Origin of the sequence: Rhizobium sp. BK512, assembly GCF_014194915.1 — a bacterium.
Lineage (GTDB): Bacteria > Pseudomonadota > Alphaproteobacteria > Rhizobiales > Rhizobiaceae > Rhizobium.
The window spans coordinates 57,672-112,921 of record NZ_JACIAS010000003.1; the positions used below are offsets into that span (position 1 = coordinate 57,672).

Sequence of the window (55,250 nt, forward strand, 5' to 3'; positions counted from 1 at the left end):
GCGGCATTCGCATCTGTTTGGGCGGACGCATGAACCATGCAAGCCTGGCCAGGGCCCTGACGATCGTACGGCAGGCCTTCGAGCAATTGCCACCGGTCTATGACATCGGCGCCATCGGATAGAGCCCGCCTAAGACAATCATTGAATCATTACAATATAATAATTGACATGATTTTACTTCGCTCTCAACATGACAATCATGAAGAGCGAATTCCTGTCCAGATCAGCAGAAGAAAAGGTGCTGCCAGTCACGCTGGCGGACATCAAGCGGGCTGCCGCCCGCATCTTCGGCCGAGTGACGCGCACACCGCTCATTTACTCCGGTTCTCTGTCTGAGCGCACCGGTCAGCCCGTCCATCTCAAGCTCGAGACGCGCCAACCGATCGGCGCATTCAAGCTGCGCGGCGCGATGAACGCGATCCTCTCGCTGGATGACGCGGCACGCAAGCGTGGTCTCGTCACTGCCTCGACAGGCAATCACGGTCGCGCCGTCGCCTATGCCGCACGCGAACTCGGCGTTCCCGCCACCATCTGCATGTCATCGCTCGTTCCCGTCAACAAAGTCGAAGCGATCCGCGCGCTGGGCGCCGAGATCCGCATCATCGGCATATCTCAGGACGATGCTCAGGTGGAAGCCGAGCGCCTGACCGAGAGCCGTGGCCTCACGCCGATCCCGCCCTTCGACGATGCGGACGTCGTTGCCGGTCAAGGCACGATCGGCCTCGAAATTGTCGAGGACCTTCCCGATTTCGCAACCGTGCTCGTGCCTCTTTCCGGCGGTGGTCTTGCTGGCGGCGTTGCCGTTGCCATCAAGGCCTTGAAGCCGCAAGCTCGCGTCATCGGTATATCGATGGAGCGTGGCGCGGCTATGCATGCGGCGATCGCCGCCGGCAAGCCTGTCGCGATCCGAGAGGAGGAAACGCTGGCGGATTCGCTGGGCGGCGGCATCGGTCTTTCAAACCATGTGACCTTCACGCTTTGCCGCGATCTGCTCGACGATATCGTCCTTCTCACTGAAGACGAGATCGCCGAGGGGATCCGACATGCGGCGAGACAGGAGGACATGACCGTCGAGGGTGCCGGCGCGGTCGGTATTGCCGCCATACTCGCAAACAAGATCGCAGTTTCCGGCCCTGCCGCTCTCATCATCTCGGGCGGCAACATTGATCCGGCCCTGCACCAGAGAATCCTCGCGGAGGCTGCCACATGAGCCGCATCAGCATTCTGATGGAAAAAGACCTTCGCGCTGTCGTCAAGCTCGATGTCTCCGCGGTCGATTGTGTCGAACAGGCCTTCGCTGCGCTCGCGACCAAAGCCGTTGCCATGCCGCCGATCCTGCGCCTCGACATTCCGGAGTTTCGTGGCGAGGTGGACGTCAAGACGGCCTATGTGCCGGGTTTCGACGGTTTCGCCATTAAGGTCAGCCCCGGATTCTTCGATAATCCCAAGATCGGCCTGCCAAGCCTCAACGGACTGATGATCCTGTTGAGCGCGAAGACCGGGCTGGTCGAAGCCCTTCTTCTCGACAATGGCTATCTGACGGATGTGCGCACGGCAGCGGCCGGTGCGGTCGCCGCACGCCATCTGTCGCGTGAAGGCGCCCACGTTGCCACGATCTTCGGTGCAGGCATGCAGGCGCGACTGCAGCTTGAAGCTCTCATGCTTGTGCGGCCGATCAAATCGGCCCGGATCTGGGCACGCGACCGCGCAAAGGCCAATACGCTCGCTTCCGATTTGGCGCGCGACCACGCAATCGAAGTCGCCGCCATTGCCGATCCGCGTGAAGCCATCCGAGGCGCGGATATCGTTGTCACGACGACACCGGCAGAAAAGCCGATCCTGATGGCCGAATGGCTTGAACCCGGTCAGCATCTGACAGCAATGGGGTCGGACGCAGAGCACAAGAACGAGATCGACCCCGCCGTCTTTGCTCGCGCCGCTTACGTTGCAGATCGGCTCTCGCAGACCCGCATTCTCGGCGAACTGCACCATGCCATCAAGGCCGGCGCAGTGACGCTGGACCAGCAGTTTGCCGAACTCGGAACCGTGATCGCCGGCACGGCGGTCGGTCGGTCGAGCGCAGACGAAATCACCTTCGCAGACCTCACAGGCACAGGCGTGCAGGACACTGCCATCGCCAATCTGGCACTTGTCCGCGCAAGAGACGCAGGAAGCGGCCGGACGATCGAAAACGACATCAAAATGGGAGATGCAGCGTGAGCGTGACGCTGAATTTTACGCGCGAGGAATATGCCGCGCGCTTGTCGAAGACCCGTCAGGCGATGGAAAAGGCGGGGATCGATCTCCTGATCGTCACCGATCCGTCCAACATGCACTGGCTCACCGGCTATGATGGCTGGTCCTTCTATGTGCATCAATGCGTTCTGGTGCCGCCGAGCGGCGAGCCGATCTGGTACGGTCGCAAGCAGGATGCCAATGGCGCCAAGCGCACCGCCTATCTGAACCATGACAATATCATCGGCTACCCGGATCACTACGTCCAGTCGACCGAGCGCCACCCGATGGATCTCCTGGCGCAGATCATCGATGAGCGGAAATGGTCGAGCCTGACTGTCGGCGTCGAGATGGACAACTACTACTTCTCGGCCGCCGCCTTCGCGTCTCTGCAAAAGCATCTGCCCAATGCCCGCTTCAAGGATGCGGCGGGTCTCGTCAACTGGCAGCGCGCGGTCAAGAGCTCGACCGAGCTCGACTACATGCGCAAGGCGGGCAAGATCGTCGAGCTGATGCACAAGCGCATTGTCGAGGTCGTCGAGCCCGGCATGCGCAAATGCGATCTCGTCGCCGAAATCTATGACGCAGGCATTCGCGGGACGCACGAATTCGGCGGTGACTATCCGGCGATCGTGCCGCTGCTGCCATCGGGTGCGGACGCTTCCGCGCCACACCTGACCTGGGATGACAAGCCGATGCGCTCGGGCGAAGGGACGTTCTTCGAGATCGCCGGCGCCTACAAACGCTACCACTGCCCGCTTTCGCGCACCGTGTTTCTCGGCAAGCCGACCCAAGCCTTTCTCGACGCGGAAAAGGCGACGCTCGAAGGCATGGAAGCGGGCCTGTCCGCAGCAAGGCCGGGCAATAGCTGCGAGGACATTGCCAACGCCTTCTTCGCCGTTCTGAAGAAATACGGGATCATCAAGGACAACCGCACCGGCTATCCGATCGGTCTCTCCTATCCGCCGGACTGGGGCGAACGCACCATGAGCCTGCGCCCGGGCGACCGCACGGAACTGAAGCCTGGCATGACCTTCCATTTCATGACCGGTCTCTGGCTCGAGGACATGGGGCTCGAAATCACCGAAAGCATTGCGATCACCGAAACAGGCGTGGAATGCCTGTCGAACGTGCCGCGCCAATTGTTCGTGAAGGGCTGATGGGATGCTGACCGGCACGCCTCGTCCCTCGCCAATCGCCCCCTCCGTCGATTTCGACGCGAACGGCGTGCAGCACGGGCATTTGCGCCTACCCTACAGCCGCGATGACAGCGCCTGGGGTTCGATCATGATCCCGGTCTGCGTCATCGCCAATGGCGAAGGCCCGACCGCTCTACTGACCGGCGCCAATCATGGCGACGAATACGAAGGACCAGCCGCCCTCTTCGAGTTGGCGCAATCGCTCGATCCTTCGGAGGTCAGCGGACGCATCATCATAATCCCGGCGCTCAATTACCCGGCGTTCCGGGCCGGTACACGCACCTCGCCGATCGATCGCGGAAATCTGAACCGCAGCTTTCCAGGTCGCCCGGATGGCACGGTAACGGAGAAGATCGCCGATTACGTGACACGTCACCTGATCCCGCTCGCCGACATCGTGCTCGACTTCCATTCCGGCGGCAGGACGCTCGACTTCCTGCCCTATGCCGCAGCCCACGAACTGCCCGACAAGGATCAGCAAGCGCGTTGTTTTGAAGCGGTGGCGGCGTTCGCTGCCCCCTATTCAATGAGGATGCTGGAGATCGATGCTGTCGGCATGCTGGATACGACGGTCGAGGAAATGGGAAAGACCTTCGTGACCACCGAGCTCGGCGGGGCCGGCACGGCAAGCGCGCGCACGATCGAGATCGCGCGGAAGGGCAGCATCAATCTCCTGCGCCATGCCGGAATCCTGACGGGCGCGCCAGACGCTCGGCCGACCCGCTGGCTGGATATGCCATCGGCCGACTGCTTCACCTTTGCCGAGGAAGACGGACTTATCGCCTTTGCCCTTGATCTGGGCGAGCCGGTCAAAAGGAACGAAATCGTCGCCCGTGTGTATTCCGTCGGGAAGACAGGCGTTGCGCCAATCGAATACCGCGCCGCCATGGACGGCGTGCTCGCGGCCCGCCATGTGCCCGGCCTGATCAAGGCCGGCGACTGCCTTTCCGTCATCGCAACGATCACGGAGAAAACCTGACCAGACGAAAGACGTGAGATCCGAAAACGGACCACAAAACCTTAACCAGAGGAGAATTCGAATGCGCATCTCAAAAACCATTTGCCTTTCCGCGCTTGCGCTCGGCATCGGCGTCACCTCGGCCAGCGCGCTGACCGTCGAAGAGGCCAAGAAGCAGGGATTTATCCGGGCCGCCACAGCCAACGAGGTCCCCTACTCCTATATGCAGCCGGACGGCACCTCTGCCGGCATCGGCCCCGACGTTGCCAATGCCGTCCTGAAATCCATGGGCATCGAGGAAATCAACTGGACGGTGACACCTTTCGGCACGCTCATCCCGGGCCTTAAGGCGCGTCGCTTCGATTTTGCCGCTGCAGAGCAGAACATTTCCCCCGAGCGTTGCAAGCAGGTCGCCTTTACCGAACCCAACTCGTCCTACGGCGAGGGACTGCTGGTCAAGAAGGGCAATCCGAAGGGCCTGACAACCTATGCCGACATCGCCAAGGACCCGTCCTTGAAAGTTGCGGTGGTTTCGGGCGCAAACAATGTCGACTTCCTGCGTGCCGTCGGCGTCAAAGACGACCAGATCGTCTTCATTCCGGCGAATGCCGATGCGATCCCAACCGTGCAGAGCCGTGTCGATGCCTATGCGGCCACCGAGCTGACGGTCTCCGCGCTCGCCAAGGATCAAGCCAATGTCGAGCAGGTCGCGCCGTTCAAGGACCCGATCGTCAAGGAGGCACCGGTCCGCAACTACGGCGGCTTTGCCTTCCGTCCGGAAGACAAGGAATTGCGCGACGCGTTCAACACTGCGCTTGTCGCGTTCCGAAAGACGGACGACTACAAGAAGATCCTCATGAAGTACGGTCTGTCGGAACAGAGCATTGCGGCAGCAGCTGAGAAGAACGTCGCCGATCTCTGCGCCGGGAAGTAACGACAAAGGCGCCCGGTCCCGGACTGGGCGCCACCTGCTTTCATTCGGAGAGAATGCCAGATGAGCTGGACAGCCTATCTTCCCATGATTTGGCACGGCGCTATAGTGACGATGACGATCACCGTGGCAGCGATCGTCTGTGGTGCGCTGCTCGCCTTCGTCTTCGGCATCCTGCGTGTCGAGGGAGGACCGGTCCTGTCGGCCGTCGCGCTGTGTTACACGGAAGTATTTCGCGGGACGTCGCTGTTCGTTCAGCTGTTCTGGTTCTATTACGCGCTGCCATTGGTCGGCCTGAGTTTCGATCCGATCACCACCGGCATCCTGGTATTGGCCGCCCATGTCGGCGGCTATGGCGCCGAAATCGTCCGCGGGGCGCTCCTGTCGGTCTCGGTACAGCAGCTGGAAGCCGCCCGAGCCTTGAACTTCAACCGCGTCCAGACGCTCTTTCGCATTTCGCTGCCGCAGGCCGTCGTCGAGATGATGCCGGCCTTCGGCAACCTCGCCATCGAAACGCTGAAGCTGTCCTCGCTGGTGTCATTGATCTCGATTGCCGATCTTACGTTCGCAGCCCAATCCATCCGCAACATCACGCTAGACAGCGCCAGCATCTATTCGGTCACGCTCGTGTGCTACTTCGCCATGTCGCTTGTCCTGATGGCAGCCGTTCGCGTGATCGAGCACTTTGTACGACGCGGCGATGTCTTTCCCCGCGGCGGCCATTCGTAAGGATAGCAATGATGTATGGTTACGAGTGGGACGCAACGACCTGGGTCACTTACACGACCTCGATCCTCCCGATCATCCTGATCGGGTTGACGGTCACATTGAAGGCGGCCGCTGCCGGCTTCGGGATTGCGCTGGTGCTTGGCCTGGTGTTCGCTCTGCTGCGTCGCAGCCGCATCATAGCAATCTCCTGGACAACCGCGCTCATCGTCGAGTTCCTGCGCGACACGCCGCTTCTGGTGCAGCTGTTCTTTCTCTACTACGTGCTGCCCGATTTCGGTGTCGTGCTGCCCGCGTTCCTCACCGGCGCATTGGCGCTCGGTCTGCAATATGCGGCCTATACGTCGGAAGTCTATCGCGGCGGCATCGAAGCCATACCACGCGGGCAGTGGGAAGCAGCAACCGCGCTCAACCTGTCGCGCATGCAGACGTATCGCGATGTCGTCATTCCGCAGACTGTTCCGCGCATCGTGCCGGCCATGGGCAACTATCTCGTCGCCATGATCAAGGAAACGCCGGTTCTTTCCGTCGTGACCGTTCTCGAAATGATGGGGCTTGCCAACATGATCGGCGAGCGCACGTTCGAATACCTTGTGCCGCTGACCCTTGTCGGCGTGATCTTCCTTCTCCTGACGCTGATCTGCTCGGCCGGCCTCCACCGCTTGCAGAGAGCTCTTCCCAAAGCAGGAATACCCTTGCGATGACCAATACCTCCGAGCAACCCATTATCGAATTTCGCGACGTCACCAAGCGTTTTGGTATCCTGACCGTACTCGACAACTTCAATTTTAGTGTTGCGAAAGGCGAAAAGGTCACCCTGATCGGCCCATCCGGCTCCGGTAAATCCACGGTTTTGCGCATCCTGATGACGCTCGAGCCGTTCCAGGAGGGCACGCTCACACTGGCCGGCACGTCCTACCACGAGGCGGGCGGCAAAGGTCCTTTCCAAGCCTCGGAAAAGCACCTGCGCCAGATCCGCAATCACGTCGGCATGGTCTTTCAGAGCTTCAATCTCTTTCCTCATATGACGGTCCTTCGCAACGTTGTCGAAGCGCCGGTGCGGGTGCTGGGAATGGCGCGCGCGGAAGCGGAAGCACGTGCGATTGAACTGCTGCAAATGGTGGGGCTGGCCGATAAGAAGGACCACTATCCGGTACAGCTTTCCGGCGGGCAACAGCAGCGCGTGGCGATTGCCCGGGCGCTTGCCATGCGTCCACGCGTTCTGCTTTTCGATGAGCCGACCTCGGCGCTCGATCCACAACTGGTCGGCGAAGTGCTGTCCGTCATCCGCGGACTGGCACATGAACATGATCTGACCATGCTGCTCGTCACCCATGAAATGCGCTTTGCCCGAGAAGTATCGGATCGCGTCTGTTTCTTCGATAAGGGTCGCATTTGCGAGCAGGGCGCGCCGGACAAGATATTCGGTTCGCCGCAAGCGGAGAGGACACGCGAATTTCTGTCATCCGTCCTTGGATGATCAGAAAATCGAGCGGCCGGATATGCAAGCGGAAGGCCGCAACAAAGCGACGGAACGAGCGGCGCCCGCGTCACTCCTCAGCAATTGTTTTTGAGCGCCGGATCAGGCGGCCTGTCCCCTCCGCAAGCCGCCGACATCAGCTTGACGGTGTCGGTTGGAGCGTCTGCCAATCCCGCCGACCGTCCCGAGGGAGAGGACAATGCCACTCCCTCATCGACGTCGTCACAAAGTGGCAACCGCCCAGCGGATGAGCGGGCCGTCTTCGGGGTCGCTCCTCCGCCCCGTCGGTGAAAAGCCATTGCGCTCCAGCACGCGCTGGGAGGCAACGTTGTCGACGGCCGTTTCTGCAGACACGCTTTTGACTCGAGGGTCGCTGCGCGCCCAGTCCAGTAGTTCCGCGACGGCTGCGGTCGCCATCCCCCGGCCTTCACGCGAGGGCGCGACGCCGTAACCGATATGCAGTTCGCCGCTTTCAGGAGGTCTGATGATCGAGCAGAGGCCGACGACCTCGTCGCCATCGACGATCATCCAGGCAGACGGAGTGAAATCGGCCGCGATGGCGCGGTTCAGATCGGAGAGCATGCGCAGGACCTCCCGCGATGCGATGGCGCTATCCTGCAGGAGACGAAGGCCCGACGGCACAACGCCATCGGCGAGCGCATCGAAGGCGCTCGATGTAAGGGAAATGATCATGAGTTTCTCAGCTTGGAGATGACGCCTTTCGAAGGCGATCATTGGCCGAGACGCGCTTGAGCTTCAGCCTTGGGCTAGGCAGCGGGCTGAAATCTCCGGCGACACGGCCGGCGAATTGCAGGTGAGGCGGGCGGCAAGCATAGGCATCTCCAAGGGTTGAATATCGGTACCAGCGGCACGCTGCTCATGCAAGCCTGCTGCGGCAACCTGGAATATCGCGGATGCCGTCGCCGACCTGGGGGACTTTTGTCATCGTTTGCCGGCCTTCTTTTCTTTCATGTCATCCGGCAGAACATGCATTCTCGATGCATGTGCCGCCGCCACGAAGGCTTGGCGTGCAATTTCCGGATCGAGGTAGAGCTGCATGGCATCCATCGAGGTCGCGAGCGCACGGTGGAATGCGGCGGGATCGTTTTCGAGATGCGGCCACTTTTCGCTCAGCAGAAAAGCGGCGAGATCCTCGACGCTATGGGCCTGGCGATATTTCGCCGCGCCGTCGATCTCGACGTGAAGCGGGCGGATCGGTGTCGAGCTGTGAAGATTGTCCATGACGCAGTACCTCTCGATGTCTCGACAGACTCACATGGGACGGGAATCAAATGAGTCGAGTCGCAGGTCGCGGAATCAGCACCCTGGCGCCGGTGGATCATTCCCAATTGAACCTTGATCATTTTGCCCGTTTCCGGCTCGGCGCTGCACCTTTGGACTAATCCCCCACAAACGTGACCGTTTCGGCGAGCGGAACTCGACCCGTCCGGGGATAGCTGACGGTGGGGTCCTCGTATCCGATCGACATGCCGCAGTAGAGGATCAGCCCATCCGGGGGCGATAGGATCTCCGCGACAGACTCGCGAACCTGCGACCACGCCATCTGCGGGCAACTGTGCAGGCCTTCGGCGCGGAGCAGCAGCATGACTGTCTGAAGATACATGCCGACGTCGGCCCATTGAGGTCGCCCTAGGTCGCGGTCGATGTAGCAGAACAGGGCGGCGGGTGCGCCGAAACAGTTCCAATTGGCAATGGCTGCGCGCTGGCGCGCCTCCCAGTCCTCACGTGCAATACCGAGCGCGCTGTAGCGTTCTCGTCCGAAAGCTGACCGGCGATCCGCATACGGGGACTTCAGCGAGGATGGGTACATCTCGTACTGTCGCTCGTCCCAGGGATCGCCATGGGCGACGCGCTCGACAGCGGACGTCTTGAGCTCGACCAGCGGCGCGCCGGTAATGACGTAAGTGTTCCACGGCTGGATGTTCGATCCGGATGGCGCCCAAGAAGCCGCGTCGAGCACGCGCTCCAGTATCTCCCTCGACACAGGCTCGTCTTTGAACCCTCGCACAGACCGGCGGCTTGTCACTGCCTCATACACATCCATGACGTTTTCCTCCGTGCTGCCGGCATTCGCGGCGCTCAAATGCCGCGGGGTCTACTTGCGCGCCTCCCAGACCCACAGACAACCCAAACTTAGTGTCTATATCCTTCGCACGCGCGGCTTTGCCGCGTTTGGAAAGTACCCGCAGGACGCAATAGGGTAGGCACGAAGAAGGCTGCGCGAAACCGGCCTTCCTCGACTTCGCTTACAGGCGGCTCACTTATCGGCCGCGCCGAATGCGACCTCGCCGCCTCATCGAAACATGACTTCGGCGTCCGTCACGGGGCATGCCGTTGCAATGAGCGGATACGAATGAGCACCCCCATGTGCAGCGGAATCCAGGTTGCAGGTTACAGTCCTAACCGTCTGTACGTCGTTCAACTGTCAGCACCATAGGCATCGCCCAACTTGCACTGCCAAGAGGCCACCGCAGCAGCCGCACCTCGTCGCCTTCGACCTGCGCCTCCCATCGCGCATAGAACTTTCGCTGAAATCCCGTCAAACGCACGCTCTGGCAAGCGATCGGGCCACCGTCGAAATTCAGAGCAACCTTTAGGTTCAACGGCGAGTCCTTCAGGAAATCGGCAAGGCCGGTGAGCGAGAAGAAGGCCTCCTTTGTCGTGCCGATGATCACGCGCCCATCGTTGTCCTTGGCGACAAAAGTCCGGTTAGCAAGCCACCGGCTTTTGACTGGCACATGCGTCTGACCGTCGGCGCCGAGCAACAGGGGATAGGATACCATTGCGTTGGTCGCCCCCTGAAAAGCCGTTTGCCATGATTGTGCAGACAGACCCTTGATATCCGCAAAGCCTTCGCCGGAGACGAAGGCTCCTGCCTTGGCGTCATAGTCCGCCGGTCCCATTGGCACGCCGTCGCTGAGGATCGGCGTGTCAGGCTCGCCCTTGTGATCGTAGTAGCTGCCGTTAACGATCAGCACCGCCTGTGGGACAGCCTTCTCCCATTCGTCGATCCCCCGGTCGCCGGCAGACGCATTCCTCGCCACGAAACGATACAGCCTGGGATCGATCCGATTGAGCAGGATGGTATCGATTTCGTGGCCGCCGACCATGACGGGAAGTTCCGCCACCTCGAAGCCCTTCCCGACTTCGCGCCAAATGACTTGACCGGCTGTTGCGACCGGCTCGGGATTGGTCAGAGACAGCTGCATGGCGGGAGACAAGCGCGGATCGTTGGCTTTAACGCTGATCCAGTAGGTCCCGCCCCTTCGCAAAATCACATTGAAGCCGTAAGCGCCGGACCGATCCCATAACCACGCGGAACCTCCCATCACGACGATCGAAACAGCAGCGATGACCGCAATGAAGATCCTGCCTCTCAACGACATACGGGTCCCTTGGCCTCAAAAACCATTGTTAGCTGCTCGGCAAAGCTGCTTCAGCGAAGGAACTGCTGTCTCAAGAAAGCTTTTTGGTGGCAAATTCAACTAAAGTGCGGTCCGGCGTGCGATCTCGTTTTTGTCCTCAGCCGCCCGAGATACTCCCCGATAGCCGAAGCGCCCCGCTGAAGGCACGAAAATCGAGCCAGCGTCTCACCTGCTAACCCTGAGATTCGATAGTGAGTTGCCAATCTGCTTGAAGGCGGATTGCAACGCTGCGGTGCTAGGCGAGTTGAAGTAAAATGCGTTCTGGCTCGCGCAACCACGCAGGAGATTCTGCGTACTGGTGCCGGGATTGTTGAACGCGATCGTGTAGACGATAACGCCGGCATTCTTCATGGCCGTGCAAACCTTGCTCAGTCGATTGTTGAGTTCGGTCACTGCCGTGCTGGAATTGCTGGTTCCGAGATTTTTGTCGGCAAGCCAGCCATAGGCGCTGTAGACCTGCTCTGACATCGTGTTTGCACCGTCGGTCATGATTACCGCCGCCTTGCTCATATGCGGCGTGTAATAGTCCAGCGGAAGCTTGTATGTCGTCATGTCGCCACCCCAAAGACCGCGCCACTTGGGTGAGAGCATCCGCCATCCCCAGACGGCTCCGAAGTTGACGTGCGTATTGCCGACCGCCTTCATGGCGTTAATCGCGGAAACGACCTTCGCCTTTTCGGGTGTCAGCCGCGTGACTTCGGCCGGGCAGTTCTTGTTCGGACCGTTCGTTTCATCGAGTGTCGCGTCATAAGTCTTCTTGCCCTTGCTGTTGACGCTGATCCAGTCGTTGCCATCGCTGTCTTCCCAGTAGTAGGGCACAATTGGATTGGTGGACGGCACTGTGTCCGAGACATCGTCCACGGTTGCGCTCTGCGCCTCGACACATCCACCCCATGAGGTTGTTCCCCAGTCGAGCGCGGCGAGCGATCCCGCCTGCAGCCAATCCGTGTGCGCCTTTCCGACATTGACCGTCTGCGAGAAAGGAACGATTCCGACATAGAGGTTTTCGGCAATGGGCTTGTCGCCATAGAGAATGTCGACGAGCGTGTTGGCAGCACTCTTGAGGCTGGTAATACCTGAGCCGGCCATCGAGCCAGTGTTGTCCAGCACCAGCGCCAGTTCAAGGCCACTCGTCGAACGCTCGATCACGCTCTCTGCGCTGGTGCTGATCGTCTGGATACCGAGAATCTTCATGAGCGATGCCGGTGCGCTGGCGCTCGCCTTTACGGTCAGTGTCTTGTTGTCGCTCGAGATCGTCCAGGTGAGACTGTCGAGCGTCGCGCCGATCTGCCCGTCTCCGAAGTTAGCCACCGTGAACTTGCGCAGTTGGACATCGATCGTCGCGGTGTCGAGCTTGGCAACGGTAGACAGCGCTCCCGCGTCGATCGAACGCTGCAGCGTCGAATGCAAGAGCATCAGCCGGGCGGCATCGATGCCGAAGCCGGTAGCACCGATCAGTACGAGACTGACGATGCCAACGAATGGCAATACCGCGCCATCTCTGTCCCGGCAAAACCCCGTGATCATGGATCCCAATCCCATTGGATCAATCTTTCTTGCGGCTAGCATCCGGGCGCGCTTGTGAGGCTACCGAGACGGGGACGGAAAACCGCTGTCTCATAGAGTTGCGGTTCGATGGAGATGAAGTTCGAGAATATCGGCGTATGCCGGTAAAAAACCTCGGCGACGATAACGTTGTCGGTAGCGTCTAGCGTGAGGTTACCAGGCAGCGTCGCCGCCTTGTTCACGATGCCGATCTTGCTCGTGTTTGGAAGTGCGCCGCCCTTACATTGCCAGGCCACGATAGAAGTGGCTCCCCCCGTACGCGATACCGAGGACAGGATCACATAACCGTTCTTGCCGAAGTCGTCGGTTCCCATGATCTCGGACGTGACCGTGAATATCGATGCAACGTCGGAGGCGGTCAGAGTCTCGTAGCGGGAAACCGCGTCGGCGACCGTGGACGCCATCTGCGAGGCCTGGAAATGAGATCGCGCATAAAGGGCGATTTCGCCCCCGCCGCAAAAGAGCAGCAGCAACACAGGCATTATGATGGCCATCTCGATTCCGGCAATGCCGTTGTCATCGCGCATAAGGCGGCGGATGAGGAGAGCCCACTCTCTGGCCGCACGGCATACGATCTCAATAGGGCTCATTCTGAACGACCGCTGTTGCCGTCAGTTCAACGGTGCCGTTGTTGCCGATGAGCCGATTGAGAAAAGGTGTGTGGAACGACCAGGGATAGGTCACCGTGTAGATAACGACCTGTGCCGTGCCACCATAGCCGCTGGCGCCCTGGTCCTTGTCATAGACGCCGTTACCATTGACGTCCGTAAAGTTCTCGCCGTTGTCTCTGACACCATTGCCATTCTTATCGATAAAAGGCTCCGGCTTTTTCAGAGCGTCAAAGCTCTTGTAGGAGAGGCTCGTGATAACGAGCTTGTCGGCATCCATTATGACGCCAGCTTCAGATCTGATTTTCTGCTTCACGGTCGCGTCCTGCGTGGACTTTTCCGAGATGAAGCCCGTCCTGCCCGTTCTTGCAGCGTCATAAGTCGCGTTCTTCAAAAGGATGTCGGCGGCAAACGCGATTCCCGTCTCGATAATGGCGAACATGATGAAGATCAGGATGGGAGCAATGATCGCGAATTCAACGGCAGTGGCGCCCTCTTCAGACGCACGAAATCGTCCGATCGCGAGACCTCTCAAAACACACCTCATCCACCGAATTATTCAACCTGAGGAAGCAGTATCGCCGGAATGTTCACAACGTTCTAAAAGAAACGATCACATTTTATGCAACCAAGGCTTAGCACTATAAAACTGCGTTTCCCGGATAGGCTTTGCTGAACCGATAGGGGAAACTGACCGATGTTTGACGAGGGTGTCGCCGGGTGCCGGCCTCACCGCATACCCGAAAAACGTACGCCGATGACGAAGTCGTTTTGCAAATGCCGCCAGCCATGAACGCTTCGCTGCGACTGATGCCACAAACAGGGGCTGGAGCAACAGGGAATCCTGCTCCTACCCTAGCTCCTTGACCTAAATCCGTTGGGTTCGCATTGATGATATCTTGGCCAGACTGCGAGCAGCCTGGCTTGATGATAGAGCCTAAGTGAATGATGTCATCGGTGGCACTGCTTTCGATATGAGGACGAAAGCTGGCCGTCGACCATTTCACATGATGTCCAAGCCTACCCGCAAAAAGCACAGCGACATGACCGTGTCATTGATCCAGTGGCACAGGCTTAGTGGGCCGTTCCCCCGCTAGGGCGAAGAAGCAAAGCCATAGCTCACGCAGCGATGCCGGCACGCAGTTTCAGCGCCAGATCCGGGCTGTCCGAGGTCAAGCTGCCGATGCCGCGTTCCAGCCAGTGGCGGATGCCGGGCTCGTCGTTGAGGGTCCAGACGCAGAGCCGTTCCATCGGCAGCCGGCTGCGGATCAGGTCCCATTCCGCTTCCATCAGCTCGTGATGGATGGCGATGATCTCCACCAGTTCGTCCACGCGGTCGATGAAGGCGGCAAGCCCGCCCTGCTTTTCGGCCCAGACGGCATTGACGGAAACGAGGCGCGAAACATCAGCCGCATGCAGGCGGCAATCCTCCAGCACCGACGTATCGAAGGAGGTCAGGTAGGAACGTTCGCCGACACCGAAGCGAGAAAGCTCGGCTGCGACGCGTGCGGCGATATCAGGATAGGGCGTGCCGGTCTCGTCGATCTTGATCTCGACATGCAGGTCGATGCCCTTGTTTGCGGCAAGCACGCCGAGCACATCGGCGAGCGTCGGGATCACCTCGTCCGTGCCTTTCAGCAGGGTCGCCTTGCGGGCCTCCACCGACAGGTCCTGCACCGGGCCTGCGCCTTCGGCAGTGCGCTCCAATGTGGCGTCGTGGATGACGACGAGCTCGCCCGATCGCGTCAGGTGCACGTCGAATTCGATGGCGTCGACGCCCAGCGTGATCGCGTTGCGGAAACCAGTGAGCGAGTTTTCGGGCCAGAGGTTGCGGGCGCCGCGATGGCCGGTGATGAGCGTCATGGAAATTCCTTCAGTATATTGATTTTACAGCACTAGCGGATCGTCGGGTCGAGCTTGTCGCGCAGCCAGTCGCCGACGAGCGAGATAGAAAGCGTCGTCAGCATGATGACGGCGGCGGGCGCCAGCATAATCCAGGGCGCGCGCGTCAGATATTCGCGTCCGAAGCCCACCATGTTGCCGAGGCTGGTTTCCGGCGGCTGCACGCCGAGGCCGAGGAAGGAGAGCCCGCTTTCCATCAGGATGATTTCCGGGAATGTGAGGGTCATGGAAACGATCAGCGTCGAGGCGACGTTCGGCAGGATATGATGCAGGTAGACGCGCGAAGGGGTCGCACCGAGCTGCACTACAGCCGCCGCATAGCCCTGGGCGCCGGCGGAGATCGCAAGGCCGCGGGCGATGCGCGCATAACGTTCCCAGCCGTAGAAACCCATGAGGCAGACGAGCAGCAGCATGGAGGAACCGAAAAAGGCCAGCACTGCCAGCGACATAATGAGGAAGGGAAGAGCGGCCTGGAAATCGGCGAGCATCAGGACCAGATGCTCCACGAACCCGCGGAACCGCGCCGCGAGGAACCCGAGCAGTGTGCCGAAGAGCGCCGAGAGGATCGTCGCGCCGAAGGCGATGACGAGCGACACCCGGATCGACTGGATGAGGCGCGAAAGTACGTCGCGGCCGAGTTCGTCGGTGCCGAGCAGATGCTTGAGCCCGCCCGGCGCCGAAAGCCGGCTGCTGAGATCCATGGCGGTGATGTTGAACGGGCGGATATAGTCGGCGAACACGGCGGTCAGGACCATTGCCGCAAGCCACAGCAGACCGAAGGCCACCGACAGCGGGACGTTGCGGCGCAGGAAGGAGATGAGCCGGTTGGGCTTTCCGGAAGCCGGCGTTGCGGCGAGATCGACAGTAGCCATCGGTTTTCTCCTAATGTCCGGCCGCATGCGAGCGAAGGCGCGGATCGAGCCAGCCGTAGAGCAGGTCGACGACGAGGTTCGATACGACCATGGCGACGGCGATGATCAGCAGGATGCATTGCACGACCGCGAGATCGCGATTGGTGACCGAGACTACCAGCAGGCGGCCGATGCCGGGCCAGGAAAAGATCGATTCCACCACGACTGCACCCGCAATCAGCGAACCGACCATGAAGCCGACGATTGTGACGATCGGCACTGCCGCATTGGGCAATGCATGGTTCCAGACCACGTCGCGCCATGTCAGCCCCTTGGCCGAGGCGGTGCGGATATAGGGCTGGCCCATCACCTCGATCATGGCGCTGCGCGAAAAGCGGGCGAGGATGCCGATGCCGCCGATGCTCATCGTCAGCGTCGGCAATATGCCGTGCATCCAGGTATCCTGCCCGCCCGAGGGCAACCAGCCAAGGATGACCGAGAAGATCAGCACGAGCAGCAGACCCATGACGAAGGAGGGAATGGTAAAGCCAAGGACGGCAAGCAGGATGACGCCACGGTCGGAAAAACTCTGCCGGTGCAGCGCCGCATAAACGCCGGAGGGAATGCCGAAGATGAGCTTGAGGATGAGCGCCGGGATGGTCAATTGCAGCGTCGCCGGCACGCGTTCCAGCACGAGGTTCAGTGCGGACGCCTTGTCGCGCATCGACACGCCGAAATCGCCGGTAAAGATCGACTTGATATAGGCGAGATATTGAATCCACAGCGGCTGGTCGAGGCCCCATGCCTTGCGGAAGGCATCGACCGCCTCCTTCGGCACATCAGGCCCGAGCATGACAGTTGCGGGATCGCCCGACATGCGCAGCACGACGAAGGCGAAGGTGACGACCGCCATGATGGTCAGGAGAGCACGGAACAGGCGCACGAGAACGAAACGGATCATGGAACCCTCCCCTATGCCGCGACCGGCGTGGTTTCGCCCGCCACGACATGGCAGGCCGCGGTACGGCCCCCGCCGATATCTTTGAGTTCCGGCACGACGGAACGGCAGATCTCCCGCGCCAGCGGACAGCGTGGGTGGAAGGCGCAGCCGGAGGGGCGGCTCGCCGGGTTCGGCGGCTCGCCCTGCAGGACGACACGGCCTTCGAGCGGCTTGCCGGGAACGGGCACGCTGGATACCAGCGCCTTCGTATAGGGATGCTGCGGGGCGCGGAAGATAACGTCGGACGAAGCCTCCTCGACGATACGGCCGAGATACATGACCGCGACACGGTCGGCGATGTTGCGCACCACCTTCAGGTCGTGGCTGATGAAGACCATGGCGATGCCGTTTTTCTCTTGCAGATCGCGCATCATGTTGACGACCTGCGCCTGGATGGAAACATCCAGCGCCGACACCGGCTCATCGCAGACGAGCAGCTTCGGCCGCGACGCGAGCGCCCGGGCGATCACGGCGCGCTGGCGCTGGCCGCCCGATAGCTCGTGAGGATAACGATCGGCCTGGTCGGGGCGCAGGCCGACGGCCCTCATCAGTTCCGTCACCCGGTCAGTCTGGTGCTCTTTGGGAATGAGCTTGTGGATATCGAGCGGCTCGGCGATCTGCCTGGCAATCGTCACGCGGCGGTCGAGTGCGGCGAGCGGGTCCTGGAACACGAGCTGCATCTTCGCGCGCAGTGCCCGCCATTCCGCCGAATTTCGCATCGGCATCGGCTGCCCCTGAAAGCGCAGGCTTCCTTGCTGCGCATCATCGATGCCGAGCAGCATCCGCCCGAGCGTCGATTTGCCGGAGCCGGATTCACCGACGATGCCGAGCGTTTCTCCCGCCACGACCGAGAGCGAAACGCCGTCTACGGCGCGTACCAGCGCCGGGCGGCCGAACAGCCCGTGACGGATCTGATAGATGCGGACGAGATCATGGGCTTCGATGAGCGGCGTCATTGCAGCAGGCCCTCGGCGATACGGGACGACCGGGTCTCGACGGCAGCCGCGACAGGAACCGGCCGTACGCAGGCGAGCTTGCGGCCACCATCGAGCGAAACGAGCGGCGGCTGCTCGCTGCGACAGGCCTCGACGGCGCGCGGACACCGCGGCGAGAAGGAACAGCCCTCCGGCAGATGTTTCGGATTGGGAACGGTTCCGGGAATGGGGATCAGCCTTTCGCGGCCGCCGTCGAGGCGCGGAATGGCATCGAACAGGCCGCGCGTATAGGGGTGGCGCGGCTCGGAGAAGAGCTGTTCGACACTGCCCTCCTCCACGATGCGTCCGGCGTACATGACGCAGACGCGCTCGCAGACCTGGCTGACGGCGCCGAGATCATGGCTGATGAAAACGGTCGCCATGCCTGTTTCGGCACGCAGACGGATCAAGAGATCGAGGATCTGCGCCTGGATCGTCGCATCGAGCGCGGTGGTCGGTTCGTCGGCAATCAGAAGGTCGGGCTGGCCGGCCAGCGCCATCGCAATCATCAGGCGCTGGCACTGGCCGCCGGAAAATTCATGCGGATAGAGATCGAAGCGGCGGCGCGAATCGGGAATGCCGACCATATCGATCAGCCGCAGCGCCTCGGCCTTTGCCGCCTCGCCGCGCAGGCCGCGATGGACCGACAACGCCTCGGAAATCTGCCGCCCGATGCGCAGCACCGGATTGAGCGAGCTGGACGGGTCCTGAAAGATCATGGCGATGCGGCTGCCGCGCACGCTTTCGAGCACCGCGCGCGATCCGCCGATGAGTTCGCGACCTTCGATTTGCACTGAGCCGGAAACGCGGGCCTTGCCGGGCAGCAGGCCGAGGGCCGCGAGCCACGTGACCGACTTGCCGCAGCCGGATTCGCCGACGAGGCCGAGCGCCTCGCCTTTGCCGACATCGAGATCGATGCCGTGGAGAACCTGCACGCCGTCGAAGGCGACCGTCAGGTCACGCAGTTCCACGAGATTGGAGCCGGTCGCGCCCATCTTTCATCCCCGCTTTTCGCTTGCACCAAAAAGACGATCCCCGGCAGCGCTTCAGCCGCCGGAGACCGGAGTGACGGACCGATCAGATCGACCAGTTTGCGGCGCGGAAGTCCATGGCGAAGGCCGGAGCGGCCTTCCACTTCAGCGAGGACTTCATGCCGGTGAAGACGGCATTCTGGTGCAGGACCTGATAGACCGGGTCTTCGCGCTCGCAGATTTCCAGCATGCGGGCGATGGCCTTCTTGCGCTGTGCACGGTCGGTGGAGGTTTCCATGACGACGGCGAGCTTGTTCATCTCCTCGTTCGTCCAGTCCTTCTTCTGCTGCACTTCGCCGTTCGGGCCGAACTGCACGATCATCGGCGTGATCGGATCGTTGATCGTGTTGGAGGCCGACCAGTCGCGCACGCCCTTGACACCTGCCGGGTCGTGGATCTGTGCCCAGTTTTCCTTCATCTCGATCTCGACGTTGAGGCCGACCTGCTTCCACATCTCGACCATGATCTGGCCGTTGGCCGTCTGGTTCGTGTAGTAGTTGTTGAGCAGGCGGTAGGGGATCGCATCGCCCTTGTAATTGGCCTGCTTCAGGAGGTCCTTGGCAAGATTGGGATCGTAAGCCGGGGGCGCCCAGCCATCGATGAACATGTCACCGTTGCGGAAGGATTCGAACTGCAGGCCTGCCGGGATGACCGTCTTGCCGGCCCAGAGTGCATCGACGATCGCCTGGCGGTCGATGGCATGGGTCATGGCACGGCGAACCAGCGGGTTGGCGAGGATCTCGTTCTGGGTGTTGAAGACCGAAATGCGGTGGTTCCAGATCGTCGAGTTCTGGATCTCGTAGCCAGGAGCGGCCTGAACGGCGGCGATCTGATCCGGCGGCAGGTCACAGGCGAAGTCGTATTCGCCGGACAGCAGGCCGTTGACGCGCGAGGCGACCTCAGGAACTTCCACGAAGCGGATCTGTTCGAGCGGCGGGCGGCCGCCCCAATATTCGTCGAAGGCGACAAGCGTCAGCGAAACGTCCGGCTTGTACTCGCCGACCATGTAGGGGCCGGTCGTGATCGGCTTGCGCGACCATTCCGTGAAGGTTGCGGCTTCATCCCAGGCGCGGCGGTTGGTGATCTGGCTGCCGCCGGAATAGAGGCGGCCTTCCAGCGTCACGTCAGGCGTGGCGTTGTGCAGGCGCACGGTGTACTTGTCGACGATCTCGATACCGGCGAGCGCCGGCCACAGGCGACGTCCGACGCCGGGAACGGTTGCCGGCAGTTCCTTGGCGGTCGCAGGCTTGTGGTCGGCTTCGAAAATGGTCTTGCCGCCGGCCGGTTCCGTGTTGCCGAACACGCGCTCCTTCGAGAAGGAGAAGGCGACATCCTCGGCGGTCATTTCGTCGCCGTTGTGGAACTTGACGCCCTGGCGCAGCTTCAGTTCGAGCGTCTTGTCGTCGATACGCTTCCATTCGGTCGCAAGACCTGGAACCGGCCCCTGGTTGCCCATCCAATCGCGCAGGATCAGGCCTTCCCAGAGGTTCGGGAAGAAGATGCGCTCGCCGACGTTCGACTGCTCGTGATAGACGTCGAGCGAATTGTTGTTGGTGATTTTCTGCACCGCGATGGTGATGGAAGGACGCTTTGCCTGGCTGAAAGCCATGCGCGGCAGAATGAGCGTGCCGGCGGTGGCGCCGAGCAGACCGAGCGCGCTGCGTCGATTGATCGATATCATCGGAAACTCCTTGTGTCTTGACCGGCGGGCCCCCGGCTCGCGGTCTTGGTTCTTAGGATCAGCTCCATGTCGCCTGATTGACGGCTTCATGAAGTTTCGGTTACAGCCGCCCGTCGCGGACGCCGCGAAGAGCCATTCCAGCGCGCGAAGCATCGGCCCGCGCGAGATTAGCCAGCGGTCTCCACCGCCGGATTCCTTGCGGGCCCGGCGGCATGAGCCGCCTCTTCCTTTGCGGATGATGAAGAGAGCGCTTCGAGAGCGATCGCCAGTTCCCCCGCCCCCTCGACCGTTTGCAGAGCGCCTGCCGCTTTCAGCGCCTCGTGGCGTCCGCTGCGCGGATCGGCCGGATCGACGAAGCCGATCGCCGCCATGCCGGCCGCCACGGCACCCGCGATCCCGAGCGCGCTGTCGTCGATGACAAGGCAGCGATGCGGCGCCACGCCGAGATTTTCGGAGCAGAGAAGGAACAGGTCAGGCGCAGGCTTGGGCCTCGCCACCATCTCGGCGCTGTAGATATGCGGGTCAAATTCCGCCCAGAGATCCAGAAGGCCGAGGCTGCGACGCAGCCTCTCCATGTCGCTGTTGGACGCGACGCATTTGCGCTGCCTCACATTCCGCACCAGCTCTTCGATGCCGGCCATCGGCCGCAGCGAACGGGAAAATTCCGCGTAGAGCGCGCTTTTTGCATCGGCGAAGACATGAGCCGGATCGGCAAGGCCGAGTTCCTCGCGACAGAGGCGGCCGGCCGCCTCGCCCGAAAGACCGGTGAAGCGACGGTGGACTTCGGCGTGGCTCAAGGGAACGCCGGCCCGCTGCAGAGCCTGCGCCAGCGCGCCGCTTGCCAGCGGCTCGCTGTCGATCAGTACGCCGTCGCAATCGAAGATCAGAAGTTCTATCGTCATGCAGACGGCATTACGTTACATATGTTACACCAGTGTGAAATATGTAACGTCGGGGCATGTAGGATACATTTGGGATGGGGATTGATGGAATCGCATGAACTGAAAATCCGGGCGGCCTGGCTCTATCACGTCGAGGGGCTGACGCAGGCGCAGATCGCCGAGCGCATGTACCTCACCCGTCGCCGGGTAAACGAGTTCCTGGCCGCAGCCCTTGAGGAAGGCATCGTCAGGGTGAGCTTCACCTCGCCGCTTGCCGCCGGCATGGAGCTGGAATCGCGTCTGCAGGAACGTTTTGGCCTGGAGGCGGCAGTCGTCGTGCCCACCCCTGCCGATCCGCAGCTTCTGCACCAGGCGCTCGGCCGCGGCGCGGCTGCCTATCTCGACCGGCTGATCCAGGCCCGCAAGCCCCGCTCCATCGGGGTCGGCTGGGGCGCGACGCTGCGCGAGACCATTACTCACATGACGCCGGCAAGCGAGCCCGGGATCGAGCTGCGCTCGATGATGGGCGGCCTGACGCGCGGCTCGGAGATCAACACGTTCGAGGTCGTGCGCGCCTTCGCGCAGGTTCTGAAGGCCCAATGCCACTATTTCGCGGCACCGATCTATGCCGAGAGCCCGCAATCGCGCGAGGCGATCATCACGCAATCGGTCTTCGAGCGCATCTTCCGCCAGACCTGCGAAGTGGATATTTCCTACCTGAGCGTCGGCGACGTAACCAGGCAGTCCCTGCAGGTGCGCTACGGCCTGCCGGCCGGAACCGACGTCGGTGACCTCATCGCTGTCGGCGCCGTCGGCGACCTGCTCGGCCGCTATATCGATACAGAGGGCCGCCCCGTCGCCCACCCGCTGAACGCACAGGTGCTGGCCCCCGACCTCGCCGACTACCGCAAGATCCCCTGCCGCATCGTCGCCTCGGGCGGCCCCCACAAACACGCCATCCTCAGCGCCACCGTACGCGCCGGACTCGCAACCGTGCTGATCACGGATGAGGAGAGCGCAAGGGCGTTGCTGGCGGACGGATGAGCTGAGGTGCCGTGCCTGCGTCTATGGGAGGCGACCGGCGCGCGCAGCCCCGATGCCTGTTCATCGCGAGAAGTGCCTCCACGTACCAGGGCAATACAAGACGGCGGTTTAGGAGGGCGGCACCTCGGCCCACTGCGAGAAGGTCGCTGCCTGGCCGAAATCCTGTCCGTCTGCGGTGCGAAGCTGCCAGACTATTCCATCTTCCATCCAGAACCGGCTCCCCGACTTTGTGACCCGCAATCCCCGATAGCCCGTCATAAATCCGTTGCGTACCACCGCATCGAGCAACGCCTGGCGCTCTGACCGCTCGCTTGGGCCAGCGGATAAACGCGACTGCAGCTTCACGAACTCACTCCAGCAGTACCCGAACCGCCTCTGTGCTGCACCATTGGCATAGACGAAGACCGGATCGGGCGCAGTATTATGGGCAAGAACCACAAACGGGGCATCGCCGTAGAGCCATTCAGGCCCCCGATCCCTGGGGAGAAGGTCTCGTCCGAGAAGGCGCCTGAAGCTCCCAGTGAGAAGCTCAAAGAATTCGGGATCGTTCGGGTTCAGTTCGCCGTTCAACTGCATCTCGTTTCCTTCTCAAGTCCGGCCGCTTCACGAGGCTTGTTCTGATCTAGTCACGGGATATGGCATCGGTGCGGCAATCAGCATCGGCGGGAAGGACTTAATTCGGCAGGAGATAATTCTTGCGAATATAGGATGGCTTGAAGCCTGCCTTCGTGAGGTTTCCGAAGGATATGTTCGGTTGCCCTTCTTCCGGTTTGGCTGTTTCCACCGCAAACAGCGAGACACCCTGAGCAAGGCCCTCGTTCAATCGCGCATTGATCAGCGCCTTTTGCGCACCGAGATTCCGATATTCGGCAAGCGTCGTTCCGACTCCCAGCCAGGCACATCCGTCCTCAACGAACATCGCCCCGGTTCCAATCGGCGTGCCGTCCAGTTCCGCGATGAAGCAGGCCCAGCCTTTCTTGGCGACCAGGGATGACCACAGTGGTTCAAGCGCCGTCGGAAAAGCAAAGCCTGCGCACATCAGCCTGCCGACAATCGGCGCGTCCTCGATACCGGCGAGCCGCGCCCGCACAGGCCCTTCGACGGGAAGCGGAGCGGATGGTGCAGGCCGCGTGAGTTTTGCCCAGGCACCATCTTCGACCAGTTTCTGCTCCAGGATCCAGTCACGCAATTCGTTGGAGGCGGAGGTTTCGCTGATCTGAACATGCCGCCTGCCCGTTCTGGTCTTCATCCATTCGAATGCGACATTGAGTTCGTCTTTGCTATTCAAAGCAAGAATGCGATTGAGCCCAACCGCAGGAGCTGTAGGCAGCGAAATGGCGCAGCCTTGGGCCACCGGCAGGCAGGTAAACTCGACGCTGTCTTTAAAAGGTTGGGGCGTGACCCTCGCAAGATCAATGAAAGCCTTGGCCTCGATGACCTCTTCCCAGGCAATTCTGCCGCTTGAAATGCTCAATTTACTTCCTCTTTTTCATCGACCGGTCGCCGAGAACTGCTGCGTATTTGTCCCGGACCGATCCTCCCGGTCCTTTCGAGAGCAGGATCGCGGGTGTTCAAATAACCTGTATCGCATTCACTGATAAAGTATGCATCCGATCAAGAAAGATAAGGCTGGGATTTAGAAGTCCAGACGGGCTGTTCAATTGCGCCGCAAAACGTGCGGTGCGCAGTCACTACGCGCAACCCTCAGTAATGGCTGGACATGAGAGGATCCCGTGGGAACTGCCAACCCGTGCGGGACAAGGTGGGCTAATAGCAGGCGATGGCGGGCGTCCAGAAACTCGGCACGGCCGAGAGCTACCGTTTGCACACCTGCGGTAAAGCCGCGATTAACCAACCGATCTCCAGCGCGGGAACAAATTCCCGTTCGCGACGTTGTGGCGCTCGCGACAGGAGGAGGAAAACCGATGCCAAATACCCAATGGAGCGAGCCGGTCGAGATCGAGTTCGACAACGCCGGATCCCGGACCGTCAGAGGCCCGTTCGATGCGCTCATCTATCTCCACGACATGTGGCCGCGACGCACGGGAGCGAAATTCGTGAAGGCAAGCAACGCCTGCAAGGGTGCCGTCGAAGGGCGCATCAGCGTGGAAACCGCAAGGGACGATTTTCTCGCCGCCGCAGCAGAAGCGAAGCTGAGCACACATTAAGCCCAGGAGGCGCGCACATATGCGCGCCCACCTTTATTTCCGAGGAGAAGAGCTGCATGCGCGCCTTGCTGGTATCGTTGTTGACGTTGGCCGTAGCCGCCATTTCGACAGGCCCGGTCAATTCTGCCGACATGATTCAAAGTTATGAACGACCCCATGTCGCCAAGCATCGACCGAAGCCGATCGTTCGTGCGCGGTATGTGCAGCGTCGATGTCTCGATTGCACGGACATGATCGTGGAATACCGCTATATTCCACGCACGAATTTCGTGACCGTCTGCCATCGCCTGTAAGGCGTGCCCGGCTACGAAGTCCTGGCATCAGATTGGATAATGCCCCGGCTGCGATGCCACGGTAAGCCACCGCAGGTCGGTGAATTCGTTGATGCCGGCCTTGCCGCCGAAGCGGCCATATCCGGAGGCCTTCACGCCGCCGAACGGCATCTGTGCCTCATCATGAACGGTTGGACCGTTCACATGGCAGATGCCGCTTTCGATCCGTCTTGCGACCCCCATCGCGCGGGTGGCGTCCCGGCCGAAGACTGCGGCAGACAGGCCATACTCCGTATCATTGGCAACACGGACCGCCTCATCGACACCGCGCACGCGCACCATGCAGGCAACCGGACCGAAGCTCTCCTCGCCATAGATCCGCATCGACGGCGTCACGTGGTCGAGCACCGTCGCATCCATCAGGGTTCCGACTGCACGGCCACCTGCCAGCAGGCGTGCCCCCTTGGAAACCGCGTCCTCGATCAGGCCGTTGACGCGTTCCACCGCATCAAGACCGATCATCGAGCCGAGTGGCGAATTGCTCTGGCGCGGATCGCCGGCGACGAGCGTCGAGGCCTTGCGGGCGAACATATCGGCGAACTCGTCGGCAACCGTCTCGTCGACGACAATCCTCTCGGTCGACATGCAGATCTGACCCTGGTTCATGAAGGCGCCGAAGGCCGCGGCCTTCACCGCTTCGCCAATATCGGCGTCATCAAGCACCAGGAAGGGGGCCTTGCCGCCGAGTTCCAACAGCACGGGTTTCAGATGGCGCGCGGAAACCTCTGCAATCACCCTTCCAACACGGGTCGAACCGGTGAAATTGACGCGGCGTACCGCCGGATGGGCGATCATCTTTTCGACAACGGTCGCGGCATCGGCAGGAGCATTGGTCACGACATTGACGACACCGTCACCAAGACCTGCTTCCTGCAATGTCTCGCCGATCAGGTGATGTGTCCTGGGGCAAAGCTCGGATGCCTTGAGGATAACGGTATTGCCACAGGCAAGCGGCAGGGCGACTGCACGCACGCCGAGGATGACAGGAGCATTCCAGGGAGCGATACCGAGGACGACGCCGGCCGGCTGCCGCACGGCCATTGCCATCAGGCCCGGCTTGTCCGACGGGATGACCTCGCCACTGATCTGGGTGCACATGGCGGCGGCTTCCCTCAGCATGTTGGCGGCGAGATAGACATTGAAGCCTGCCCAGGCGGCAGTCGAGCCGGTCTCCTCGGCCATCGCGGCGATGAATTCGCCCGTGCGGGAATCCAGGAGGTCGGCAGCTTTTGAAAGGCGCTTGCGCCGTTCAGTCGGAGCGAGCGCCGACCAGGCCGGAAAGGCTGCAGCTGCTGCAACGACGGCCGCATGCGCATCGTCCAGCGTTGCCGCAGCGGCCGTGGTTGCCACCTGACCGGTAATCGGGTTCAGCCGTTCGAAAGTCACGCCGTTCGAAGCCGGCATGGTGCGGCCCCCAATGAGAAGCATCAGGTCTACCATCTCGTTCCCTTTCCGATATGCGCCTGCTGTCCCTCCCAAGGGATGGCGCGATGATGTTTGCTGGTTTCCGGCATATGCCGGGCTCATGCGAATCCGGCGCTCACGCCCGGCAATCGACGTCTTTCACGGGAAGTTCCTCACCCTGCTGCCTGAATATCAGGTTCTCCTCGCATTCCAGTAGGAACCAATCCGCCACGAAATAGAATGGATATTTCTGGCAGTCTATTGTACTTTTTCCGAGAATTTGCCGAGCAAGAAGGGCAGCACTACCGTTTTAAGTTTCGAGGCAGACATGGCCGAAAGATCGGTTGATACGCCAGCTCTGTCTGTCATCGCGGCGGCGATTGCCGCCGGTCTCGGTAGCCAGACCTGGAGCCTGGGCACCCGTGACAGCCGCCCCTCCTACAGGGCCTTCTTCGTCTCCCGCGGCAAGGCGACATTGTTCATCGACGGGCAGGAGGAACTCGGGCTTGCAGCACCGGCATTGCTCTGGCTGCCCCGACGGGTTGCGGGCAAATTCGTCCTTGCCGCCGGCGGTGAAGGGGCGATGCTGCTGGCCGCCGAAAATGTCGTCCACAGGACGGTCGGCGACAGTCCGGCTGCCGTCCAGCTGCACGACATGATCGAGCGGATCGTCGTCGCTCAAGGCGAAAACCTTGCCGGGCATGCAGCCGACATCGGTCGCGCCTTCGCGGTGATGACCGAGGAAGGACAGCATCTTCTACCAGGAGGAACTGCCATCGTAAGCGCCTATCTCTCCGTGCTGCTATTGCGGCTCTGGCGAGCCTCCGGAGCCTCCTTGCCGACGACGTCTGGCACCGGGGCAATGACGCTGCAGCGGTTCCGGCAGATCGTCGAACTGCGCTATCGCGAGCAGCCGGCGATTGCCGATATCGCTCGCACCATGGGCATCACCTATGACCATCTGCATCGCGTCTGTATCGCGGGCGTCGGGAAAAGCCCCTTGGAACTGATCCACGAAAGGTTGATCGCCGAGGCGAAACTGCGGCTTGGGCAATCGCAGCAGTCGGTCGAGCAGATCGGCTTCGGGCTCGGTTTTCGCGATCCCGGCTATTTCAGCCGCTTCTTCAAGAGCCGTGTCGGCGAGCCGCCAGGCGCCTACCGGCGCAAGATCGCCGCGCAGTCGGAGAAAGACCTCGTCCCGTCCTTTGCCGCCTGGCCGTGAGACACTCGCGACTGGGACGACGGCCGTTCAGAATTTCCGCAACTCACGCGTCAGCGTCTGGAACTGCGTGAAACCCTCATAACGCTTTGCGTGAAGATCCGCGATCGCACCTTGCTCCGGCTCATAGGTCTTCTCAACGGCCGAGAGTTTCGTCATCGCCGCGCGCATATCGGAAAACAGACCGCCCGCGACGGCGCCGAGGATCGCCGCGCCCAGAAGGACAGGCTCCTCGGCCTTCGTCGCGATCACCGGCTTGCCGCTCGCATCGGCAAGCATCTGACGGACGAAATCATGCTGGCCGGCGCCGCCGCTGATCACGACGTTCTCGATGGTAACGCCGGCATCGGCCTGCGTGTTGATGATCTGTCTCAGACCATAGCCTATGCCGCAAAGACCGGCGATGTAGAGCGCGACCAGACTGTCGATATCCCTCTCCATGTCGAGGCCGGCGATGACGGCGCGGGCATGCGGATCGGCAAAGGGTGCGCGATTGCCGAGGAATTCAGGAACGACATGCAGGCCTGCGACAAGCTCAACGGCATCGGAGGAGCGCCCTGCCTTCCGCACCGCCATATCCGCCAACAGGGCCGGCAGCGGAACACCCGCACGTTTCGAAAGCTCTCGCGCCTCGCTGGCAGCCGGATGGAAAGAGAGCAGCTGATCGATGGCCGCGCCTGCCGCACTCTGGCCGCCCTCGTTCAACCACATGCCCGGCACCATGGCCGAAAAATAGGGACCCCAAACGCCCGGAACGAAGGCCGGCTGCGATGTTGATGTCATGGTGCAGGACGAGGTGCCGAAGACGTAGCCGAGATTGGCCTGCGGGCCGGCGCCGATCCCGACCGTTCCGATACCGCCGGCATGCGCATCGATGAGACCGGCGGCAACCGCCGTTCCCGGCAGGAGACCAAGTTCACCGGCCGCAGCCGCGGTCAGTCCCTGGCCGAGTGCCGAACCCGGCTCGACGATCGATTGCCCGATACGGGCAAAACTTTCGTCGGCAAGTACGCCGAGGCCGATCTGGTGGAAATAGGAGGCATCCCAACGTTTCTCGTGGGCGAGATAGGTCCACTTGCACGTGACCGTGCAGGTCGAGCGCGACAGGTCGCCGGTTGCCCGCCAGGTCAGGAAATCAGCGAGATCGAAGAACTGCCAGGCGGCATCGAAAACCTGCGGCCGGTTTTCCTTCAGCCAAAGCAGTTTCGGTGTTTCCATCTCGGGCGAGATACGTCCGCCGACATAACGCAGGACGTCATGACCAAGCGCGTTGATGCGCTCCGCCTGCGGAACGGCGCGATGATCCATCCAGACAATGATGTCCCGGTTCGGATCGTCCGAAGGACCGACGGGCAGCGGTCCGCCACCTTTGCCGAGCACGACCAGCGAGCAGGTCGCGTCGAAACCGAGGCCGGCAACCGAAGCCGGATCGACACCGCTTGTCGCCACGATTTCGCGAACGGCGGCACAGACCGCTGCCCAGATTTCGGTGCTCGATTGCTCGACGATCGAACCGGTCTCGTGGAAGAGCGTGATATCCCGCTTGGCGGATGCAAGCATCCGCCCATCAAGGTCGAACAGGCCCGCACGGGCGCTGCCGGTGCCGACATCGACGCCGATAACATGTTTGGCACCCGCTGGTGGCGTGCGTGAAGTGTCGCTCATGATCTCTCGTTTCAAATCGGCAGTTTCAGGTTCTAGAGCAATCCGGAACCGGACCTGTCAACCTCAGAGGTCGACACTGTTCGGCAGGATCACCAGATCGCGGACGGTGACATTGCGCGGCCGCGATAGCATAAAGAGCACGGCCTCGGCCACTTCCTTCGGCTGCATCAGGCTGCCGTTAGCGAGCGCCTCTTCCATCTTGGCTTTCGGCCAGTCATCCAACAGCGCGGTGACGACCGGTCCCGGCAATACGGCGCCGACGCGCACGCCATGCTGTGCGACCTGGCGGCGGGTCGAATGGACGAAGGCCTGAACGGCAAATTTCGAGGCCGTATAGATCGGCTCCCAGACCACCGGCACGACGCCGGCGATCGAGCTTGTAAACAGGATATCGCCCGTCTTCTGCTCGATCATATGCGGCAGCACGGCGTGGACCGAGCGGAAGGCCGCATTGATATTGAGGTTGAGCATCCGATCCCAGGCATCCGGATCGCCTTCGGCGACCGGCCCGCCAATATAGGCGCCGGCATTGGCGTGGAAGATATCGAGCCGGCCGGCAACTTCCAGGATGCGCGGCAACATGCCGGAGACCTGCGGGCCGTCGAGAAGATCGACGACGAGCGGCAGGGCGCCCTTACCGATCTCCTTGCAGAGAGACTCGAGCTTGTCCTTGGCACGGTCAATGAGCACGACGGTTGCGCCTTCGGCATGAAGCGTGCGGGCGCATTCCAGGCCAATGCCCGATGCCGCGCCGGTAATGGCGGCAACCTTGCCTTTCATGAGATCAGTCACGTGAATACTCCTTGAGAATGCGGGTCAGGCGCGGCCGTGGCTGACACGGGACCGGCGGGCAAGCGAATCGACGATGACGGCGATGGCAAGAACAGCACCTGTTATCATGTAGCGCAGCGACGAGCTGAGATTGAGCAGCGTCAGCCCGTTGGAAATCGCCTGGATGACAATAATGCCGAGCAGAGCCGAATAGGCGCTGCCGCGCCCGCCGAACAGGCTGGTGCCGCCGATGACCGCCGCCGCTATGGCGTTCAGGTTCACATCGCCGGTGCCGGCCTGCTGGCTGGAAGAGGCAAGTCGCGAGGCCGACAGGATGCCGCCGATCGTGGCAAGCGTCGAGCAAAGCACGAAAGCGCTGAGATAGATGCGACGCACGTTGATGCCGGCGCGGCGTGCCGCTTCGCGATTGCCGCCGACGGCAAACATCGAGCGTCCCCATTTTGTGCGCGTCAGCGCGTAGTTGAGGATGACGGCGATGGCGACGAAGAGACCGAACATCCACGGCACGCCACGGCCGAGATTGAGATAATAGACGGCAAATTCCAGCGCGGCAGTGAGCACGATCGCCTTGATCGCGAGAGCGCCAACCGGTGGCGAGGAGAGATTCGAGGCCTGGCGCTGGCGGCGCTTTCGCATTTCATTGACGACAAGGACCACGCCCGGCAGCAGGGCAAGCACGTAGGACAGCCAGTCCGGCATGACGAGGATCTGGCCGAAACGGACGAGCGGCGAGGCGTAAGGCAGATTGATGCTGCCGGTTGGTCCGAGGATATAAAGCTGCATGCCGAGCAGCGCGAGCAGGCCGGCCAGTGTGGCGACGAAGCTCGGCATGCCGAGCCTGTTGTAGAGAACAGCGTAGAGCGCGCCGACGATAATGCCGGCAACGATCGCGACCAGGATCGCCAGAGGAATCGGCCAGCCCATGTTGACCCAAAGCACGCCGAGGATGGCAGAGGAAAGACCACTCATCGAACCGACGGAGAGATCGATTTCTCCGAGCATCAGCACGCAGACGATGCCGAGCGAGATAACGCCGACGGTGGCGCAGTCGAACAGCAGATTGACGAGGTTGTTCGGTGCCAGAAACACCGGATTGAGCAGCGAGAAGACCGTCGAGATGACGATCAGGCCGACAAAAACCGGCAGCATGCCGAGATCGCCCGAGCGTACGCGGTCGAAGAAGGCCTTGACCATGCCCGTAATGTTGTCGTCGTGGCGGACGCGCTCGTCGCTGCGGTCAAGGGTAGCCGGCTGGCGGATAGTCTCTGACATCTTCTGGCTCATGCGGGCCTCCCGCTGGTTTCATGGGCAGCACCCGTCTTGCGCTCGATGCGCCGGGAGACGGCGTTTTCGGTGGCGCCGGTGATGGCGGCGACGAGTTCCTGATTGGACGAATCCGGCGTGAAGACGCCATTGTTGCGCCCAAGGCGCAGCACGACGATGCGGTCCGCCACCGCGCGCACGTCTTCCATATTGTGGCTGATGATGATGACACCGAGGCCACGCTCACGGACGCGCTCGATCAGGTTCAGTACCTCCGCAGTCTGGGCGACACCGAGCGCTGCGGTCGGTTCGTCCAGCATGATGATCTTCGGATCGAGCAACAGCGAACGCGCGATGGCAACCGTCTGGCGCTGACCGCCGGAAAGCGAGGCGATCGGCTCGCGCACCGAGGGGATGCGGGCGGCAAGTTCCCGGAGCAAAGTCCAGGCTCGCACTTCCATGGCCACTTCGTCGAGGCCCCACGGAGAGATTTCATGGCCGAGGAAAAGATTGGCGACGACGTCGAGGTTTTCGCAGAGCGCGAGATCCTGGAAGACAGTGGCAATGCCGAGTTCCAGCGCCTTGCCGGGACTGTCGAGCGTGACGTTCTGGCCGCAGAACTCGATCGTTCCGGACGAAGGCTGGTGCACGCCCGCCAGGACCTTGATCAGGGTCGACTTGCCGGCACCATTGTCACCGACCAGCGCCACGACCTCGCCGGCCTTCACGTCCAGTTCGATGTCGGTAAGCGCCGACACGGCGCCGAAATTTTTGGAAATATTGCTCAACCGGAGGATCGTCTGACCCTTCTCCGGCATATCCTTCAGATCCCTGCTCATGGGGCAGTCCTTCTTGCCATAGGGGCATCCGGCCGCGACGGGCGCGGCCGGAGTTCACTCAACCGCGTTTAGTTGGTAATGCCAAGCTTCTTGCAGCCTTCGGCATATTCACCGGTGCAGATCTGCTCGGGCGTCTGGATCTTCTTGTCGAAGATTTCTGCCTTGATGTTCTCTGCCGTCACGACGGCAGGGATGAACAGCTGAGACGGCGTATTGTAAAGCGTCGTCTTGGCCTCGGGCTTTTCACCCTTGATCATCTGCACCGCAACATTGGCAGCGGCTGCCGCGACGATTTCCGATGGCTTGGAAATCGTGTTGTACTGGTCTCCAGAAATAACCAGCTGAAGCGCTGCAATCGTCGCGTCATTGCCGGTGACCGGGGGAACCGGCTTGACACCGGCGGCCTTGAAGGCGGCAATCGCGCCACCGGCCGTGCCGTCATTGGCGGCGACCACGCCCTTGATGTCGGCGCCAAAGCGGGTGATCTGGCCGGCAGCCCATTCCTGTGCCTTCGGCGGCGCCCATTCCGGCGTGTCATATTCGGCAAGCGTCTTATAAGCCGATTCCTTCAGCCCGCGATGGATACCATCCCTGATCAGGCCTGCGGCCGCATCGGTCGGCGAGCCGTTGATTTCGAGCACTCCCGCGCCATCGGCAACGCCGGCAGCCTTCAGGTGTTCGACGAGCGATTTGGCGATGGCATAGCCGATGCCTTCATTATCGAAGGAGACGTAGTAGTCAGCCGGCTTGTCCGGAATCGGGCGGTCATAAGCGATGACCTTGACGTCCTGCGACTGGGCTATCTCGACGAGACCAGCGGCGGCGGCGGAATCGACGGGGTCGAGCACGACGACCTTGGCGCCCTGGGCTATCACCGAGTTGAACTGCTGCTGCTGCAGCGAGGCGTCGGCGTTGGCGTTCTGATAGATGACCGTGCACTTCGGGCACAGCTTTTCCATCTCAGCCTTGAAGCCGGGGAAATCGTGCTGCTCATAACGTGTGGATGCCTGGTCAGGCATCAGGAAAGCGACGGTCGCAGCTTCCTGAGCTGAAGCCGCACCGGCAAGCCCCATGAAAACTGTCACGGATGCCATGAGCAAATTGCGATAATTCATTTTCTCCTCCTTGGTGTGATCGAAAGCCAGGACCAGGCATTGCTGGAAGTCACTGCGGTTTGCCCGCTCGCCGCTCTCGCCGCCATAAAACCGGCGAGCAAAGCGCCCCTGCAAAAGGACAGCCTCTCCGCAGCCCTTAGAAATGCCTCCCTGTACCGGCCGATTAACCGGTTTGTATCATCGATTGCGCAAGCTTGCTCAATCGATGAAGCAAGAATTGCCACTTCCGCAGATTGATGTCAAGTTACCGTCAAACGGAGAAGGCATTTTGAATCAGGTGAAGCAGACGAAGAGGACGACGATCTATGATCTGGCGGAGCTTGCCGGCACATCGGCCAGCGCCGTCAGCGCCGTGCTCAATGGCAACTGGAAGAAGCGCAGGATCAGCAGCCAGCTTGCCGAAAAGATCATCCGGATCGCCGAGGAGCAGGGGTATGCGCTGAACATGCAGGCGAGCCTGCTGAGGCGCGAAAAATCCCATATCATCGGCATGATCGTGCCTAAATACGACAACCGCTATTTCGGATCGATCGTCGAGCTCTTCGAGGACATGGCGCGTGCGCGCGGCCTTTTTCCGATCATCACCTGTACACGCCGCGACCCGCAGCTGGAGGTCGAGGCGGCGCGCACCATGCTCTCCTACCAGGTCGAATGCCTGATCGCGACGGGCGCGACCGATCCCGACCGGATCACTGAAATGTGCGCGGCGGCCGGCGTGCGCAGCTTCAACCTCGACCTTCCAGGCGCGCTTGCCCCTTCGGTCATCTCGGACAATTTCGCCGGCGCGCGGGAACTGACACGCCGGATCCTGAAAAACAGCGAGCAAAGGCTCGGCAGGATGGAGCCGCTGCTCTTCATTGGCGGGCGCGGCAGCGACCACAACACGGCCGAGCGCATCCGCGGCTTTCGCGCTGCGCATGAAGATCTCGGTGTCGCCGTGCACGAGGAGAATATCCTCGCCTGCGGTTATGCCCCTGAAAAGGCCGAAAAAGCGTTGGACGAGCGCGCGCTGCGCGGCAATGCCCTACCCAAAGGCATGTTCGTCAACTCGACGATCTCGCTCGAAGGCGTCATGCGCTGGATCCGCCGCTCAGGCCATCTCGACGACCGCAGCCTTGTGCTCGGCTGTTTCGACTGGGACCCTTTTGTGACCCTGCTCGGCAATGGCATCGAGATGGTGCGCCAGGACGTGCCGGGCATGTTGAACAAGGTTTTCGAGCTCATCGAATCCGGTGCCGACAAGCCTGTCGTCATCCAGGTGCCACCGCTCATTCCGGAAGCGCAGGAAGCCTAGGCAGCGCTGTCCGCTGCGGGCCAGGCGACGATCCTGTCGGCGAGGTGCTGACAGAAATCCCCAACATTCTGTAGCTTTAAGGTAAGCGTCGACTTTCGCAATACCCTTGTTTTAGGGATGTTGACGCCGGGAAAATCGCTCTCTATGGGAAGCGGTCGACCCAGTGCGGCGGCAAAAACAGGCGTTCGGTCATACGAGGTGACCGGACGCTTTTTCTGCGGGAAATCAGGCCTATTTCACCGCTTCGGGGGTGAAGCGCGCGTAGAGCGCGTGGCGATTTCCGGGATAGACGAAGCGCACATGCGTTACCGGTCCGGACTTGTTCCAGGTACGTCGTTCGATGACGAGGCAAGCAGTTGCCTCGGGGATGCAAAGCATGTCGCCTTCCTCTTGATCGACACCAACTGCAAATATCTTATGCTCCGCCGCACTCCACGGAACCAGGCTCAGAAGCCACGGGCCTGGGGCCGTTTCCTCGAAATCCTCGTCTGCTGCTTCCGGCACCGTTTGAAGATTGATCAACCGCTTTTCCAGGCAGAAAGGCTTCGATCCGGCATAGTGCGTGCAGATGACTTCGATCAGGCTTGCATTTTGCTGGAGGTCCAGCATCTGGCGATCCTGCGACTGCGCCTTTCTGCGAACGCGCTTCGCGACCTTGTACGAATAGGCGAGATTGAGGGATTGAACCTCCGCCTTGATATCGTGGATCTCGAGCACCGCGGCCTGCGCTTGCGGCTGCATGACAAAGCTGCCGGATTTCTTGCGGCGTTCGATAAGACCGGCCTTCACCAGCTGGGTCAGGGCCTTGTTTACCGTCATGCGGGAGCAATCGTATTGCTTGGTCAGCTCCACTTCGAAGGGAATGCGGTAGCCAGGTGGCCATTCGCCCGAAACGATACGGCCCTCGATATCACTGAGGATACGCTGGTGTAAGGTCGTTTCCTTGGGTTCATTCATCATTACGCTCCGGCTTCCCTCCCGCTGTAGCGCCTGGGAAGCGCGGAGGAAAGATCGTCATGCTGCCAAGAGCTCGTTCATCGCCGCGATGAAGCGCCGGTCGATCAGGTCGCGGCGCAGATGCCGGCCGTCTTCGACCTGCTTGCGGCCGAGCGCCCAGACGCTGTCGACTGCCACATCACCGGCAAAGATCCACTGATCGAGAACCTGGCCTTCGGAAAGATAGGGAACCGCTCTCGTATCAAGCGATACGATGTCGGCATAATTGCCGGCAGCAAGACCCGCCGGTGCCTTCATTGCCGCACCACCGCCGGCTAGCGCGTGTTCAAAGAGGGCCTGGCCGGTGGAACCGCCAGTGGTGGCGATGACATTGCGGGCACGCAGCGCCAGACGCTCGGAATATTCGAGCTGACGAAGTTCCCCGGCAATGGAAATGAGAATGTTGGAATCGGACCCGATGCCGAAGCGCCCGGCTTCGGACAAGAATAGCGGTGCCGAAAATGTCCCGTCGCCGAGATTGGCTTCGGTAATCGGGCAGAGGCCCGCAATGGCGCCGCTCCTTGCCGTCCGCCGTGTTTCGTCCGCCGTCATGTGGGTTGCGTGGATGAGGCACCAGCGCTGATCAACCGGCGCATTGTCGAGCAGCCATTGGACAGGTCTTGCGCCGGACCAGGCGAGGCAATCCTCAACCTCCCTGACCTGCTCGGCGACATGAATGTGGATGGGGCCGTCATCGGCAAGCGCAATGGCGACAGATAGTTCCTCCGGCGTGACGGCGCGCAGGCTGTGCGGCGCGACGCCGATCTGCGAACCAGGGAGCCTTCCTGCGACCTGCCGGCAGCCTTCCATCAGCCGCGCAAAACTCTCGGCGGAATTGATGAAGCGGCGCTGCCCTTCGATGGGCGCCGCACCGCCAAAGCCGGAATGGGCATAGAGAACGGGCAGCAACGTCAATCCGATGCCGGTTTCGGCACTCGCCGCACCAATCCTTTCGGCCATTTCGGCGATATTCGTATAGGGGCTGCCATCCTTGTCGTGATGCAGATAGTGGAACTCGCCGACGCGGCAGAAGCCGGCTTCCAGCATTTCCATATAGAGTTTCGCCGCTACAGCTTCGACATGGTCTGGCGTCATCGAGAGCGCAAATTTGTACATGACGGTGCGCCAGCTCCAGAAACTGTCATTGGCCGGGCCGCGCACTTCCGCAAGCCCCGCCATCGCCCGCTGAAAGGCATGGCTGTGGAGGTTCGGCATTGCCGGCAGCAGGACAGCATGACGCTCGTCATCGGCGTCAGGCGCAACATCCATTTCGATTGCGGCAATGCGTCCGTCCGCAAGCGTCAGGCGCACATTCTTGCGCCAGCCTTCGGCCAACAAGGCAGCCGCCGCATGAAGTTTCGTCATGATCGCTCTCCCGTTTCGCAATTGACCGCTTCGCTTGCCTTTATGCGAAAGGCCATAAATTTCTACTTGTCACCCTTTTTATTATGTATATACATATTCAGCCATAAGGAAAGGCGTAAAGCTGATGAGTGGGAACAAATTTTCCGGATCGGGCCGCAATTCCAGCGCTCGCTCGCTATGGCGCAATGCGCGCCTTGCGACGTTGCGGGAGGATCTGCCGGGCCTTGGCATTATCGAAAAAGGCGCCGTCGTCTGTGAAGGCGGGCGCATCCTTTACGCAGGGCCGGAAGCCGAACTGCCGTCCTGGCTGATCGAGGCGGCCGACATTACCGATCTCGAAGGCCGCTGGGTCACGCCCGGCCTCGTCGACTGCCATACCCACATCGTCTATGGCGGCAACCGCGCGCGGGAATTCGAGATGCGGCTCGAAGGCGCAACCTATGAAGAAATCGCGCGCGCCGGCGGCGGCATCGTCTCCTCGGTGAAGGCAACCAATGCGCTGTCCGTCGAAGGACTCGTCGAGGCCGCCCTGCCGCGGCTCGACACGCTGATCTCGGAAGGCGTGACCACCATCGAGGTCAAGTCCGGCTACGGGCTCAATATCGAGGCGGAACTGAAGATGCTGCGCGCCGCGCGCGCACTTGCAGACCACCGGCCGGTAAGGGTCATCACCTCCTATCTCGGCGCCCATGCAACACCCGTCGAATACAAGGGACGGAACCAGGATTACATTTCCGATGTCGTCCTGCCGGGCCTGGAGCGGGCACGTGCCGAAGGCCTCGTCGACGCCGTCGACGGTTTTTGCGAAGGCATCGCCTTCTCAGTCGACGAGATCGCGCGGGTCTTCGACAAGGCCCGTTCGCTCGGTATTCCCGTCAAGCTCCATGCCGAACAGCTCTCCAATCTCGGCGGCGCGAAACTCGCAGCCTCCTATGGTGCGCTTTCGGCCGATCATCTGGAATATCTGGATGAAGATAGCGCGCAGGCAATGGCGGCGGCCGGCACGGTTGCGGTTCTGCTCCCGGGTGCCTTCTACGCCATCAACGAGAAGCAGAAGCCGCCGGTTCAGGCCTTGAGGCAGGCCGGCGTGCACATCGCCATCGCCACGGACAGCAATCCCGGCACCTCGCCTCTCACATCGCTGCTGCTCACCATGAACATGTCGGCGACGCTGTTCAGGCTGACGGTGGAGGAATGCATCGCCGGCGCAACCCGCGAAGGCGCCCGTGCACTCGGCCTGCTTAGCGAGACCGGCACGATCGAGGCCGGCAAGTCTGCTGATCTGGCGATCTGGGATATCGAAAGCCCCGCCGAGCTCGTCTACCGCATCGGCTTCAACCCACTTCACGCACATATTTTCAAGGGCCAGAGGATCGACCGATGACCATTACCCTCCATCCGGGCTCCGTCTCGCTGCAGGATCTCGCAACGATTTACTGGACCTGCGTCCCGGCAAAGCTCGACCCATCCTTCGACGCCGGCATCATCAGGGCGGCGAACCGCATCGCCGAGATCGCCGCCGGCAATGCGCCGGTCTACGGTATCAATACCGGCTTCGGCAAACTCGCCTCGATCAAGATCGACAGCGCCGATGTGGCGACGCTCCAGCGCAACCTCATCCTGTCGCATTGCTGCGGCGTCGGCGAACCGCTGCCGGAAAATGTCGTGCGCCTCATCATGGCGCTGAAGCTTGTTTCGCTCGGCCGCGGCGCCTCCGGCGTGCGTCTGGAGCTTGTGCGGCTGATCGAAGCGATGATGGCGCGCGGCGTTATCCCGGTCATTCCGGAAAAGGGCTCGGTCGGCGCTTCCGGCGACCTTGCGCCGCTTGCCCATATGACAGCAGTGATGATGGGCCATGGCGAGGCGTTCTTCGGGGGCGAGAGGCTGCATGGCGCAACCGCGCTGCTCAAAGCCGGGCTGCATCCCATCGTGCTCGCCGCCAAGGAAGGCCTGGCGCTGATCAACGGCACGCAAACCTCGACCGCGCTGGCGCTCGCCGGTCTCTTCCGCGCCCACCGGGCGGCGCAATCGGCGCTGATTACCGGCGCCATGTCGACGGATGCCGCCATGGGTTCGTCCGCACCGTTCCATCCTGACATTCATACGCTGCGCGGTCATCGGGGTCAGATCGATACGGCAGCAGCACTTCGCGCCCTGCTCGAAAACTCGCCGATCCGCCAGAGCCATATCGAAGGCGACGAGCGCGTGCAGGATCCCTACTGCATCCGCTGCCAGCCGCAGGTCGACGGCGCCTGCCTCGATCTGCTGCGCTCGGTTGCACGCACGCTGGAAATCGAGGCCAATGCCGTGACGGACAATCCGCTTGTGCTCTCGGATAATTCGGTCGTCTCCGGCGGCAATTTCCATGCAGAGCCCGTTGCCTTCGCCGCCGACCAGATCGCGCTCGCCGTCTGCGAGATCGGTGCCATTGCCCAGCGCCGCATCGCGCTGCTCGTCGATCCCGCCCTTTCGTACGGATTGCCGGCCTTCCTTGCCAAGAAGCCAGGGCTCAATTCCGGCCTGATGATTGCCGAAGTAACGTCCGCGGCGCTGATGAGCGAAAACAAGCAGATGTCGCACCCGGCTTCCGTCGATTCGACGCCGACATCGGCCAATCAGGAAGACCACGTCTCCATGGCCTGCCACGGCGCACGCCGGCTTCTGCCGATGACCGACAATCTCTTCGCCATCGTCGGCATCGAAGCGTTGACCGCAGCGCAAGGCGTCGAGCTTCGCGCGCCGCTTGCGACCAGCCCCGAACTGACGAAAGCAATCGCCGCGATCCGTAACGTCGTGCCCTCGCTTGAGGAGGATCGCTACATGGCAAATGACCTGAAGGCGGCCAGCATTCTCGTTGGCGGCGGTGCTCTCAACGCATCCGTTTCAAGCGGCATCCTGCCGGCTCTGGAGGTCTGACATGTCTGTTTTCGAGGTCAAGCAAGGCACCTCCCCCGTCATCCTCGGCTTTCCGCACACGGGCACCGATGTTCCCGCCGATATCTGGGAGCGCCTGAACGAGACCGGCCGGCTGCTTGCCGATACCGACTGGCATATCCACCATCTCTATGACGGCCTGCTCGACAACCCAACCGTCGTGCGCGCCACCTTCCACCGCTATGTGCTGGACGCCAATCGCGATCCCGCCGGTACGAGCCTCTATCCCGGCCAGAACACGACCGGGCTGATCCCGGAGACGGATTTCGACGGCAAGCCGATCTGGAAGACCGGGGCAGAACCAACCGAAGCCGATATCGCCGAACGACTGCGCACATACCATGCGCCCTACCATGCCGCCCTTGCGGCCGAGATCGAGCGGGTGAAAGCCATCCACGGTGTCGTCGTGCTCTACGACTGCCATTCCATCCGCTCGCACATTTCCTTCCTCTTCGACGGGAAGCTGCCGGATTTCAATATCGGCACGGATATGGGCAAGACCTGCGATCCGGCAATCGAACAGGCGACCGTCGCCATTGCCGCGGCTGCGACGGGTTATGACAGCATTCTGAACGGCCGCTTCAAGGGTGGCTGGACGACCCGCCATTACGGCAGGCCGGAAACCGGCGTTCACGCCATCCAGATGGAGCTCGCCCAATCAACGCATCTGACAACCGAAGCATCGCCCTTCGCCTATGACGACGCCAAGGCTGACAAGCTGCGCATCCATCTCAAATCTATCCTGACGCGGATCGAAGAGATCGCGCTCGGTCTGAAACGCTAAAACAAGGGAACATCATCATGACCGTAAACCCGCGCCACAATATCCGCGACGTCCGCGCCCCACGCGGCGATCAGCTCAACGCCAAGAGCTGGATGACCGAAGCGCCGCTGCGCATGCTCATGAACAATCTTGACCCCGACGTCGCCGAAAACCCGCATGAGCTTGTCGTCTATGGCGGTATCGGCCGCGCCGCCCGCACCTGGGACGATTTCGACCGGATCACGGCAACTCTGAAGACGCTGAACGAAGACGAGACACTGCTCGTTCAGTCCGGTAAGCCGGTCGGCGTGTTCCGCACCCACAAGGATGCGCCGCGCGTCCTGATCGCCAATTCCAATCTCGTGCCGCACTGGGCGACCTGGGATCATTTCAACGAGCTCGACAAGAAAGGCCTTGCCATGTACGGCCAGATGACGGCCGGCTCGTGGATCTATATCGGCACGCAGGGCATCGTGCAGGGCACCTACGAGACCTTCGTCGAAGCCGGACGCCAGCACTATAATGGCAATCTTAGGGGTAAGTGGATCCTGACCGGCGGCCTCGGCGGCATGGGCGGTGCCCAGCCGCTCGCAGCCGTCATGGCCGGCGCCTGCTGCCTTGCCGTCGAATGCGACGAGACCCGCATCGATTTCCGCCTGCGCACCCGCTATGTCGACGAAAAGGCCCATACGCTGGACGAGGCGCTGGAAAAGATCGAGCGCTGGACCAAGGCTGGTGAAGCCAAGTCGGTCGGTCTTGTCGGCAATGCCGCGGAAATCTTTCCGGAATTGGTGCGTCGCATGGAGGCCGGTGGCCCGCGCCCCGATATCGTTACCGACCAGACCTCCGCCCATGATCCACGCAACGGCTACCTGCCGGTTGGCTGGACCGTTGCCGAAGCCAAGGCCAAGCGTGAAAGCGATCCGAAGGCGGTCGAAGCCGCAGCCCGCGCCTCGATGAAGGCCCATGTCGAGGCCATGGTCGCCTTCTGGGACGCTGGTGTGCCGACGCTCGACTATGGCAACAACATTCGCCAGGTCGCCAAGGACGAGGGTCTCGAAAACGCCTTCGCCTTCCCGGGCTTCGTGCCGGCCTATATCCGCCCGCTCTTCTGCCGCGGCATCGGCCCCTTCCGCTGGGCGGCCCTCTCGGGTGATCCCGAAGATATCTACAAGACCGATGCCAAGGTGAAGGAACTGCTGCCCGACAACAAGCACCTGCACAACTGGCTCGACATGGCCAGGGAGCGCATCGCCTTCCAGGGCCTGCCGGCCCGCATCTGCTGGGTCGGCCTCGGTGACCGCCATCGCCTCGGCCTCGCCTTCAACGAGATGGTCAGGAACGGCGAGCTGAAAGCCCCCGTCGTCATCGGCCGCGACCACCTCGATTCCGGTTCCGTCGCCTCACCGAACCGCGAGACGGAAGCGATGAAGGATGGCTCGGATGCCGTCTCCGACTGGCCGCTTCTGAACGCGCTGCTCAACACCGCGTCGGGCGCCACCTGGGTATCGCTGCATCACGGCGGCGGCGTCGGCATGGGCTTCTCGCAGCATTCCGGCATGGTCATTTGCGCTGACGGTACTGACGATGCGGCACGTCGCCTCGGAAATGTTCTCTGGAACGATCCGGCGACCGGTGTCATGCGCCATGCGGATGCCGGCTACGACATCGCCATCGACTGCGCCAAGGAAAAGGGCCTGCGCCTGCCCGGCATCCTCGGGAACTGAGCCATGAAAATCCTGCGCTCTGCCGATCACAAGCGCATGCCGTGGAAGAACGGCGGCGGCGAAACGGTGGAAATCGCCATTTCGCCTCAGGGCGCAGGACTTGCCGATTTCGACTGGCGAATCAGTATGGCGACGGTCGCCTCCGACGGCCCTTTCTCAGTCTTTCCCGGGATCGACCGCACGCTGTCGATCCTGGAAGGGAATGGCATGCGGCTCCTGATCGAGGGGCGTGATCCGGTGGTCCTGACGCGGGAAAGCGATCCGCTTGCCTTTGCTGCAGATATTGCGGTCTCGGCAACGCTGCCTGATGGAGCGATCACCGACCTGAATGTCATGACCCGACGCAGCACGCTCCGGCACGCTGTTGCGCGGATCGAGATCGATGGTGAGAAACGGGAGGAGTTTTCGCGAGGGAGCTTCATGCTCTTCTGCGCCAACGGAACCGTGACTGTTGACGCAGGTCCGGAGAGGATCGAGCTTGGTGCCGGTGATGCGTTGTTATTTGAGGAAGGCAGAAGCGATGGGCTCAGCCTCGACGGCCGGGCGCTTTGCTACGCCATTTCAATCGGCTGGGCGGAAAAGCAATGACACCTTCCGGCAATAGGGCCCTTTCGCGACAGGTTCCATATACAACTGGATCACTCCTCGAACATTTTGCCGCTACGCGTTTCCAGTCTGTAGCGATGTCCGGGATAGACGAGACGCGCGGTCGAAACCACCTGACGGGCCGACCAGGTGCGACGGCGAATGGCGAGGCACGGTTCGCTCTGCAGGATTGTCAACAGCTTGCATTCCCAAGCGCGCGGTATCACAGCCTCGACGATATGCTCCGATGCACTGAGCGGCGCTGCCGCCGTCAGATAGGCATTGGGCGTCAAGGTCGAAAAGTCCTGCGCCAGATAGTCGGGCGCCGCTCCCGGATTGACGAAGCGGTCCTCGATCTGCACGGGCACGCCGTTCTCGCTGTGGACGATCAGCGAGTGAAAAACCGGCGCGCCGATATCGAGTTCGAGCGCGTCGGCAACCTCCGGAGAAGCCGTCTCTTCGGCCAAAACGATGACTGTCGCTTCATGTGTGTGGCCACGCTCGGCGATCTCGTCGGCGATATTGCGCACCTCGAAGAGCGCCGAATAGCCCTTGCGCTCCGCAACGAAGGAACCGACACCCTGGATGCGGAGGAGTTCGCCTTCGTTCGCCAGTTCCCGGAGCGCTCGGTTGGCGGTCATCTTGCTGACGCCGAGCTCCACCACCAGCTCGTTTTCCGAGGGCACGCGGTGTCGCGGCGGCCATTCGCCGCTGCGGATCCGGTCGAGAATGACCTGCTTGACGCCAGCATAAAGCGGGCCACCGTCATTTTCCGCCAGTTCACGCTTCATCTCGCCGGAACGCTTCATTGCCTATTCCCTTTGCACCGGTGGAATCTGCCTTCTAAATCGACTTTCCACTTGCATAACACAAAATATCTCATATGGTACCCTATACAACCTGCCGATCAAAAAATAGCAGGCAAGCCGGCGAAGATCGGCATTCATACCGCAAGGTCTGTCCAATCTCAGAGGAGATCACATCAATGAAGCTCAGCACGATTCTTCTTTCCTGCGCGATGACGGCAGCGGCCTTTGCGGCGCCTGCCTCTGCCAAGGACTGGACGAAGGCGACCATCACGCTCGAAGGCGCCTACGCCCCCTGGAACCTCACCAATGCCGACGGCACGCTCGGCGGCTTCGAACCGGAACTCGCCAAGGTTCTGTGCGAACGCGCCAAGATCGAGTGCACACTGGTCGCATCCGACTGGGATGGCATGATCCCGGCCCTGAATGCCGGCAAGTTCGATGTCATCATGGATGCACTGTCGATTACAGAAGAGCGCAAGCAGGTCATCGATTTCACCGTTCCCTATGCAGCAACGCCAGCAGCCTTCGCGACCGCCAAGGATAGCCCGCTTGCGAATGCTGCCGGCACCGGCGCAATTATCAAGATGACACCTGGCCAGACCGGCGTGAAGGAAATCGACGCGCTCAAGGAAGTCTTCAAGGGCAAGACGATCGGTATTCAGGCTGCGACCGTCTATGCCAAGTTCGTCTATGACAATTTCGGCAGCATCGCCGAGATCCGCGAATACAAAACGGGCGCCGACCGCGACCTCGACCTGCAGAACGGCCGTATCGACCTTGGTTTCGACGACGCCGTCTATTTCGCTAATGCCTTTGCTTCCGCCAACGACACGCTCGCCTTCACCGGCCCTGAAATCGTAGGCTCGATCTGGGGCGAAGGCGAAGGCCTCGGCATCCGCAAGGCCGATACTGACCTGCGCGACAAGTTGAGCGAAGCGATCAAGTCCGCACTCGCCGATGGCACGGTCAAGAACCTCTCGATGAAATGGTTCAAGGTCGACGTCAGCCCGCAGAACTAAGCTTTCGACGCAAAGCCGCGTTCCGTGGTCTCCGCTTTCTGATCGGGGACCACGTGCTATTCTGACCGCCCGTCATTTTGACGACGACAGCGCTGGGGAAGGCCCATGGCGACACTCGAACTCATCGGATTCGGTTCAACCGGGTGGGGAGCGTTTTTGCTTCTCGGCCTGTTGCTGACATTAAGTGTCACCGCCACGGCGCTGGCCATCGGCGCCGTGCTCGGCGCGATCATCGCCGGGGCGAAGCTCTCCGGAAACTTCATCCTCGTCACGATCGGCCATATCTACACAACCGTCTTCCGCGGTGTGCCTGAATTGCTAATCATCTACCTGATCTATTTCGGCGGCTCTACGGCGATCACCGCCATCGGCCAGTCCATGGGCTATGAGGGCTTCCTCGGCCTGCCGTCCTTTGCTGCCGGTGCGCTTGCCGTCGGCATCATCTCCGGCGCCTACCAGGCGGAAGTCTATCGCGGCGCCTATCTTGCCATTTCCAAGGGCGAGCTCGAGGCTGCCTCGGCAATCGGCATGCATCGCGGGTTACGCTTCCGCCGCATCGTCATTCCACAAGTCCTACGCTTTGCCATTCCCGGCCTTGGCAATGTCTGGCAGCTCAGCCTGAAGGATTCCGCGCTGATTTCCGTCACCGGCCTTGCCGAGCTGATGCGTTCGAGCCAGGTTGCGGCCGGTTCGACCCGACAATATTTCCTGTTCTACATTGTCGGCGGCGCTCTCTACCTGATCCTCACCAGCCTGTCGGACCGCGTCTTCAACGGCGCCGAGCGCAAGGCCAATCGCAGCATGCCGGCTTCGGCCATGGGCCAGGCTTAGGGAGGACCAAATGGATATCGCCTTCCTTTCCAGCACTATGGTCACGCTGCTCAAGGCTGTGCCGACGACGCTGATCCTGTTCTTCCTGTCGATCTTCTTCGGCGGGCTGCTCGCGCTCGTCATCGTTTCCATGCGTGTCAGCGGCAATCCGATCCTGTCAGGCTTCGCCAAGGGCTATATTTTCGTCTTCCGCGGCTCGCCGCTGTTGATCCAGATGTTCCTGGTCTTCTACGGTCTCGGCCAGTTCGGCGTCATCCGCTACTCCTTCCTCTGGCCCTTTCTGCGTGAGCCAATGGTCTGCGCGGTGCTGTCGCTCGCACTCTGCACCGCCGGCTATTCCGCCGAGATCTTCCGTGGCGGCATCCGCGCCGTCTCGCCGAAGGAAATCGAGGCGGCCCGCGCCATCGGCATGTCCGGCTTCCTGATGGTGCGCCGCATCCTGGCGCCGATCGCTTTCCGACATGCGCTGCCGGCCTATTCGACCGAAATCGTCCTGATGATGAAATCGACTGCACTTGCCAGCCTGGTGACGGTCTGGGAAGTGACGGGCGTGGCGCAGCGGCTGATCTCGCAGACCTACCGGACGATGGAAGTGTTCCTCTGCGCGGCCATCATCTACCTTGTTTTGAATTTCGTTATCCTGCAGGCCATGGCCCTACTGGAATATTGGCTTTCCCGTCATCGCCGCGCCATTCCGCCGGCCTTGAAGGCTTGAACCCGACTGAACGTGATTGGAGCTTCCATGCCCGGCGTAACCCGACTTTCGGTCCGCAATATCAGAAAGAGCTTCGGCACCCATGAGGTGCTGCGCGGCATATCGCTCGACGCTCAGGACGGCGACGTGATTTCGCTGCTCGGCGCCTCCGGCTCCGGCAAATCCACCTTCCTGCGCTGCATCAACCTGCTGGAGATCGCATCCGATGGTGAGATCTGGGTCGACGGCGAACATATCGAGATGATCCACAAGAACGGCAAGACGAAGCCGGCGAGCCAGAAGCAGGTCGATCATATCCGCTCCGAACTCGGTATGGTGTTCCAGTCCTTCAATCTGTGGTCCCACATGACCATCCTGCAGAATGTCATCGAAGGGCCGGTCCATGTCTTGAAGCGGCCGCGGGCCGAATGCGTTGCCGAAGCCGAAGCGCTGCTCGAAAAGGTCGGAATTGCCGACAAGCGCCATGCCTACCCTGCACATCTTTCCGGCGGCCAGCAGCAGCGTGCAGCAATTGCCCGCTCGCTCGCCATGAAGCCGAAGGTGATGCTTTTCGACGAACCGACCTCGGCGCTCGATCCGGAACTAGTGGGTGAAGTCCTGCGCGTCATGCGCGCGCTTGCCGAAGAGGGCATGACCATGCTCGTCGTCACCCACGAAATGAGCTTTGCCCGCAATGTGTCGAACCGTGTGGTCTTCATGCGCGAAGGGCTGGTCGAAAGCAGTGGCACGCCGGACGAAATGTTCGGCGGCGGCGCATCACCGGCCTTCCGCCAGTTCATCGGCCATTTCGGAAACGGCCAATGATCATCACCATCGATAAAGTTGTCGGCTGGCGCGATATTGCACGCGTGGCTGAGGGGGAGACGCTTGCCCTATCGCAAGCGGCCTGGGATCGTGTCGCGCATGCGAGCCGCATCGTCGAGCGCATCGTCGAGAGCGGCGTCAGGGCCTATGGCATCAATACCGGTGTTGGCGCGCTTTCGGACACCGTGGTTGACCGGGCCTCGCAGAGCCGGCTGTCACGCAATATCATTCTCAGCCATGCTGTTGGCGTCGGAGAATTGCTGGCGCCGCGCGAGGTGCGCGCCATCATCGCCGCACAGATTGCCAATTTTGCCCACGGGCATTCCGGCGTGCGCCCCGAAATCGTCCGCCATCTCGCCGCGTTTCTCGAAAAAGGTTGTATTCCCGACGTTCCCTCCAAGGGTTCGGCGGGCTACCTCACCCATAATGCCCACAACGCGCTGGTGCTGATCGGCGAAGGCAGCGCCCGCATCAAGGGAAGCCCTATGAGCGGCCGCGATGCGCTTGTCGCCATCGGCCTCGAGCCGTTGGTACTCGGCGCCAAGGAGGGCCTGAGCCTCGTCAACGGCACGGCCTGTGCGACCGGTCTCGCAAGCGTTGCGCTCGCACGTGCCGAGCGGCTGCTCGACTGGGCCGATGCGATCGCAGCACTGACGCTTGAAGCGGCCGGCTGCCAGGTGGCGGCCTTCGATGCAACTGTTCTCGCCCTGCGCCCCTCCAGGGGCATCGCCGGCGTTGGCGCTTCGCTGCGCGCCCGACTTGCCGGCAGCGGGCTGATATCAGCTGCGACAGGCAAACGAACGCAGGACGCCCTCAGCCTGCGTTCGATCCCGCATGCCCATGGCGCTGCGCGCGATGTCTTTGATGCCTCGGCCCTCGTTGTTGATCAGGAACTTGCCTCCGTCACCGACAATCCCGCCATATCGGGCACGCCGGAGGAGCCGGTCGTATCCTCCGAGGCACATGCCGTAGCCCCTGCCCTCGCGTTGGCTGCCGATGGCCTTGCTACGGCGCTCGCACAGATTTCCGCGATGAGCGAGCGGCGTATGGACCGCCTCGTCAATCCGTTGGTGAGCGGCCTGCCGCCTTTCCTCGCAAGCGATGCCGGCAGCAATTCCGGCTTCATGATCGCGCAATATACGGCAGCAGCCCTTGCCAACGAGAACCGGCGGCTCGCCGCACCGGCTTCCACTGATGGCGGCGTCACATCGGGCCTCCAGGAGGATTTCCTGGCGCATCCGACGGCCGCCGCCAATAAGCTTCTCGCGCTGATCGACAATGCCGAATACATTCTGGCGATCGAATTGATGGCGGCTGCACAGGCGCACGAATTCCTTGTCGGCACCGCATCGAGGGCAGCGGGAACGGATGCAATCTATAAAGCGGTGCGCGCCATCGTCCCTGCCTATGCCGATGATCGGCCTCTTTCGCGTGACATCGAGGCCCTGCGCGGGTTTCTGCGCGAGGCCGCTGCACCGGCAATTCCCTGAGGAGACTTCATGAACGCCAGCTTCGACGTCGCCGTTATCGGCCTCGGCGCCATGGGGAGTGCTGCGCTCGCCTTTCTTGCGGATCGCGGTGTCAAGGCGATTGGTTTTGACGCGTATTTCCCCGCCCATGCGTTGAGTTCGTCGCATGGTGACAGCCGCCTTATCCGGCTCGGTTATTTCGAAGATCCTTCCTATGTGCCGCTGCTCAAACGCGCCTATCAGAACTGGCGATCGCTGGAAGCGCGGCTGCGCACCGATATCCTGACGATCACGGGCGTGCTGCAGATCGGCGCCCCCGACGGCAAGGTCGTCGGCGGTACGCGTGCCTCCTGCGAGCTGCACGGTCTTGCCCATGAGGCGCTGGACAAGGCGGAAATGGCGCGGCGCTTTCCAGCCTTCCAGCTAGATGACCACGAGATCGGCCTGCTTGATCCGCAGGGCGGCTATCTTCGCCCCGAAGCCGCAGTCATGGGCTATCTGAAGCTCGCCGCACAGGGTGGCGCGGTTCTGCACTTCGGTGAGAAGATCACGGCAATCGAGCCCGATGACGGCGGCGTGACAATCATCTCCGAGACCGGACAGTATCGGGCAAGAAAGATCGTGGTGGCGACCGGCTCGTGGATTGCCGAACTCGTGCCGCAGCTCAGGCGGGCAGCCGTACCGATCCGTCAGGTGGTCGCCTGGTATCAGCCGCAGGATGGTTTTGCCACTCAGCCGCAGAGGATGCCCTGCTTCCTGCGGGATGAAGGTACGGAGGGCTCCTATTTCGGTTTCCCGGCCATCGGGGTTGACGGCGTGAAGATCGGCAAACACGCACATTTCCGCGAACCGATCGATCCCGACCAGCCGAACCCGCCCGTCAATGACGCCGACAGGGCCCTGCTTGACGGATTTATCAGAAAGCGGGTTCCGGGCGCGGCCGGCCTTCGCGTGAAGGCAACGACCTGCCGTTATACGATGCTGCCGAGCGAGGATTTTCTTCTAGACCACATGCCCGGCGAAAAGAACGTTGTCGTTGCCTCGCCCTGCTCCGGCCACGGCTTCAAGTTCACGAGCGTCATCGGCGAAATCCTGGCGGATCTTGCCATCGATGGGCAGACCGACCTCCCAATCAACGCCTTTTCCTTTGCAAAGATCTGAACACAGCTCCTGCGACCCTCGGAAGCTGGTGATGATCACGTCAGTTCGGGACAGCGTGTAGATGCGGCCTGTCGGCAATTTCCCGCTTCTCGCGGATGAGGTTGAGGAAAGCCCGCTCATCCAGGTTCTCGGCATCAAGCCCTTCCCAATCGAGCGCCGTCTGCATGAGCGCCATGTCCATCAGCCGCACGAGATCCATGAGCTCCAACGATGAGGCGCTCTTTCTCGCCGCAGAAATGAGACGGAAAAGTCGCAGAAATCCCACCGGACCATTGCTGTCATTCATATCAGAAATTCCATCGGCCATCGCCTTGATTTGCCTCCGAGCCTGGCGAAAGTTTCGCGATCGAGCAGGTCCGCCTGCATCGATCTCGAAACGGAATGTTGAATCGGATCTTGCCCGCTACGAAAACGCTAACACACCCTATGAGTTGCGTAAACGAAATGCTTTATGCGATTGTGGATAGATAAACGATAGCATTTCCCGATCTCCGAAGTATATCTACACACCCTATAAGTAGCGTCCCAAAAGTTGCGACTAGAATTAGCGATCGCGACCACTAAACGGCGACCGGCGCACCGATAAGCTGCGATTCTTCAACAATTGCCCGTAATCCCAGATTAAGTATATTGTTGCGCCTCCACTAATACGCGAGACGGTCGTGAACAAACCCTTCCCTCCTCTTCCATTCGGCAGCGAACGTGCCGATCTGGATAAATCGCCACTCGAAATCAGGGGTCTGCTTTCGCAGCCAATCTGGCGCGAGCTCAGAACCTTTCTCGCCGTCGCCAAAAGCCCTTCCTTTGCCCAGGCAGCTGAGCTGCTCGGCACGAGTGCGCCGACGGTCAGTCGCGACGTGAAGCGCCTCCAGGACCAGATCGGTTCGCAGCTTGTCATCTCGACCTTTTCCGGCGTCACGCTGACGGAAACCGGGCGCAAACTCGCCATCCAGGTTGCAGAGCTTGATTTCCAGCTGTTTGCCCTTTCCAACGACCTGAAGGACGAGATGGACGCCGTTACCGGACGGGTTGCCGTCAGCGTAACATCCGGCCTCGCCGTCGCCATCGTCGGTCCCGCCGTGCCCCGTCTGAACGACAACTATCCCCGGCTCAACCTCGACATCCGGGAACAGGTGTCGCTCGTCAACTTCGAGAAGAACCAGGCCGATCTGATGATCTCGCTCTCGCCGATTTCGCGGGCGGATGTCGATTGCGTCGAGATTGGCACTCTTCATCTCGTTCCGATTGCCAGCCGTGATTATCTGAAGAAATCCGGGGTTCCGCAGCGCCAGTTCGTTTCCCAGCATGTCTACGTGCAGTGCAACTATTATGCTTCCGAACGGGAGATCTGGGATGGCTGGCGCCGCCTTGTCGAAGCCGGCCACCAGACGCACAATTGCGAAAATTCGCTCGCCTATTTTGCTCTCGTCCGTAACGGCGCCGGCGTGGGGTTGCTCGGCAACTACGTGCTTGCAGATCCTGAACTCGTGCCGCTTGACCTCGGCGTGCATGTCGCCCTGCCCATCTATCTGATCTCGGTTGCCAATCGACGGCAATCGAGGCCGGTAGCCGCCGTCTATGACTGGATTGTCGATATCTTCAGGAGCAATCCGTCGTTCAGCACCGGCCTGACCTTCCCGTCCGGGCAGCATGAGCAGGAAGAAAGCCTGCGCAAGATGCTCGAAACTATCGCCCCTCCGCCGCCTTCACAATTTGGCTGAGCTCTTCCGAAATCGAAAGATAGGCATTCGCGACGTCCTCCAGGAAGCCGGCCAGCTCAATCGGCTGTACGGTCGGATCATTGATGAGACGACGTACCATTTCGGTGTGGAGTTTCGTGCGCGTCAGGATTTCTTCCTGTAGCGCAGCCGTTGCGGACCTGTCGCCCGCATTGCCAAAACCTGCCATTGTCATGCTGTCTCAAACGAACTTGGGGCGTCCCATTGACCTTCGACGCGCAACAGCAGGGCGCTGCTGCTTTCCATGGTAATCGGATCAGATGATGCGGGGATCGTGCCGACGACGGTCAGATAGGGCTCCGGATGGCCGGCGATTTCCACCGGCGGGCTGTCGACGATCTCCAGGTCGAAGAGGATGGTCCACAACCGTGCAAGACGCTGCTCCGCCTGGGTCAGAACCTTCGTATAGCCCTTGCGCGCCACATGATCGAAGGTCATCTGAATGCAACGCTTAACCGTAAAAGGGTGCCGGTACTTTTCGCGGAAGCAGGTTCGTTCATACTTGGCAAAATCAGCGAACCAGCGGATGCGAAGCGAACCAACCGGCTCTTCGCCATCATAAAAGACGAAATGCGTGGCCTGATGATCGTTGCCGTCGAAGATGAAGGAGGGCGAGATACCGTGCTCATGGACAAAGCAGATGCTTCTCAAGATCATCGCATCCCGAACGTGATCCGGGGTCGTTGCGACTTGGCATCGAAGATTAGGATATTTGTTCACCATCGGTCCGCCTCTTTGTCTGTACAACCCACTTCAACCGCAGAACGCGTGCTGCGCGAAGGACGAAGATTTCAGGGGGGATTTCAAATATGACGGACCCTGCCAGTCCGATGGCAACCATTATTGCGCTCTGTGCGGAAGGGGCACGCCGGTTCGGCGACGACCCGCGGGCCATTGCGAGCTTCGTCGAAAATGAGATTGCGCGGCTTTCCGAAACAGAACAACGGCAACTCAAAGAACAACTGACGCTTTTGACAGATGGAGGTGGACCTCAAAAGCCGATCATGTAAAGAGAGCCCGAAAGACCTGCAGTCGACGGAAGTATTCTCAAGGACAGGTATGAAAGATCAGGAACTGAATTTGGCGATCGGCCAAAGATTACGCTCGGTGCGCGCCGCTCGCGGCGTCACGCAGAGCGAACTCGCCGCGCATATCGGCGTCGCGTTTCAGCAGATCCAGAAATACGAGAATGGTACAAACCGACTGTCCGTCGCAGTCATGCTGCGGCTATGCGACTTCATGAAGGTGGATGCCGGCTGGTTCGTCAACGGCGTCGAAACGGAGGCGGGCGCTGGCGTCGAGGACGAGGCAGCCCATCTCGTGGAAGAAATCGGACGGATCTCCGATGTGAAGATCCGACGCAATCTGACGATGCTGGTCCACTCCCTGGCCGCCAGCGATGTGGCAAACTGACCGGCATCAAGCGGCCTGACCAAGGTCAATTCATTTGCCGCCGGTGCGACGCCCACCTGACAGGGCGCCGCCCGTTTTGGCCTCGCCGGAAGCTGCGGGGCCTCCGGCACTCCCGGCAGGCTCAGGCGGCGTTCGGATAACGTGCTGCGTACCAGCTCTTGAACAGGCGATACTGGTTTTCGAGATGACGGCGCTGCGAGTTGCTCAGCTTGTCGGTCTCGTTGAAGTGCAGCGTGTATTCCTTCTCGCCATTCAGCACCATCAGATACTTGTAGTGCAGCACGAGATCTGGACCTTCGTCATAGGTCGACAGAACCGTCAGCGCCTCTTCAAGCTCGCGGGCGGCGCTGCGAGCCACTGCGTCACCCTTGGCGGCCTTCTCGCAAAGCGAAACGAGGTGCAGCACTTCCTTCGGCAGCGCGTTGCCGATGCCGGTGATGGCGCCGCCTGCGCCGCAATTGACGAAACCATGATAGACGCCGGTATCGACACCGACCATCAGCGTCAGCGCATCATCGCCCGACGTGATGTTTTCGGCCGCATATGTCATGTCGCTTTTGCCGCCGAACTCCTTGAAACCGACGAGGTTCGAGAAGCGCGAGCGCAGATCGAAAAACAGATCGGCGCGCGTTGCAAAGCCGTAATAGGGGCTATTGTAGATGACTGCCGGAAGGCCCTTCGCAGCCTCCAGGATCGCCGAAAAATGATCCCGCTGGGCCGAAACGGACGAGCCACGCGACAGGACGCGCGGAATGACCATCAGTCCCTTGGCGCCGACCGCCGCGGCATGGGCGGCATGGGCTGCGGCAGACTTGGTATTGACGGCACCGGTGCCGACAATGACCGGAACGCCGGCCTCGACGAGGCGCTTGACACCCTCCTGGCGTTGTTCGTCCGTCAGCAGCGGCCAGTCGCCCATCGAGCCGCAATAGACGACGGCGGACATGCCGAGGTCGATCAATTCCTTGCCCTTGCGGGCGAGCGCGTCGAAGTCAGGGGTACGGTCATCCTTGCAGGGCGTCATCAGCGCCGGGATGCAGCCTTGGAATACGGAACCAGTCATCGTCAATCTCTCGTTCTCTGGAAACTCCCCAATGGCGGGGTTGATAAGGAATTAACAGTTTGCCGACTTCTTGTCGACAAGAAAAATACAAACAGGAATTTTCATAACCATGACCTGGGTCGGTTCCGGCGGCAGGGAAATAATCGGAAGTGAGCGGCTAGAGCGCCAGGCCGGCATTGTGGCGGGAATCGGCGGTAATGTAGGAGCGAATCTGCCGGACGATCTGGTCGGCATGGGCAGATGCGAGACTATCGGCGAGCGCCAGGTCGCGCTTGATGATCGCCTGGATCATCTCCTCGTGCTCGCCGACATACTGGCGCGGCAGGACATCGTTGAAGGAAGAATAGTAGAGCCTGAGAATGCGACGTCCTTCGTCCAGCAGCCGCGTGAAGAGTTCGACGTAATAGCGGTTGCGGCCGGCCTGCGCGATCGCGATATGGAAGTCGCGATTGGTCGAAATCATGCCGACGACATCGCGGTCGGTGACCGCAATCTCGAAGGCCTTCTGTTGAACGCGGATGACGGCGATATCACCTTCGGAGTGGTTGGCGGCTGCAAGCCGCGTCGTCACCCGATACATCAGCGTCAGCGCATCGAAAAATTCCGGCAGGCCGAGAAAATCGATGTTCGAGACGATCGTCGCGCGGTTGGTGAGCGTCGTGATCAGGCCTTCGGCGGCAAGCCGTACGAGTGCCTCGCGGATCGGTGTTCGCGATAGCGCAAACCGATCGGACAATTGCTGTTCGTCGATCGGGCTGCCCGGCGGCAGCTTCAACTCGATGATCTCGTTTCGAAGCGTCTCGTAAACCGTCGATACGCCGGAGCCGCGCCGGTGCGTTTGCAGTTTTTCGATCTCGTCCACGCTTCGGTTTTCCTTTCAAGCAGCCGAGTTTATACCCGTCTACTAGCGAATCCGTCAGGCGACTTCAAACACTATATACTTTCTGTCGGCAGACGGAATTTTGAATGTTCCTTTGCCGGACTGAGGTGTCAGCACCTATTCCTGCTTGCCCGGCTTGCTGACGCGAAGAGCGTCGCTCAACTCCATGCGGGCCGTGCCGATCAATTGCTCCATCGCAAAGCGCGCCGCATCTGGCCGGCGCATGCGGATCGCATCGAGCACGTCCTGGTGCCGGGCGATGGCGTAGTCGTGGCTCTGGCTTGCCCGGTTCGTAAGGCGGAAGCTTGCAAGCAGGGCGGCGCGGATGGCGGTGGCGAACTGGCGGAAGACCCAGTTGCCGCTCGCATTGATG

General features: G+C 61.2%; 59 protein-coding genes (2 of these 59 cut by a window edge). 28 read left to right on the forward strand and 31 right to left on the reverse strand.

Features of this window, described 5'->3' with window-relative positions; all coding sequences use genetic code 11:
- From FHX06_RS11190 to ehuA, 9 genes are all read left to right on the forward strand, one after another.
- On the forward strand, positions 1–122 hold the 3' end of the coding sequence (locus FHX06_RS11190; protein ID WP_113211073.1) for a PLP-dependent aminotransferase family protein. 1,327 nt of this gene lie to the left of the window's left edge; 122 of the gene's 1,449 nt are visible here — the last part of the coding sequence; its start codon lies beyond the left edge, outside the window; the stop codon is at positions 120–122.
- 68 nt (positions 123–190) lie between these two features.
- Positions 191–1,210: a hydroxyectoine utilization dehydratase EutB gene (gene eutB, locus FHX06_RS11195; RefSeq protein ID WP_162738496.1), complete on the forward strand. Its 1,020-nt coding sequence runs from the start codon at positions 191–193 to the stop codon at positions 1,208–1,210.
- Positions 1,207–2,220, forward strand: a complete 1,014-nt coding sequence (eutC, locus tag FHX06_RS11200) for an ectoine utilization protein EutC (protein WP_113211072.1) — start codon at positions 1,207–1,209, stop codon at positions 2,218–2,220. Before eutB ends, eutC begins: the two co-directional genes overlap by 4 nt.
- Positions 2,217–3,395, forward strand: a complete 1,179-nt coding sequence (gene doeA / locus FHX06_RS11205; protein ID WP_113202306.1) for an ectoine hydrolase DoeA — start codon at positions 2,217–2,219, stop codon at positions 3,393–3,395. Before eutC ends, doeA begins: the two co-directional genes overlap by 4 nt.
- Before the next feature lie 4 nt (positions 3,396–3,399).
- Positions 3,400–4,413 carry a N(2)-acetyl-L-2,4-diaminobutanoate deacetylase DoeB gene (gene doeB / locus FHX06_RS11210; RefSeq protein WP_113211071.1) on the forward strand — a complete coding sequence of 338 codons (1,014 nt, stop codon included), beginning with the start codon at positions 3,400–3,402 and terminating at the stop codon, positions 4,411–4,413.
- A 61-nt stretch (positions 4,414–4,474) separates the two neighbouring features.
- Positions 4,475–5,326, forward strand: a complete 852-nt coding sequence (gene ehuB, locus FHX06_RS11215; protein WP_113013770.1) for an ectoine/hydroxyectoine ABC transporter substrate-binding protein EhuB — start codon at positions 4,475–4,477, stop codon at positions 5,324–5,326.
- Between the two features lie 60 nt (positions 5,327–5,386).
- Positions 5,387–6,052, forward strand: coding sequence for an ectoine/hydroxyectoine ABC transporter permease subunit EhuC (gene ehuC / locus FHX06_RS11220; protein WP_112542096.1), 666 nt, complete (start codon positions 5,387–5,389; stop codon positions 6,050–6,052).
- A gap of 8 nt (positions 6,053–6,060) precedes the next feature.
- Positions 6,061–6,753 carry an ectoine/hydroxyectoine ABC transporter permease subunit EhuD gene (gene ehuD, locus FHX06_RS11225; protein WP_113211070.1) on the forward strand — a complete coding sequence of 231 codons (693 nt, stop codon included), beginning with the start codon at positions 6,061–6,063 and terminating at the stop codon, positions 6,751–6,753.
- Positions 6,750–7,529: an ectoine/hydroxyectoine ABC transporter ATP-binding protein EhuA gene (ehuA, locus tag FHX06_RS11230; RefSeq protein WP_113013772.1), complete on the forward strand. Its 780-nt coding sequence runs from the start codon at positions 6,750–6,752 to the stop codon at positions 7,527–7,529. The genes ehuD and ehuA overlap by 4 nt, the downstream gene beginning before the upstream one ends.
- A 222-nt stretch (positions 7,530–7,751) precedes the next feature.
- Here ehuA and FHX06_RS11235 read toward each other — a convergent pair whose 3' ends face one another.
- The 14 genes from FHX06_RS11235 to FHX06_RS11300 form a co-directional block, all read right to left on the reverse strand.
- Positions 7,752–8,222, reverse strand: coding sequence for a GNAT family N-acetyltransferase (locus tag FHX06_RS11235; protein WP_113211135.1), 471 nt, complete (start codon positions 8,220–8,222; stop codon positions 7,752–7,754).
- A 249-nt stretch (positions 8,223–8,471) separates the two neighbouring features.
- Positions 8,472–8,771, reverse strand: coding sequence for a DUF982 domain-containing protein (locus tag FHX06_RS11240; protein WP_112542093.1), 300 nt, complete (start codon positions 8,769–8,771; stop codon positions 8,472–8,474).
- 157 nt (positions 8,772–8,928) lie between these two features.
- A complete protein-coding gene (locus FHX06_RS11245; RefSeq protein WP_112542092.1) occupies positions 8,929–9,594 on the reverse strand; it encodes a nitroreductase in 666 nt (221 codons plus the stop codon).
- Between the two features lie 355 nt (positions 9,595–9,949).
- A complete protein-coding gene (locus FHX06_RS11250; protein ID WP_113211069.1) occupies positions 9,950–10,936 on the reverse strand; it encodes a phosphodiester glycosidase family protein in 987 nt (328 codons plus the stop codon).
- Between the two features lie 204 nt (positions 10,937–11,140).
- Positions 11,141–12,502 (reverse strand): Tad domain-containing protein, encoded by a 1,362-nt coding sequence (locus tag FHX06_RS11255; protein WP_162729967.1) that lies wholly within the window; start codon positions 12,500–12,502, stop codon positions 11,141–11,143.
- Positions 12,503–12,537: 35 nt separating this feature from the next.
- On the reverse strand, positions 12,538–13,131 hold the full coding sequence (locus tag FHX06_RS11260) for a TadE/TadG family type IV pilus assembly protein (RefSeq protein ID WP_113211068.1): 594 nt from the start codon (positions 13,129–13,131) through the stop codon (positions 12,538–12,540).
- The gene (locus tag FHX06_RS11265) at positions 13,118–13,684 is read right to left on the reverse strand and encodes a TadE/TadG family type IV pilus assembly protein (RefSeq protein WP_246715536.1); all 567 of its coding nucleotides are present in this window, start codon (positions 13,682–13,684) and stop codon (positions 13,118–13,120) included. The genes FHX06_RS11260 and FHX06_RS11265 overlap by 14 nt, the downstream gene beginning before the upstream one ends.
- A 584-nt stretch (positions 13,685–14,268) precedes the next feature.
- A complete protein-coding gene (locus FHX06_RS11270; protein ID WP_113211067.1) occupies positions 14,269–15,012 on the reverse strand; it encodes a glycerophosphodiester phosphodiesterase family protein in 744 nt (247 codons plus the stop codon).
- Between the two features lie 32 nt (positions 15,013–15,044).
- Entirely contained in the window at positions 15,045–15,923 is an 879-nt protein-coding gene (locus FHX06_RS11275) for an ABC transporter permease (RefSeq protein WP_113211066.1), read from the reverse strand.
- Positions 15,924–15,933: 10 nt separating this feature from the next.
- Positions 15,934–16,863 carry an ABC transporter permease gene (locus FHX06_RS11280; RefSeq protein WP_113115551.1) on the reverse strand — a complete coding sequence of 310 codons (930 nt, stop codon included), beginning with the start codon at positions 16,861–16,863 and terminating at the stop codon, positions 15,934–15,936.
- A gap of 11 nt (positions 16,864–16,874) precedes the next feature.
- Positions 16,875–17,858 carry an ABC transporter ATP-binding protein gene (locus tag FHX06_RS11285; protein WP_183879297.1) on the reverse strand — a complete coding sequence of 328 codons (984 nt, stop codon included), beginning with the start codon at positions 17,856–17,858 and terminating at the stop codon, positions 16,875–16,877.
- Complete coding sequence (locus tag FHX06_RS11290; RefSeq protein ID WP_112542086.1) at positions 17,855–18,871, reverse strand: ABC transporter ATP-binding protein; 1,017 nt, start codon at positions 18,869–18,871, stop codon at positions 17,855–17,857. Before FHX06_RS11290 ends, FHX06_RS11285 begins: the two co-directional genes overlap by 4 nt.
- A gap of 82 nt (positions 18,872–18,953) precedes the next feature.
- Positions 18,954–20,588: an ABC transporter substrate-binding protein gene (locus tag FHX06_RS11295; RefSeq protein WP_113211063.1), complete on the reverse strand. Its 1,635-nt coding sequence runs from the start codon at positions 20,586–20,588 to the stop codon at positions 18,954–18,956.
- 167 nt (positions 20,589–20,755) lie between these two features.
- Positions 20,756–21,490, reverse strand: coding sequence for an HAD family hydrolase (locus FHX06_RS11300; RefSeq protein ID WP_113211062.1), 735 nt, complete (start codon positions 21,488–21,490; stop codon positions 20,756–20,758).
- An 84-nt stretch (positions 21,491–21,574) separates the two neighbouring features.
- On the opposite strand from FHX06_RS11300, the gene FHX06_RS11305 reads away from it, so the two are divergent.
- Positions 21,575–22,513 carry a sugar-binding transcriptional regulator gene (locus tag FHX06_RS11305; RefSeq protein WP_113211061.1) on the forward strand — a complete coding sequence of 313 codons (939 nt, stop codon included), beginning with the start codon at positions 21,575–21,577 and terminating at the stop codon, positions 22,511–22,513.
- A 108-nt stretch (positions 22,514–22,621) separates the two neighbouring features.
- On the opposite strand, the gene FHX06_RS11310 is transcribed toward FHX06_RS11305, so the two are convergent.
- Both FHX06_RS11310 and FHX06_RS11315 read right to left on the reverse strand, forming a co-directional pair.
- Positions 22,622–23,089, reverse strand: a complete 468-nt coding sequence (locus FHX06_RS11310) for an MEKHLA domain-containing protein (protein ID WP_113211060.1) — start codon at positions 23,087–23,089, stop codon at positions 22,622–22,624.
- A 97-nt stretch (positions 23,090–23,186) separates the two neighbouring features.
- Positions 23,187–23,987 carry a GNAT family N-acetyltransferase gene (locus tag FHX06_RS11315; protein WP_112969641.1) on the reverse strand — a complete coding sequence of 267 codons (801 nt, stop codon included), beginning with the start codon at positions 23,985–23,987 and terminating at the stop codon, positions 23,187–23,189.
- A 451-nt stretch (positions 23,988–24,438) separates the two neighbouring features.
- On the opposite strand from FHX06_RS11315, the gene FHX06_RS11320 reads away from it, so the two are divergent.
- Positions 24,439–24,681, forward strand: coding sequence for a DUF982 domain-containing protein (locus tag FHX06_RS11320; protein ID WP_018115379.1), 243 nt, complete (start codon positions 24,439–24,441; stop codon positions 24,679–24,681).
- Positions 24,682–24,737: 56 nt separating this feature from the next.
- A complete protein-coding gene (locus FHX06_RS11325) occupies positions 24,738–24,974 on the forward strand; it encodes a hypothetical protein (RefSeq protein WP_183851172.1) in 237 nt (78 codons plus the stop codon).
- A gap of 27 nt (positions 24,975–25,001) precedes the next feature.
- On the opposite strand, the gene FHX06_RS11330 is transcribed toward FHX06_RS11325, so the two are convergent.
- The gene (locus FHX06_RS11330; RefSeq protein WP_113148037.1) at positions 25,002–26,453 is read right to left on the reverse strand and encodes an aldehyde dehydrogenase; all 1,452 of its coding nucleotides are present in this window, start codon (positions 26,451–26,453) and stop codon (positions 25,002–25,004) included.
- A 292-nt stretch (positions 26,454–26,745) separates the two neighbouring features.
- Between FHX06_RS11330 and FHX06_RS11335 the strand changes: the two genes are divergently transcribed.
- Positions 26,746–27,639, forward strand: coding sequence for a helix-turn-helix domain-containing protein (locus tag FHX06_RS11335; RefSeq protein WP_183879299.1), 894 nt, complete (start codon positions 26,746–26,748; stop codon positions 27,637–27,639).
- A gap of 27 nt (positions 27,640–27,666) precedes the next feature.
- Here the strand turns inward: FHX06_RS11335 and FHX06_RS11340 are convergent, their stop codons facing one another.
- The 5 genes from FHX06_RS11340 to FHX06_RS11360 all read right to left on the reverse strand — a co-directional run bounded on the left by FHX06_RS11340 (position 27,667) and on the right by FHX06_RS11360 (position 33,310).
- Positions 27,667–29,301 (reverse strand): FGGY-family carbohydrate kinase, encoded by a 1,635-nt coding sequence (locus FHX06_RS11340; RefSeq protein WP_183879301.1) that lies wholly within the window; start codon positions 29,299–29,301, stop codon positions 27,667–27,669.
- 63 nt (positions 29,302–29,364) lie between these two features.
- A complete protein-coding gene (locus tag FHX06_RS11345) occupies positions 29,365–30,093 on the reverse strand; it encodes an SDR family oxidoreductase (RefSeq protein WP_183879303.1) in 729 nt (242 codons plus the stop codon).
- Between the two features lie 24 nt (positions 30,094–30,117).
- The gene (locus FHX06_RS11350; RefSeq protein ID WP_018115385.1) at positions 30,118–31,377 is read right to left on the reverse strand and encodes a sugar ABC transporter permease; all 1,260 of its coding nucleotides are present in this window, start codon (positions 31,375–31,377) and stop codon (positions 30,118–30,120) included.
- Positions 31,374–32,195 (reverse strand): ATP-binding cassette domain-containing protein, encoded by an 822-nt coding sequence (locus tag FHX06_RS11355; protein ID WP_018115386.1) that lies wholly within the window; start codon positions 32,193–32,195, stop codon positions 31,374–31,376. The genes FHX06_RS11350 and FHX06_RS11355 overlap by 4 nt, the downstream gene beginning before the upstream one ends.
- 68 nt (positions 32,196–32,263) lie before the next feature.
- Positions 32,264–33,310 carry a sugar ABC transporter substrate-binding protein gene (locus tag FHX06_RS11360; RefSeq protein WP_029616506.1) on the reverse strand — a complete coding sequence of 349 codons (1,047 nt, stop codon included), beginning with the start codon at positions 33,308–33,310 and terminating at the stop codon, positions 32,264–32,266.
- 268 nt (positions 33,311–33,578) lie between these two features.
- On the opposite strand from FHX06_RS11360, the gene FHX06_RS11365 reads away from it, so the two are divergent.
- A complete protein-coding gene (locus tag FHX06_RS11365; RefSeq protein WP_018115388.1) occupies positions 33,579–34,604 on the forward strand; it encodes a substrate-binding domain-containing protein in 1,026 nt (341 codons plus the stop codon).
- Between the two features lie 231 nt (positions 34,605–34,835).
- On the opposite strand, the gene hutC (FHX06_RS11370) is transcribed toward FHX06_RS11365, so the two are convergent.
- Together hutC (FHX06_RS11370) and FHX06_RS11375 are read right to left on the reverse strand one after the other, a co-directional pair.
- Positions 34,836–35,561 (reverse strand): histidine utilization repressor, encoded by a 726-nt coding sequence (gene hutC / locus FHX06_RS11370; protein WP_183879913.1) that lies wholly within the window; start codon positions 35,559–35,561, stop codon positions 34,836–34,838.
- A gap of 57 nt (positions 35,562–35,618) precedes the next feature.
- Positions 35,619–36,965, reverse strand: a complete 1,347-nt coding sequence (locus FHX06_RS11375; protein ID WP_183879304.1) for a formimidoylglutamate deiminase — start codon at positions 36,963–36,965, stop codon at positions 35,619–35,621.
- A 124-nt stretch (positions 36,966–37,089) separates the two neighbouring features.
- Between FHX06_RS11375 and hutI the strand changes: the two genes are divergently transcribed.
- The 5 genes from hutI to FHX06_RS11400 are packed head-to-tail and all read left to right on the forward strand — an operon-like array spanning position 37,090 to position 42,977.
- Complete coding sequence (gene hutI / locus FHX06_RS11380) at positions 37,090–38,349, forward strand: imidazolonepropionase (RefSeq protein WP_183879306.1); 1,260 nt, start codon at positions 37,090–37,092, stop codon at positions 38,347–38,349.
- The gene (gene hutH / locus FHX06_RS11385) at positions 38,346–39,881 is read left to right on the forward strand and encodes a histidine ammonia-lyase (RefSeq protein WP_113211049.1); all 1,536 of its coding nucleotides are present in this window, start codon (positions 38,346–38,348) and stop codon (positions 39,879–39,881) included. The genes hutI and hutH (FHX06_RS11385) overlap by 4 nt, the downstream gene beginning before the upstream one ends.
- Before the next feature lies 1 nt (position 39,882).
- Positions 39,883–40,683 carry an N-formylglutamate deformylase gene (gene hutG, locus FHX06_RS11390; protein ID WP_183879309.1) on the forward strand — a complete coding sequence of 267 codons (801 nt, stop codon included), beginning with the start codon at positions 39,883–39,885 and terminating at the stop codon, positions 40,681–40,683.
- A 17-nt stretch (positions 40,684–40,700) separates the two neighbouring features.
- Positions 40,701–42,389: a urocanate hydratase gene (gene hutU / locus FHX06_RS11395; protein ID WP_183879311.1), complete on the forward strand. Its 1,689-nt coding sequence runs from the start codon at positions 40,701–40,703 to the stop codon at positions 42,387–42,389.
- A 3-nt stretch (positions 42,390–42,392) separates the two neighbouring features.
- The gene (locus FHX06_RS11400; protein WP_183879313.1) at positions 42,393–42,977 is read left to right on the forward strand and encodes a HutD family protein; all 585 of its coding nucleotides are present in this window, start codon (positions 42,393–42,395) and stop codon (positions 42,975–42,977) included.
- Between the two features lie 50 nt (positions 42,978–43,027).
- Here the strand turns inward: FHX06_RS11400 and hutC (FHX06_RS11405) are convergent, their stop codons facing one another.
- Positions 43,028–43,783, reverse strand: a complete 756-nt coding sequence (hutC, locus tag FHX06_RS11405) for a histidine utilization repressor (RefSeq protein ID WP_112542070.1) — start codon at positions 43,781–43,783, stop codon at positions 43,028–43,030.
- A gap of 176 nt (positions 43,784–43,959) precedes the next feature.
- Here hutC (FHX06_RS11405) and FHX06_RS11410 point away from each other — a divergent pair, with 176 nt between their 5' ends.
- The 6 genes from FHX06_RS11410 (at position 43,960) to solA (ending at position 49,782) form a co-directional block, all read left to right on the forward strand.
- Entirely contained in the window at positions 43,960–44,802 is an 843-nt protein-coding gene (locus tag FHX06_RS11410; RefSeq protein WP_113115537.1) for a transporter substrate-binding domain-containing protein, read from the forward strand.
- Positions 44,803–44,907: 105 nt separating this feature from the next.
- The gene (locus FHX06_RS11415; RefSeq protein WP_183879315.1) at positions 44,908–45,633 is read left to right on the forward strand and encodes an ABC transporter permease; all 726 of its coding nucleotides are present in this window, start codon (positions 44,908–44,910) and stop codon (positions 45,631–45,633) included.
- A 10-nt stretch (positions 45,634–45,643) separates the two neighbouring features.
- Positions 45,644–46,348 (forward strand): ABC transporter permease, encoded by a 705-nt coding sequence (locus FHX06_RS11420; RefSeq protein ID WP_183879317.1) that lies wholly within the window; start codon positions 45,644–45,646, stop codon positions 46,346–46,348.
- A gap of 27 nt (positions 46,349–46,375) precedes the next feature.
- Positions 46,376–47,152: an ABC transporter ATP-binding protein gene (locus FHX06_RS11425; RefSeq protein ID WP_183879318.1), complete on the forward strand. Its 777-nt coding sequence runs from the start codon at positions 46,376–46,378 to the stop codon at positions 47,150–47,152.
- A complete protein-coding gene (gene hutH / locus FHX06_RS11430; protein WP_183879320.1) occupies positions 47,149–48,642 on the forward strand; it encodes a histidine ammonia-lyase in 1,494 nt (497 codons plus the stop codon). Before FHX06_RS11425 ends, hutH (FHX06_RS11430) begins: the two co-directional genes overlap by 4 nt.
- Positions 48,643–48,651: 9 nt before the next feature.
- Positions 48,652–49,782, forward strand: a complete 1,131-nt coding sequence (gene solA, locus FHX06_RS11435) for an N-methyl-L-tryptophan oxidase (protein ID WP_183879322.1) — start codon at positions 48,652–48,654, stop codon at positions 49,780–49,782.
- A 40-nt stretch (positions 49,783–49,822) separates the two neighbouring features.
- Here solA and FHX06_RS11440 read toward each other — a convergent pair whose 3' ends face one another.
- The gene (locus FHX06_RS11440) at positions 49,823–50,068 is read right to left on the reverse strand and encodes a hypothetical protein (protein ID WP_112542210.1); all 246 of its coding nucleotides are present in this window, start codon (positions 50,066–50,068) and stop codon (positions 49,823–49,825) included.
- Between the two features lie 376 nt (positions 50,069–50,444).
- Between FHX06_RS11440 and FHX06_RS11445 the strand changes: the two genes are divergently transcribed.
- Positions 50,445–51,503, forward strand: a complete 1,059-nt coding sequence (locus tag FHX06_RS11445; protein WP_018115404.1) for a LysR family transcriptional regulator — start codon at positions 50,445–50,447, stop codon at positions 51,501–51,503.
- On the opposite strand, the gene FHX06_RS11450 is transcribed toward FHX06_RS11445, so the two are convergent.
- Together FHX06_RS11450 and FHX06_RS11455 are read right to left on the reverse strand one after the other, a co-directional pair.
- Positions 51,469–51,696 (reverse strand): hypothetical protein, encoded by a 228-nt coding sequence (locus FHX06_RS11450; protein WP_112542063.1) that lies wholly within the window; start codon positions 51,694–51,696, stop codon positions 51,469–51,471. The two genes, FHX06_RS11445 and FHX06_RS11450, sit on opposite strands and share 35 nt — an antisense overlap.
- Entirely contained in the window at positions 51,693–52,178 is a 486-nt protein-coding gene (locus FHX06_RS11455) for a hypothetical protein (protein ID WP_018115406.1), read from the reverse strand. The genes FHX06_RS11450 and FHX06_RS11455 overlap by 4 nt, the downstream gene beginning before the upstream one ends.
- 152 nt (positions 52,179–52,330) lie before the next feature.
- Between FHX06_RS11455 and FHX06_RS11460 the strand changes: the two genes are divergently transcribed.
- The gene (locus FHX06_RS11460) at positions 52,331–52,531 is read left to right on the forward strand and encodes a hypothetical protein (RefSeq protein WP_018115407.1); all 201 of its coding nucleotides are present in this window, start codon (positions 52,331–52,333) and stop codon (positions 52,529–52,531) included.
- Positions 52,532–52,580: 49 nt separating this feature from the next.
- Positions 52,581–52,934: a helix-turn-helix domain-containing protein gene (locus tag FHX06_RS11465; protein WP_018115408.1), complete on the forward strand. Its 354-nt coding sequence runs from the start codon at positions 52,581–52,583 to the stop codon at positions 52,932–52,934.
- Between the two features lie 121 nt (positions 52,935–53,055).
- Here the strand turns inward: FHX06_RS11465 and FHX06_RS11470 are convergent, their stop codons facing one another.
- The 3 genes from FHX06_RS11470 to FHX06_RS11480 all read right to left on the reverse strand — a co-directional run.
- Positions 53,056–53,997, reverse strand: coding sequence for a dihydrodipicolinate synthase family protein (locus FHX06_RS11470; protein WP_018115409.1), 942 nt, complete (start codon positions 53,995–53,997; stop codon positions 53,056–53,058).
- A gap of 157 nt (positions 53,998–54,154) precedes the next feature.
- The gene (locus FHX06_RS11475) at positions 54,155–54,859 is read right to left on the reverse strand and encodes a GntR family transcriptional regulator (RefSeq protein ID WP_183879324.1); all 705 of its coding nucleotides are present in this window, start codon (positions 54,857–54,859) and stop codon (positions 54,155–54,157) included.
- 135 nt (positions 54,860–54,994) lie between these two features.
- Positions 54,995–55,250: the end of a FadR/GntR family transcriptional regulator gene (locus FHX06_RS11480; RefSeq protein WP_029616509.1), read on the reverse strand. Its footprint extends 518 nt past the window's final position; only the last 256 of its 774 coding nucleotides appear in the window; its start codon lies beyond the right edge, outside the window; it ends in the stop codon at positions 54,995–54,997.

Excerpts from the sequence above, each read along its gene's own strand:
- eutB (WP_162738496.1), top strand. The coding sequence starts at position 191 with ATGACAATCATGAAGAGCGAATTCCTGTCCAGATCAGCAGAAGAAAAG.
- eutC (WP_113211072.1), top strand. The coding sequence starts at position 1,207 with ATGAGCCGCATCAGCATTCTGATGGAAAAAGACCTTCGCGCTGTCGTC.
- doeB (WP_113211071.1), top strand. The coding sequence starts at position 3,400 with ATGCTGACCGGCACGCCTCGTCCCTCGCCAATCGCCCCCTCCGTCGAT.
- ehuB (WP_113013770.1), top strand. The coding sequence starts at position 4,475 with ATGCGCATCTCAAAAACCATTTGCCTTTCCGCGCTTGCGCTCGGCATC.
- ehuC (WP_112542096.1), top strand. The coding sequence starts at position 5,387 with ATGAGCTGGACAGCCTATCTTCCCATGATTTGGCACGGCGCTATAGTG.
- ehuD (WP_113211070.1), top strand. The coding sequence starts at position 6,061 with ATGATGTATGGTTACGAGTGGGACGCAACGACCTGGGTCACTTACACG.
- ehuA (WP_113013772.1), top strand. The coding sequence starts at position 6,750 with ATGACCAATACCTCCGAGCAACCCATTATCGAATTTCGCGACGTCACC.
- FHX06_RS11235 (WP_113211135.1), bottom strand. The coding sequence starts at position 8,222 with ATGATCATTTCCCTTACATCGAGCGCCTTCGATGCGCTCGCCGATGGC.
- FHX06_RS11240 (WP_112542093.1), bottom strand. The coding sequence starts at position 8,771 with ATGGACAATCTTCACAGCTCGACACCGATCCGCCCGCTTCACGTCGAG.
- FHX06_RS11245 (WP_112542092.1), bottom strand. The coding sequence starts at position 9,594 with ATGGATGTGTATGAGGCAGTGACAAGCCGCCGGTCTGTGCGAGGGTTC.
- FHX06_RS11250 (WP_113211069.1), bottom strand. The coding sequence starts at position 10,936 with ATGTCGTTGAGAGGCAGGATCTTCATTGCGGTCATCGCTGCTGTTTCG.
- FHX06_RS11255 (WP_162729967.1), bottom strand. The coding sequence starts at position 12,502 with ATGATCACGGGGTTTTGCCGGGACAGAGATGGCGCGGTATTGCCATTC.
- FHX06_RS11260 (WP_113211068.1), bottom strand. The coding sequence starts at position 13,131 with ATGAGCCCTATTGAGATCGTATGCCGTGCGGCCAGAGAGTGGGCTCTC.
- FHX06_RS11270 (WP_113211067.1), bottom strand. The coding sequence starts at position 15,012 with ATGACGCTCATCACCGGCCATCGCGGCGCCCGCAACCTCTGGCCCGAA.
- FHX06_RS11275 (WP_113211066.1), bottom strand. The coding sequence starts at position 15,923 with ATGGCTACTGTCGATCTCGCCGCAACGCCGGCTTCCGGAAAGCCCAAC.
- FHX06_RS11280 (WP_113115551.1), bottom strand. The coding sequence starts at position 16,863 with ATGATCCGTTTCGTTCTCGTGCGCCTGTTCCGTGCTCTCCTGACCATC.
- FHX06_RS11285 (WP_183879297.1), bottom strand. The coding sequence starts at position 17,858 with ATGACGCCGCTCATCGAAGCCCATGATCTCGTCCGCATCTATCAGATC.
- FHX06_RS11290 (WP_112542086.1), bottom strand. The coding sequence starts at position 18,871 with ATGGGCGCGACCGGCTCCAATCTCGTGGAACTGCGTGACCTGACGGTC.
- FHX06_RS11295 (WP_113211063.1), bottom strand. The coding sequence starts at position 20,588 with ATGATATCGATCAATCGACGCAGCGCGCTCGGTCTGCTCGGCGCCACC.
- FHX06_RS11300 (WP_113211062.1), bottom strand. The coding sequence starts at position 21,490 with ATGACGATAGAACTTCTGATCTTCGATTGCGACGGCGTACTGATCGAC.
- FHX06_RS11305 (WP_113211061.1), top strand. The coding sequence starts at position 21,575 with ATGGAATCGCATGAACTGAAAATCCGGGCGGCCTGGCTCTATCACGTC.
- FHX06_RS11310 (WP_113211060.1), bottom strand. The coding sequence starts at position 23,089 with ATGCAGTTGAACGGCGAACTGAACCCGAACGATCCCGAATTCTTTGAG.
- FHX06_RS11320 (WP_018115379.1), top strand. The coding sequence starts at position 24,439 with ATGCCAAATACCCAATGGAGCGAGCCGGTCGAGATCGAGTTCGACAAC.
- FHX06_RS11325 (WP_183851172.1), top strand. The coding sequence starts at position 24,738 with ATGCGCGCCTTGCTGGTATCGTTGTTGACGTTGGCCGTAGCCGCCATT.
- FHX06_RS11330 (WP_113148037.1), bottom strand. The coding sequence starts at position 26,453 with ATGGTAGACCTGATGCTTCTCATTGGGGGCCGCACCATGCCGGCTTCG.
- FHX06_RS11335 (WP_183879299.1), top strand. The coding sequence starts at position 26,746 with ATGGCCGAAAGATCGGTTGATACGCCAGCTCTGTCTGTCATCGCGGCG.
- FHX06_RS11340 (WP_183879301.1), bottom strand. The coding sequence starts at position 29,301 with ATGAGCGACACTTCACGCACGCCACCAGCGGGTGCCAAACATGTTATC.
- FHX06_RS11350 (WP_018115385.1), bottom strand. The coding sequence starts at position 31,377 with ATGAGCCAGAAGATGTCAGAGACTATCCGCCAGCCGGCTACCCTTGAC.
- FHX06_RS11355 (WP_018115386.1), bottom strand. The coding sequence starts at position 32,195 with ATGAGCAGGGATCTGAAGGATATGCCGGAGAAGGGTCAGACGATCCTC.
- FHX06_RS11360 (WP_029616506.1), bottom strand. The coding sequence starts at position 33,310 with ATGAATTATCGCAATTTGCTCATGGCATCCGTGACAGTTTTCATGGGG.
- hutC (WP_183879913.1), bottom strand. The coding sequence starts at position 35,561 with ATGAATGAACCCAAGGAAACGACCTTACACCAGCGTATCCTCAGTGAT.
- FHX06_RS11375 (WP_183879304.1), bottom strand. The coding sequence starts at position 36,965 with ATGACGAAACTTCATGCGGCGGCTGCCTTGTTGGCCGAAGGCTGGCGC.
- hutI (WP_183879306.1), top strand. The coding sequence starts at position 37,090 with ATGAGTGGGAACAAATTTTCCGGATCGGGCCGCAATTCCAGCGCTCGC.
- hutH (WP_113211049.1), top strand. The coding sequence starts at position 38,346 with ATGACCATTACCCTCCATCCGGGCTCCGTCTCGCTGCAGGATCTCGCA.
- hutG (WP_183879309.1), top strand. The coding sequence starts at position 39,883 with ATGTCTGTTTTCGAGGTCAAGCAAGGCACCTCCCCCGTCATCCTCGGC.
- hutU (WP_183879311.1), top strand. The coding sequence starts at position 40,701 with ATGACCGTAAACCCGCGCCACAATATCCGCGACGTCCGCGCCCCACGC.
- FHX06_RS11400 (WP_183879313.1), top strand. The coding sequence starts at position 42,393 with ATGAAAATCCTGCGCTCTGCCGATCACAAGCGCATGCCGTGGAAGAAC.
- hutC (WP_112542070.1), bottom strand. The coding sequence starts at position 43,783 with ATGAAGCGTTCCGGCGAGATGAAGCGTGAACTGGCGGAAAATGACGGT.
- FHX06_RS11410 (WP_113115537.1), top strand. The coding sequence starts at position 43,960 with ATGAAGCTCAGCACGATTCTTCTTTCCTGCGCGATGACGGCAGCGGCC.
- FHX06_RS11415 (WP_183879315.1), top strand. The coding sequence starts at position 44,908 with ATGGCGACACTCGAACTCATCGGATTCGGTTCAACCGGGTGGGGAGCG.
- FHX06_RS11420 (WP_183879317.1), top strand. The coding sequence starts at position 45,644 with ATGGATATCGCCTTCCTTTCCAGCACTATGGTCACGCTGCTCAAGGCT.
- FHX06_RS11425 (WP_183879318.1), top strand. The coding sequence starts at position 46,376 with ATGCCCGGCGTAACCCGACTTTCGGTCCGCAATATCAGAAAGAGCTTC.
- hutH (WP_183879320.1), top strand. The coding sequence starts at position 47,149 with ATGATCATCACCATCGATAAAGTTGTCGGCTGGCGCGATATTGCACGC.
- solA (WP_183879322.1), top strand. The coding sequence starts at position 48,652 with ATGAACGCCAGCTTCGACGTCGCCGTTATCGGCCTCGGCGCCATGGGG.
- FHX06_RS11440 (WP_112542210.1), bottom strand. The coding sequence starts at position 50,068 with ATGAATGACAGCAATGGTCCGGTGGGATTTCTGCGACTTTTCCGTCTC.
- FHX06_RS11450 (WP_112542063.1), bottom strand. The coding sequence starts at position 51,696 with ATGACAATGGCAGGTTTTGGCAATGCGGGCGACAGGTCCGCAACGGCT.
- FHX06_RS11455 (WP_018115406.1), bottom strand. The coding sequence starts at position 52,178 with ATGATCTTGAGAAGCATCTGCTTTGTCCATGAGCACGGTATCTCGCCC.
- FHX06_RS11460 (WP_018115407.1), top strand. The coding sequence starts at position 52,331 with ATGACGGACCCTGCCAGTCCGATGGCAACCATTATTGCGCTCTGTGCG.
- FHX06_RS11465 (WP_018115408.1), top strand. The coding sequence starts at position 52,581 with ATGAAAGATCAGGAACTGAATTTGGCGATCGGCCAAAGATTACGCTCG.
- FHX06_RS11470 (WP_018115409.1), bottom strand. The coding sequence starts at position 53,997 with ATGACTGGTTCCGTATTCCAAGGCTGCATCCCGGCGCTGATGACGCCC.